Origin of the sequence: Salinicoccus siamensis (genome assembly GCF_042429615.1) — a bacterium.
Classification (GTDB): domain Bacteria; phylum Bacillota; class Bacilli; order Staphylococcales; family Salinicoccaceae; genus Salinicoccus; species Salinicoccus siamensis.
The window spans coordinates 1-57,671 of the sequence record NZ_JBHMAH010000013.1; the positions used below are offsets into that span (position 1 = coordinate 1).

A 57,671-nucleotide genomic window follows, 5' to 3' on the forward strand; every position below is an offset into this window, starting at 1 on the left:
ATGTTTAGCGAGTAACACACACTATAAGAAAAGGTATGCATTCATTTACACATAATTATTGACGGTCCCAATAATTATGGTGATTCAACGAATATTATTTACTATAAGTTAATTGGCTTTACTTTAATCTTTACCACAATTGGTTCCGTTAACAATTTTTTCAAGGAACAATATATTAAAAAGGTTGAAAAAGATGAATTTAATAAAAAATTAATCGAGGAAATTATCCCTAAACTAGAAGGGATAGTGACAAAGGAGTTAGAAACTCAGTTAACATTAAAGTTTGATAACAAACTAGATTTAAAGTACCAAACACTATTTACAAAAAATAATAATGGAAGCTGTGGTATCTACAGATTTATTAAAAAAATTTGCAAGTTGATCAAAAAAATTTAGAGCACTAATAGGAAAATGTTTATTATTTCATTTGTCAAAATAAGCTAGACAGTTCTTTTTCACCCATGTAACTCAAAAATACTTCCAATGGTGTTCGGTAGTTCAATGATTTTCTCGGTATATGGTTTCTTCTTGCAGCGACCGATGCGATAAAAGCGTGGTCGACTGTGTTGAAATCCATATCTTTACGCAGTCCATCCCTTCTGAGCAGGCCGTTGGAATGTTCATTCAATCCCCGTTGTGACGGCGTCCCCGGATCGGCGAAGTAGATGGCCAGGTCATTTCGATTGCTCATCGCCTGCCAGTTGGAGAATGCTTTACCGCAGTCAAAAGTGATGGACTTGAACAGGTTTCTCGGCACCAAGTGACACCACGTATTGATGGCAGTTTCGATATCTTTGGCCGTCCGACCTTCAGGTTTCAATGTGATGATGACTTTCGATAGCCGTTCAACCAGCGTGATGACGGCGCTTTTATGTCGCACACCGACAATAGTGTCGCCCTCCAGATGGCCGAATTCTTTATTGAACGCTGGATAGTCGTCCACCCTTTCTGAAATGTTGCGCCGGACCGTCTGTCGCTCCCGGCGTTCCTTATGATCGTTGGGGTTTTTTTGCCTTTCATTGGCAATGTGGACACATCACAGTCCTTACGCTTGAACATGCGGTACAATGTGCGGCTGGAACACTGTATCTTACGGTCACGCCGGCCGGCAATCACATCCGGTGTCCGGCCCTGGGCCACTTTTCCTGTCACATATGCGTGTTGGTCCGCTGGCAGTCTTGTCCGTTTCCGGCCGCAGCGCTGCTTGTTTGCCTTGTAGCGCTGGTAGTAGTCCAATGCGCTGTGGCCGGCTCTAAAAAAAGCCACAACATTATGGACCGTCTGTCGGGCCCGGCAGACCCGTTTGGAGATTTTTGAAACAGGGATGTTCTGATGAAAGTAGGATGCTATGATGACCAGTTCATCCGTGCTAAAATGGGTGTCGGTCATTCGTGATCACTCCTATGTTTTCTTTGGTTGGAAAACCATTTTGAGTGTATCACGAGTGGCTCTTTCTATGTGTCTAGCTTAATTTTACAATCGGCGATATCAAAAATTTTGTGTTAAACAGAAAATGGTATTGAAGGTAGAATAATAAAGAAACATGTATAATTATTAAGCTGAAATTAATTTTTTGCAGTTTATTATTGTCTATTGGTGATTACTGCGTTTTTACTAAATAAGGTTATGAAGCTAATATAGTGTCAGGAAGAGGTGATGCTATGTTTTTTATAATTATTCTTGGAGGTATCTGCGCATCATTTATATATGCTGTAACTGCATCCGATAACATTTCGATTTTATATCGTAGAAGTAGATGTGATTTATGTTTTCAGAGCTTAAAGCCTTATGAGCTAATTCCGGTAATGAGTTTTATTTTGCTTAAGGGGAAATGTTCCTATTGCAAAGAGAAAATCGATAACAGTTTTATAGTCTGTGAAATTTTAGTAATACTTCTTTATTTACTGCCCATTTATTTTAACCTTTCTCTCAAAGACCTCACATTATATTATTTGATGATTACAATTTTGTTGCCGCTTTCAATCTATGATAGAAAAAATTTAAAAATACCAAATCACATGAATCTTATATTTTTAGTTGCTGGACTATTTTTAACAGATCTATATTATTTAGAACCATTTCAGGACATTTGTATAATTTTAATTTTACATCTATTCTTTTATTTATTTTCAGAGTCAATAGGATATGGCGATATAAAATTGTTTACAGTAATCACTTTGATTACCCCTGTCAACTTCTTTATTTATAGCTTACTTCTTACCTATTTGATTGGAGGGTTATTTGTAATAATACTGCATTTCTATAAAACAAAGTTACCCGCTAAGATCCCTCTGGTCCCGTTTATTACTACGGCTATTATACTTTCATTTTTGTTATATGATGATTTGAATTCTATATATTTTGGAGGCTTCCTATAAGAATGTTAATTAAAGAGATGCACTTTTCGGATAAACCAAGAGAAAGATTGATGATTTATGGTCCTGATAAGCTTACTAATCAAGAGTTGCTTGGGATAATCATCAATACCGGCCACAAAGAGGAGTCTAGTATTGGAATTGCAAACAGAATCATAAAAGATATGAAATCTGTTCGTGAACTGCGTGATCTTACTTATCAGGAACTAATCAGCATTAAAGGTATTGGGGAAGCAAAAGCAATAACCATATTAGCAGTTATTGAACTAGCAATAAGAATGCATACACATTCATTAGAGGAAGATCTTTACATAAAAAGCCCAGATGATGTGAGTAAACTACTTATGGAAAAAATGAGATATTATCAACAAGAACATTTTGTAGTTTTATATTTATCTACCAAAAATATGGTTATCCACCAAGAAACGATGTTTAAAGGGTCTTTGAATACTTCGATAGTGCATCCTAGGGAGGTATATAAAGAAGCGATAAAGAGGAGCGCTGCCGCGATAATATGTGTACATAATCATCCTAGTGGTGATCCTTCGCCTTCGAGAGAAGATATCGAGGTTACAAAACGTTTGTATGAATGTGGAGAAATGATCGGCGTTGACTTTTTAGATCACATAATTATTGGATCTGGTAAATATATTAGCTTGAAAGAGATGAATGTAATTAAATAGCTAGAGGGGAACGATATAATGGGTTTGGATATGTATTTATATCTTGAAGATAATGAAACCAAAGAATTTATAGAATATAGTTATTATAGGAAATTTAACGCTCTTCAGGGTTATTTCGTAGATAATTTCTCTTTAGAGAACTGTGGGAAAGTAGAAATTGAGATAGAAACCGTTAGCAGGTTATATATATTATTAAATGAAATTAGATACAATCCTGAAAAAGCTGAGGTATTGCTCCCTGTTTATAAAGGACCATTTTTCGGGTCATACGAATATGACAAAATTTATCATAACCATATTAACCAAGCCGCATCAGATTTTTACCATGCCAAATTTATAAATTATAATCGATTCACCCTTTACTACACCTCAAATTGGTAATATTAACAAAGTGGTCGAATGATGCAGAAAGAGATTTTAGTCTTACATAATAAGGATGTTATTGAGATGGTACTGCGCAATACTTTTTAAATAATGGTAGGTCCATAATCCTTTGATAGATTCTATGTATTATCTAGAATCTAGATATCATATTCATAAGGAAAACAGGGTGATGTCATCACCCTGTTTTTAAATCCCTTTTGATTTGAAATTATCATTATCCATAGAAATCAAAAATAAAAGATTTATTATTATTAATATATTGACAATTCTAATAGTCTCGAGTAAAGTGATATTCATTCAATTAAATACATTTATCCAGAGAAGTGGAGGGATTGGGCCCTTTGAAGCTTCAGCAACAGGCTGTTATGGTACTGTGCTAAATCCTACAAGCGGATGCTTGGCAGATAGATATCTTTAAGCCATTTGCATTTAGCAGATGGCTTTTTGTTTTTAATATAAAAAGGATGTGGTGGCGTGGCTATTGAAATTACCGATGTCTCTAAAGAATATTTTGTTAAAGGAAAAAGGATAGAAGCTCTGAAAAAGACGACGCTCTCCATTCGTGAGGGCGAGATCTTCGGTCTGATTGGCTTCAGCGGGGCGGGGAAAAGTACTCTGTTGCGCCTGATCAATTTGTTGGAACAGCCGACTACCGGCAGCATCAATGTTAATGGTACCAATTTGGGCAAGTTGGCAGGAAGGGACTTGCGTGTAAAACGTCAGAAGATCGGCATGATCTTCCAACAGTTCAATCTGATTGAAACTAAAACGGTCTACCAGAACATAGAATTTGTGTTGAAGGCGAGCAATTACGACAAGAAGAAGGTGTCGTCGCGCATCGAAGAGTTACTGGCACTTGTGGGCTTGGCCGACAAGATGGATAGCTACCCCAAAAACTTGAGTGGCGGACAGAAGCAGCGTGTCGGCATTGCACGGGCATTAGCCAATGGTCCTGAAGTGCTTTTGTGTGATGAAGCGACAAGTGCACTCGATCCTGATACGACAAAAACAATTCTGAAACTGCTTAAAAAGATCAACAAGGAGCTGGGCATCACCATTGTGTTGATTACCCACGAGATGGAGGTCATTAAAGAGATTGCTGACCGTGTGGGCGTGATGACGGCAGGAGAGATTGTGGAGATGGATGATGTCTACGCGATCTTCAGCCATCCGGAACACGAAGTGACGAAAGGATTTGTTCAGGATATATATGATTTCACCATCCCACCGCACATTGAACTGAACAGTGAATCTGAAGTGATCACCATCAAATTCCTGAATGAATATGCGGAAGCGAACTATGTAAACCAACTCTACCGTCATTTTGACTGCGATATAAGCATATTGAATGGCCGCATCGAATATATCCAGGATATGCCTCTTGGATTTCTGATGCTCCACATCAAAGGCAGACAGGAAGAGATCACTAGATTGAAGCAGTTCATCGACGACTCAAAAGGAATAGAGAGGGCTGAAATATATGGATAGATTGATAGAAATTACACCGCTGCTATACCGGGCACTACTCGAAACGACTCTCATGGTATCGATATCCATATTCTTTGCGGTGCTGCTCGGACTCCCGCTCGGTGTATTGCTGTATGTGACCGCCAATCCGCTGCTCTATAGGATAAAACCACTGAATCAGTTTTTAGGGGCGCTGACGAACGTGATCCGGTCCTTCCCTTTCATTATATTGATTGTAGCGATCATGCCGATTGCGACTTGGCTGACAAACAGCTCCCACGGGCCGGTATTTGCCAGTGTGGCGCTTTCGTTAGCCGCTGTGCCGCTATTTGCGAGACTGGTGGAGACAAGCTTCAATGGCGTGGATAAAGGGGTGATTGAAGCGAGCATTGCTGGGGGCGCATCACTCTGGCTGATCATTACGGATGTGTTGATCCCGGAAGCGAAGCGGGGAATCACCCAGGCGATTACGCTGACGATCATCACCATCGTCGCCTTCAGCGCCACAGCAGGTGTCGTCGGTGGGGGCGGCATCGGAGATCTTGCGATACGATATGGCTACTATCGCTATGATACTGTGACGATGATTGCCACTGTCATCATTTTGATTATAATTGTCCAGCTCATCCAGATAATCGGGGACTATTTGAGCCAAAGAGAGGAGAGGAATTGATATGCGTGGGATACTGATATTCCTTCTGTCAACACTTGCTGTCATCATAGGCAGCAGCGCGCTGCTCTACGAAGGGGAGGGGGAAGTGATCACAATCGGCGCTTCCACCGGCCCCTACAGCGATATGGTGAACTTTGCATTGAAGCCAGCACTGGAAGAACAGGGCTACACGGTCGAAATCGTGGAGTACACCGATTATATCCAACCGAACAATGCTCTAAATAACGGGGATCTGGATGCGAATCTTTATCAGAATAAATCGTTCATGGCTGACTTCAATAAGGAGAATGGCACGGATTTCCATAACCTCATCCAAGTGCCGACTGCGCCTATGGGACTCTATTCCAGCGAATATGATTCATTGGATGAAATAGAAAATGGCAGCGAAGTGGCACTTCCCTTGGACCCCGTCAATTCTTCGAGGGGGTTCCAGACGCTTATGGACGCGGGGCTGATTGAAATTGCAGAGGATGCCAATTTACTTGCGATCGAAGAAAAGGATATATTAAAAAACAATAAGAATCTGGAATTCGTCTACCAGGATTCAGGGCAGCTACCGAGAAGTGTGGATCAGATCGGATTATCACTCGTGCCGGGAAACTTTGCATTGGCAAGCGGTATGGATTTGGCGGATGCGCTGCAACTTGAAGATATGAATGAGAATTTCAGGAATCAGATTGTCGTCAATGCTTCAGATAAAGACAGTAAAATGGCAAAAGATCTCATTGAAGCAGTCGAGTCGGAACATTTCAAACAGACGATAGATGAACAATTCAAAGGATTTGATAAACCGGAAGGAGAATGAAGATGAATAAACTACTCTCGAGCATCCCTGACAGCTATTTCAAGTCGGCTATGGCCGGAGAGGAAGCATTTGGCCCCCTGCCGCTGATCAACCTCGCAGTCGGCATTCCGGACGCCGAGACACCTGAACCCATCCTAAAGCGAGCAGCCGAGGCACTCTATCAGCCGGAAAATCAACGATATGGTCAATTCCGGGGGAAACAATCATTTAAGGCTGCAATCATCGATTTCTATAAGCGGGGATACGGGGTGGAACTGGAAGAGGAGAATATCGCGCTACTGTACGGCACCAAGAGTGCCCTGGTGCAGTTTCCGATGATGTTCATCGAGCCGGGGGAAGGCGTCTACCTGCCCAATCCAGGTTATCCGGATTATGCAGCAGGCGTCGAGTTGGCGAAAGGGGTGATCTATGACCTGCCGCTTCTCGCAGAAAACGGATATCTGCCCGACTACGATGCGTTGGATGACGAGGAGCAGGCCAATGCACGGCTGATGTACTTGAATTATCCGTCTAATCCGCTTGGCGCGGTTGCGGACCGCGCCTTTTTCGATCGCACGATAGAGCGGTTTAAAGGAACAGGAACCCGCATAGTTCATGATTTTGCCTACGCCCCTTTTTCATTTGAGGAGAAGCATCCAAGTATTCTTCAGAGTGAAGGCAGCCTTGACTGTGCGATTGAGATATATTCCTTGTCGAAAGGGTTCAACATGTCGGGGTTCCGCTCAGGTTTTGCTGTAGGAAACAAGGAAATGATCAATGCAATCAACACTTATCAGGATCATACCCAAACAGGCATGTGGGGCGTGGTGCAGGAGGCGTCTACCGCAGCCCTCCGACATGCTGGGGATATTCTGCCCGTCCAGAAGGATACGTTCTCCAAAAGGAGCCGCCTGGTTACAGAAGCATTGCTGGAGATGGGTATTCCGATCAACCCGATTAAAGGGGGGATATTCGGCTGGATCCGCGTGCCGGAGGGGTTTGACGGCGAGACGTTTAAGGCCTACCTGCTCCGTGAATGTTCCATCCTTGTCACTCCAGGAATTCCATTCGGCTCGCGAGGAAAATATTACATCCGCATCTCCCTGGCTGTAGGTGAAGTCGAGCTGAAGGAAGTGATCGAACTGTTCAAAGCGCTTCAGAATTTATGGAAAAATGACATTTTACATTAAATAATCTACATTATCCCCTTGAAAGCGAACAATTAAACATGTAACATAATAATTGTAATGAAAATGACATAATAGGCGATTGATGATTATGTCATCTAAAACGCCTTTGATAGAACATGTATACTTACTGTTCTAGATATCATATATATTATTATCTTATCTGTTATGGAGAGGTCCTCGGGCCTCTCCTTTTTATTTACATATCCTTTATCAGCAGTGCTTGATTGTGGTATTCTTTTAATCAGATACCAACAATCAATGGAGGCGCTCGATCGTGAACAGGCTTTTCAACCGTAATCGTATGCTGATCATACTTTTTGGCATTATTGTATTAATACTTCTAATAGGTTTCTCGATGACGGATCGGAATTCCGTCACTAAGGCGGAGCAGTTCACTGGCGATCTGACAGCAGGTTCGCAGGTCGTCATAGACGCGCCGGTCGGATTCATAGGTGGCATCATCAATAAGATCTCCGCCAGTTTCAGTGCTGTTGAAGAGAACGAGAAACTACATGCACAGCTTGAAATGCTGCCGCAGATGCAGGCAGATCTGGAAGGTCTTGAAGCGGAGAACGAGGAGTTGAGGGAAACTCTGGATGTCAGTTCCAGACGCTCCTACGAAAGTGTTGATGCCCGTGTGATTTCAAGGTCACCTGACCAGTGGATGGATAACTTCACCATTGATAAAGGGGAATCCGACGGCATAAAGGAAGGCATGGCTGTGATGACCACAAAAGGGCTGGTCGGTACTGTGGTCAGGGTCAATGGCAACTCAAGCTATGTCGAGATGTTGACGGCCTCCTCAACAGGCAATAACCTCTCAGTTCAAGTAACCCACGAAGACGAAACAGCATATGGCAATATCCGCAGGTTTGATGATGAACGCAACCTGCTTGTGGTTGAGAACATTAAAAACCGCAGTGGACTTGAACGCGGCGATGAAGTCTTCACGAGCGGCCTGGTGGGGAGCCTGCCGGAAGGGCTGATCATCGGCAAAATAGTTGAAGTCGAAAATGACGAGTATGGTTTGAGTCAAAATGCCTATGTGCAGCTGAACAGTAATATGGATGATATCGACCTTGTTCATGTCATCAAAAGAAATCCGGAGTCAATGGAGGAATGATATGAGAACACTTATGATTTTCCTCTGTGCCTTCCTATTCATGTACATCGACTTTACTTTTGCGGAATTCAGTCCGGCATCGATCATTGGAGTGGCGGTCTATTTTGTGCCCCGCACCTTACTTATCTTCATATTGCTGCTGTCGATCTATGTAGGGTCAAGGATGGGGATATTTTTGGCGGTGGTCTTCGGAGTGATGCTCGACATCTACATAGGGTCCCTCTATGGCATACACACCTTCGGGATGGTAGCGTTCGTTGTATTCATGCACACCGCCTTCCGGGTCTTCCATAGAGATTTCGTCGCCATGGCATTTGTCGTACTGCTGTTGATTTTCTTCTACGATGCATATATATATGCGATCTATTCCGTACTTGGCATGATCGATATGCCATTGTTTGATTATACGGCCCTTAGGTCAGTGCCGAGCATGCTCATCAATGCGCTGCTCTTTCTGATTGTTTTTGTCGTGGCACGCAAAGTCGCCAGGGTCAGGAAAGAACTCCTCAAACAGGATTGACAGCACCATCTGCTGCTGGTATAATGCAGAGGTTGGTGATAATGTAAACATCAACCGCTCAGTTGCAGGTTCAAGCGATTACCATCCACCTGCAGATGGCGTGTCTTATTTTATATTAGGAGGTGTAAGTATGTTTGCAATTATCGAAACAGGTGGTAAACAAATTAAAGTTGAAGCGGGTCAGACTATCTATGTCGAGAAGATCGACGCAGAAGCAGGTGACACATTCACTTTTGACAAAGTACTCTTTGTAGGTGGAGATTCAGTTAAAGTTGGTGCCCCTACTGTAGAAGGTGCAACTGTAGCTGCAAAAGTTGAAAAGCACGGCCGCGGTAAGAAAATCGACGTCGTGAAATTCAAACGCAGAAAGAACTACAAGCGTAAACAAGGTCACCGTCAGCCATATACAAAACTGACAGTTGATAAGATAGACTTCTAATGATTAATGTAGAATTCCATATAAATGATGATGGACAGGTCACTTCCTTCAATATGGAAGGCCATGCCATGTTCGGTGAGTATGGCAGCGACATCGTCTGCGCAGGTGCTTCGGCAGTTGTCTTCGGTTCCGTAAACGCCATACTCAATATGACGGATGCAAATCCCTCAATCGATATGGAGGAGGAAACCGGCTACTTCAATTTCGAAGTGACGGACCCAGATGATGAAAAACTCCAGACTCTATTGGAAAGCATGATCATATCACTTAAAACAATAGAAGAAGAATACGGTGAAAACATCAAATTATCATTCAAGTGAGGTGAAAGCAATGCTTAAACTCAATCTGCAATTCTTCGCATCCAAAAAAGGTGTAGGTTCAACGAGGAACGGACGTGACTCTGAATCCAAACGCCTTGGTGCCAAAAGACAAGATGGCCAGCATGTAACAGGCGGCTCCATACTTTTCCGCCAACGTGGAACTAAAATCCACCCAGGTGAGAACGTTGGACGCGGCGGAGATGATACTCTATTCGCTAAGATCGACGGCGTTGTAAAATACGAGCGTTTTGGTCGCGATAAAAAGCGCGTTTCTGTTTATACCGAAGCGAAATAATGAACGAGTGGACATCAGCAGAGCTGGTGTCCTTTTTCATTAAATGAGCGGTGTACGATATGATATAATATTTTAAGGATAGGGGTGAGACTATGTTTATAGATCAGGTTGGTATATTCATAAAAGCCGGCGATGGCGGAAATGGCCTCGTCGCGTATAGACGTGAGAAATATATTCCGATGGGCGGGCCTTCAGGCGGCGACGGCGGCGATGGTGCGGACATCATATTTGAGGTCGACGAAGGACTCAGGACATTGATGGACTTCCGGTATCAGCGCCACTTCAAGGCGAAGCGCGGCGGTAACGGAATGAGTGCGAATGCCCACGGAAAAAACAGTGAGCCTATGGTACTGAAGGTGCCACCAGGTACAGTAGTCAAGAAGAAAGAAGGCGGAGAAACATTAGCTGATTTGACCCAGCACGGCCAAAGGGCCGTCGTCGCCAAAGGCGGACGGGGTGGCCGCGGAAATTCCCGCTTCGCCACGTCAAGGAACCAGGCGCCGGACTTTGCCGAGAATGGGGAACCGGGCCAGGAATTTGATGTAGTGCTTGAGCTAAAGCTACTGGCGGACGTTGGTCTCGTAGGTTTCCCGAGTGTCGGAAAATCAACGATACTCAGTGCCGTCACAAAAGCGAAGCCTAAAATTGGGGATTACCCCTTCACAACCATCAAACCGAACTTGGGCGTCGTGGAGACGGGGGACGGCCGCTCATTTGTCATGGCGGATCTGCCCGGACTTATTGAAGGTGCCTCGGAAGGCACTGGGCTTGGCCATCAGTTCCTGAGGCACGTCGAGCGGACTAAAGTCATCGTTCATGTCATCGACATCAGTGAAGTTGAAGGACGGGACGCAGTAGAGGATTATGAAACAATCCGTAAAGAGATGGGTCTTTATAATGAAAGCCTGCTCAAACGGCCTGAAATCATCGTCCTCAATAAAACTGACCTCGTGGAAGACGAGGGCACTTTCGAGAAGTTTGCTGAAGCAGTGGGGAAAGACAAGGAAATATATCGCATCTCGGCTGCCACTCGTGAAAACTTGGATAATATGCTCTACCGCGTTGCGGATATGCTTGAGAAAGCTTCCACAGTCGAAGAAGTCATCGAAGAGACTGATCACCGTGTCGTCTACCGGCACGAAAAAGATCCTGATGCATTTGAGATTACACGTGATGATGATGGTGCCTATGTCGTATCAGGCGATTCCATCGAGCGCATTTTCAAAATGACCGATTTCAACCGCGATGCAGCCGTGAGAAGATTCGCAAGGCAGATGCGGACCATGGGCATCGACGATGCCCTGCGTGAGAAAGGCATCCAGACGGGCGATACAGTAAGGATTCTGCGCGGTGAATTCGAATTCGTAGAATGATGGTGATTTAATGTATCAGTATATAAAAGGCACGTTAAAAGAAGTTGCACCACAGAATATTACAGTAGAGACTGGTGGGATCGGCTACCTGATCATGGTGCCGAACCCATTCCGTTTTGAGAACAGAGACGAAGAGGAAGTGACGGTCCATACCGAACTGATTGTGCGGGATGACAGCCACACATTATACGGGTTTGTGACCATGGATGAAAAGGTCCTCTTCCAATCTTTGCTTCAAGTGACCGGCATCGGCCCGAAAAGTGCACTGGCGATACTTGCCGCTTCGAGTCCGGAAGAGATCATCGATGCGGTGGAAGCTGAAGATGAGAAGTACATGCAGAAATTTCCGGGTGTCGGAAAGAAGACGGCAAGCCAGATCATACTCGATCTAAAAGGCAAGCTCGGGCATGTCAGCGTGGCATTGCCTGCGCCTGACAAAGGCGGCAGCAACCACCATATCCAAGAAGCCATGCTTGCACTTGAAGCACTGGGGTACAGCAAGCGGGAACTCAGAAAGATTGAAAAGAACCTCAATCAGGAGCATTTCGAATCAGTCGATCAGGCCGTTAAGCGTGGTTTGAAGTACCTAGTTCAATAATGGGGTGTTACTATGGACGATCGTATTTTAGATGAAGATAGGCAGAATCAGGAAGAACAGGTGGAAATGTCACTGCGCCCTGAATTTTTAAGCCAGTATATCGGACAGAAGACTCTGAAGGATAACCTCAAAGTCTTCATCGAGGCGGCAAAGATCAGGGGAGAGGCCCTCGACCATGTAATACTGCATGGACCTCCGGGCCTTGGTAAGACGACGCTTTCAAATATAATCGCAAATGAGATGGGTGTAAACATCCGTACAACCTCAGGTCCTGCCGTGGAACGTGCAGGGGACTTGGCTGCCATCCTGTCGAGCCTTGAAACGGGGGATGTGCTGTTCATCGATGAAATTCATCGTCTGCCGCGCGCAGTGGAGGAGATACTCTACTCGGCAATGGAGGATTTCTTCCTTGATGTCGTTATCGGTAAAGGTGAAGAAGCGAGAAGCATCCGCATCGATTTGCCACCCTTCACTTTGGTGGGGGCCACGACCCGTTTCGGCAGTCTTTCGGCTCCGCTTCGGGACCGCTTCGGGGTACAGTTGCGACTCGAATATTATGATGTCGATAGCCTGATGACGATCGTGAACCGCACAGCGGAAATATTTGAAGTGTCAATCGACCCCGACAGCACAGTGGAACTGGCCAAGCGTTCAAGGGGCACACCGCGTATAGCCAATCGATTGCTACGCCGAGTACGGGACTTTTCCATAGTCAAGGAAGAGCCATCCATCACTTTGGAAACGACCGATCATGCTCTTAGAGTGCTTGAGGTGGACCCAAGCGGCCTCGACCCGGTCGACCATAAAATTATGAACACAATCATACATACTTATGGCGGCGGACCGGTGGGACTGGAGACGGTAGCGGTCTCCATCGGTGAGGAAGTGGTGACGCTCCTTGATGTCTATGAACCTTATCTGATCCAGCAAGGCTTCTTAGAACGCACTCAGCGTGGTCGCCGGGCCACGGCAAAAAGCTATGAATACTTCAAAGATGACACACAGCCAGATATATCGAGAAATGGGGAATAAGTTTGAAACTCGAAGAATTTGATTTCAACCTGCCACATGATCTGATCGCCCAAACCCCTTTGAAGGATCGGGCTTCAAGCAGACTATTGGCATTGGAGAAGAAATCAGGGACGGTCTCGGATAAGACGTTTGAAGATGTTATCGACTTCTTCAACCCGGGAGATGTACTCGTTTTAAATGATACAAAAGTACTGCCGGCAAGATTATACGGCGTCAAAGAAGAGACGGGCGCAAAAATAGAAATGCTTCTGCTGAAGCCGGTCGCAGGGGGTTATGAGGTGCTGGTGAAACCAGCTAAAAAGATCAGCCCAGGTACGGTGGTAAGCTTTGGTGACGGCCTGCTTAAAGCAGTGTGTACAGACTCATTCGATGAAGGCATCAAGCATGTCGAACTGAAATATGAGGGTGTGCTTGAAAATGTACTCGATGCCCTTGGAGAGATGCCTCTGCCTCCGTACATCAAGGAGACGCTTGAGGATAGAGATCGCTATCAGACTGTTTATGCGAAGCATTCAGGCTCAGCGGCTGCACCGACTGCAGGATTGCATTTCACCGATGCGCTGCTGGAGAGGATCAAGTCCAAAGGTGTACATATCGCCTACATCACACTGCATGTCGGTTTAGGTACATTCCGTCCCGTCAGTACAGAAGTGATTGAAGACCATAAGATGCATTCCGAGTTCTATATAATGGATAGTCCAACAGCGGAACTGTTGAACGCGGTCAAGTCAAAGGGCGGCAAGATCATCAGTGTAGGGACGACGAGCACGAGGACATTGGAGACGATCGTCAAGGACCACGGTAAGTTCACTGAAGCCAGTGGATTCACTGATATCTTCATCTATCCCGGCTTTGAATACCGGGCGATCGATGCCCTGATCACAAACTTCCACCTGCCTAAATCTTCGCTGATGATGCTGGTGAGTGCATTCAGTGATAAAGAGACGATCATGGCGGCATATCAGCATGCCATCGATGAATCATACCGGTTCTTCAGTTTTGGCGATGCAATGATTATATATGAGGATGAAACTTAGATGGCAATCAGATATGAACACATTAAGACATGTAAACAGACCGGAGCCCGTATAGGCAAACTCCATACACCACACGGCACTATAGATACCCCGATATTCATGCCGGTCGGCACTTTGGCGACAGTCAAATCAATGACCCCGGAAGAACTTGCGGATATCGGCAGTCAAATCATTTTGAGCAATACCTATCATCTGTGGCTGAGGCCGGGGAGCGATATCATCAAAGAGGCAGGCGGTCTCCATAAATTCATGAACTGGGATAAGCCGATCTTGACCGACTCAGGTGGATTCCAGGTATTCAGCCTGAGCGATAGACGCAAAATCGAAGAAGAAGGTGTCCACTTCAGGAGCCATCTGGATGGCTCGAAGCTGTTCCTGAGTCCGGAGAAGGCGATGGACATCCAGCATGACCTCGGATCGGACATCATGATGGCGTTTGATGAATGTCCACCTTTCCCAGCTGAGGAACGATATGTAAAAGATTCGATCGAGCGTACAAGCAGATGGGCTGAGAGGTGTCTCGATCATCACATCAAAGGTGGCCATGACCGCAACCAGGCGCTATTCGGCATTGTGCAGGGTGGAGAATATAAGCACTTGCGTGAACAAAGCGCAAAAGATCTGGTCAGCATGGATTTCCCTGGATATTCCATCGGCGGATTATCCGTCGGGGAACCAAAACCCATCATGTACCGTGTGCTTGAGGAGACCGTACCACTGCTGCCGGAGGACAAACCGAGGTATCTGATGGGCGTCGGCTCTCCGGATGCCCTGATAGAAGGTGTAATCAGAGGCATCGACATGTTCGACTGCGTGCTGCCGACCCGTATTGCGCGCAATGGCACAACCATGACTTCAAGGGGCAGGGTTGTCGTCAAGAACAAGAAGTTCGAACGAGATTTCACGCCGCTTGACCCCGGCTGCGATTGTTATACGTGCCGGAACTATTCAAAGGCGTACCTCAGGCATCTATTCAAAGCAAATGAAATTCTGGGATTAAGGCTTACGACTTACCATAATCTTTATTTTCTGCTAAAATTGATGGAAGATGTTCGAACTGCGATTTTAAATGATCAATTAATGGACTTTAAAGAAGCATTTTTCGAATCATATGGATTGAATGTTGAAAATCCAAAAAATTTCTAAAGAGGAGAAGATTTTTAAATGGAGTTTTTCATGGCCATTCTGCCGTTCCTGGTATTGATTCTGGTAATGTATTTCCTGATGATCCGTCCGGCACAGAAGAAACAAAAAGCAGTGCAAGATATGCAGGCGAATATGCAAAAAGGTGATGAAATCATCACTATCGGAGGCATTCACGGAACGGTTGAGTCATTCGATCAAAAACATATGTACATCCGCACCGATGATGTAAATGGTGCCATCCTTAAATTTGAACGCGTTGCACTTAAGGAGATTGTCAAGTAGTATGATAAGCTGGCTCGGTGAGCCAGCTTATTTTTATTTTTAATTTGAGCCCCCAAGCGTTATAATTGAAATGTTGATGATTCATAAAATAATCGAGGTGTGTCCTATTGAAAACTAAGAAAAACAGGATAATATCTGCAATTATCCTTGCAGTGATATTATTGACGGCAGTGGGGTTGACCGCTAAGGACCTGGGCAAGAATGTCAATCTTGGCCTGGATCTGCAGGGCGGTTTTGAAGTGCTCTATCAAGTCGAACCGCTGCATGAAGGAGACGAGATCGATGAAGCTGCAATGAGCAGCACCGCACAGACGCTCGATTCGCGCGTCAACGTACTTGGCGTCTCTGAGCCGAACATCCAGGTTGAAGACGGCAACAGGATCCGTGTACAGCTGGCGGGTGTGGAAGATCAGACGGAGGCCCGTGAACTGCTCAGTACACAGGCTGAACTGACGATCAGAAACGTGGATGATGAAGTCCTCCTTGACGGTTCGGACCTTGTACAGGGTGGCGCCAGTCAAAGCTTCGACGAGATGAACCAGCCGATGGTTTCGCTTCAGCTGAAGGATCCCGAAAAATTCAGGGACATCACTGAAGAGATCTCGAACCGTCCTCCGGGTGAGAATCTGATGGTAATCTGGATGGATTTTGAAGAGGGTGAAGACAGCTTTAAAGAAGAAGTCACAAAAGAAGATCCCAAATTCATCTCTGCACCGAGTGTAGAGCAGGCCTTGAACACATCCGACGTGATGATTTCGGGTGGATTCTCCGGCCAGGAAGGACTGGAGCGCGCCCAGAATATCGCAGCACTGCTCAATGCAGGCTCGTTGCCTGTTGACCTGAAAGAAATCTATTCGACTTCGGTAGGTGCCCAGTTCGGTGAACAGGCACTCGACGAGACCGTAACGGCGGGACTGATCGGTGCGCTGATCGTCTTCCTCTATATGATTGCGTTCTACAGGCTCCCTGGGATCATCGCCGCTGTTACACTGACGGTCTATATCTATCTCACGGTGCTTGGTTTCAATATAATCGGTGGGGTGCTCACCCTGCCGGGTATCGCCGCCCTGATCCTCGGGGTCGGGATGGCAGTCGATGCGAACATCATCATGTATGAACGTATGAAGGATGAACTGCGGATCGGACGCAATATCAAACAGGCGTATAAGAAGGCATCCCAGGCGTCCCTCTGGACAATCATAGATGCCAACATCACTACTTTGGTCGCCGGCATAGTGCTCTTCATATTCGGCACGAGCAGCGTCAAAGGGTTTGCGACCATGTTGCTTCTATCGATACTGATGAGTTTCATCACCGCCGTCTTCCTGACGCGCATACTGCTCTCACTGCTCGTCAAATCGAATTTCTTCAATAAGCGCCTGACATGGTTCGGGGTCAAGGAAGCGGATCGCTTCAGCTTGAACGAAGGCAAGGATATCGAACATCTGACGACACCTTGGGACAAGTTTGATTTTGTCGGCCATACGAAGAAGTTCTTTACGTTCAGTCTAGTGACGATACTCGCCGGCCTCCTCATCCTGTCCATCTTCAAATTGAACTTGGGCATAGACTTCACAAGCGGCACACGGGCGGATATCCAGACGTCGGAAGAGGCCACTGTAGAAGAGGTGGAGGCAGAGCTTGAAGATATCGGCCTGGCCCCTGACAGCATCACCACTTCTGGTGAAGATATGGTGGTTGTCCGCTATACCAAAAACTTGGATCAGGAAGAAGTCACCACAATGCAGAATACATTCGATGAATTATACGGGTATGAACCTGCGGTCAGTACGGTCAGCCCGATAGTCGGGCAAGAGTTGGCGAAGAATGCGATGATAGCATTGGCCATCGCTTCAATAGGCATCATCATCTATGCCTCGATCCGCTTCGAATGGCGCATGGCGCTGCCGAGTGTGCTGGCACTCATCCACGATGCATTCATCATGATCGCCATCTTCTCCATCTTCAGGATTGAAGTAGACATTACATTCATTGCAGCGGTCCTGACGATCGTTGGTTACTCGATCAACGATACCATCGTGACATTCGACAGGGTGAGGGAGAACTTGCGCAAATATAAGGTCATCCATAATGAAAAAGAGATTGATGCCATCATCAACCGTTCCCTGAAGCAGACATTGACGCGCTCGATCAACACTGTATTCACAGTCGTCATTGTCGTACTATTCCTGATCATCTTCGGCAGCAGTGCAATCTTCAACTTCTCACTCGCCTTGCTGATTGGTCTGATCAGCGGCATCTATTCCTCGCTGTTCATCGCCCTTCAGTTATGGGGTATATTGAAGAAACGTCAGTTCAGACAGACGGATGGCAGTTTGACGGTTTATGAAGAAAAGAAAAAGAACGACGAAAAAATATTGGTATAAGTGAACGCCCGGGAGTCCCCGGGCGTTTTATAAAGGGAGGATCACATGTATCAGTCGAAGTTTGAATGGAGAGTTCGCAAAAGGACAGAGGAGATACCGGAATCTTTAATCGGTGTTTTCAAATTGAATATGCTGGAACAGACCATCCTCGAAAACAGAGGATATACGACAGAGGAAGATTTGATGAAAATCTATAACCCCACGACCTATGATGCCTCTTTGTTGCATGACATGGATAAGGCGGTCGACCGGATCAATGTTGCTGTTGAGCATGGGGAACGTATACTCATCTATGGCGACTTCGATGCGGACGGCATCACCAGCACCGTCCTACTGCTTAAAGCATTGAGGCGGAAAGGGGCGGATGCCGGATATTTCATACCCAACCGCATAGAAGATGGTTACGGCCCGAACCGGGAAGTGTTCGAGGAGATCGTCATCGGCCAGTACGACCTTGTCATCACTGTAGACAATGGCATTTCAGGTAAAGATGAACTGGCATTCCTCAATGACCAGGGCATAGACACAATCGTCGTCGACCACCACACTTTCGGTGAATCGGTACCTGAGACGGTCATCATCCACCCGGATCACCCTGACGGTTCGTATCCCTTCAAAAGTCTGGCAGGCGTCGGCATCACCTACAAATTGGTACAGGCTCTGGGCGCCGCCGGGCAGGATGATCTTGCACTTGTTGCAATCGGTACTGTAGCTGATCTTGTGCCGATGATAGATGAGAACAAGAAGCTGGTGATGGAAGGTTTGGAAATATTGAATAACGAACCTACCACAGGCATCCATACCTTACTGCGTGCGGCCGGTCATGAAGGAGGGGTCGATGAGGAAACGATAGCGTTTACGGTTGCTCCCCGTCTGAATGCCACCGGTCGGCTTGGAGAAGCTGAAATCGCTGTTGAACTGCTGCTCGAGGATGAGAGGCATGCAGCATATGAAATGGCTATGACGATCGAGAACATGAATGCCGAACGCAAGCAGCTGGTCATCGACATTTTCGGTGAGGCTGTAGAGCAGATCAGGACAGAGAACCAGATCAATATCGCATATGCCGACGGCTGGCACCCCGGCGTACTTGGGATTGTCGCTTCAAGGATAGTGGAAGAGTTCGGCAAGCCCGCCATTGTACTGACCCGGGATGGGGACAGTTACCGTGGTTCCGGCCGCTCGATTGAAGGACTTGACCTGCATGACATAATCACCCATCAATCGACGCACCATACCCATTTCGGAGGACATGCCCAGGCGCTTGGCATCGAGGTGGCGTCAGAGGATATTATCGCTTTCAAAACACAGCTGGAAGATTACTTCGCAAGCCTCGGACTTGATCTGAAGCCGGTGAAATACATCGATTACCAGGTGGACGGAACCAACATGACCATGCAGGGATTCGAGCGTTTCGAGCGCCTCAAACCATTCGGCCAATCATTTCAATCACCTGTTTTCATGCTTCAGAATGATACGATAGGGCAAATACGACAGGTGGGTAAAGATAAGAGACATATTAAAATGACGATGCCCCGGGTCGGCATGGATGTCATCGGTTTCGGGTTTGGGCACCTCATCAATGAAGTGTCACAGAATGATGTCATCAGCTTGGTTGGGACGGTCAACATCAACGAGTTCAATCAAAAGCGCAGTCTGCAGCTGATGCTTCAGGATGCCAATGTAGATAACGTCCAACTCATCGATATGAGGAGCCGGTCCGATCAGAGGTTCGACATGATATCAAAGAATGATGTTTTCGTCATCGCCAGAGGCAGGGAGCGGCTCGGTGACAATTACTACGAATACGGGGAAGATCTGCCGTTCACTTCAGGGACTGTAGTACTGAGGGATATGCCTGGCGATCTTCTGGATCTTGCGTATTCACTGAATGGTATCCACGCATCTAAAATAATATCGATATTCAACAGCCGGGAAGAGCTCTTTTTTTCCGGGATCCCCTCACAAGCGGATATCAACGCCCTAAAACAGCTGGTGTCGGGCGCTGCCGATGGCACAATCAACCTCGCTAAACATGCGCCTGCACTTGCTCGGCGTCTTGGGGTAAAAATGAATTTCCTCAAAATGATGGTTGATATTATGGTGGATTTGGACATGGTTACGTTAAAAGATGGTATAATATATAAGCAAAAGGATGATTCAGAACGTAAAATTGAAGAATCTTTGCTTTTCAATGAACTGAGGAAGCGGCTTGAGGCAGAAAAAATGCTGAAGATGTCTTCCTCCTCTGAGCTGAAAAACTATCTCAGAACATTAATTTCGAAGTGAGTGGGGTAAAAATGGATTTAAAAAAATATGTTTCAGAAGTACAGGATTGGCCTAAAAAAGGCGTCAGTTTCAAAGACATCACGACTATAATGGACGATGGCAGGGCATATGGCTATGCAACAGACCAGATCGTCGAATATGCCAAGGAAAAACAAGTGGATATCATCGTCGGTCCGGAAGCACGGGGATTCATCATCGGGTGTCCTGTGGCATACAGCATGGGCATCGGATTTGCTCCTGTCAGGAAAGAAGGGAAGCTGCCGAGGGAAGTCATCAAGTACGAATATGACCTGGAATACGGTTTGAATATCCTGACTATGCACAGGGATGCGATTTCTCCCGGCCAGCGCGTACTCATCACGGATGACCTCCTCGCTACCGGGGGGACGATTGAAGCGACGATTCATCTGGTTGAGAAGCTCGGAGGCATCGTCGTCGGCATTGCCTTCCTTATAGAACTGGAGTATCTGGAAGGTAAGAAGCGCCTTGAGGGATATGACACCCTCTCTCTGATTACTTACGCACAATAGCACGCTATAAAGTCTGTGGAAACAGGCTTTTTTTCTACATTCATTTATTTGAAATGGATTTTATAGTATGATGATTCTAATCAGTGTAATGGGAGGGGGTGAGGACATGAACAAGGAATATCCCTATAGTGCGGATCAAGTGATACAAATGTGCAGCGCCTATATGAATGAGACCGATATGGGCATGATAGAAAAATCATACGAACTGGCACATGAAGCGCACGAAGGACAATACAGGAAAAGTGGAGAGCCTTACATACTACATCCGGTACAAGTTGCGGGAATCCTTGCGGAGTTGAAGCTTGACGGTCCCACCATCATCGCGGGGTTCCTTCATGATGTGGTGGAGGATACCCCCTATACTTTTGAAGATCTTGTGGGTATGTTCAATGAAGAGGTTGCAGTGATAGTGGACGGTGTAACGAAACTTGAAAAGGTCAAGTACAAGTCCAAGAAGGAAGAGCAGGCGGAGAACCATAGGAAGCTCTTTATCGCCATCGCCAAAGATATCCGCGTCATCCTAGTGAAGCTTGCGGACCGGCTGCATAACATGCGGACGCTAAAAGCAATGCCTGAAGCCAAGCAGATACGAATTTCACAGGAAACGCTGGAAATCTATGCGCCACTTGCACACAGGCTAGGTATTTCAAGCATCAAATGGGAGCTTGAGGATATCGCGCTCAGATATATAGAACCTCAGCAGTATTTCAAGATTGTGAGTTTGATGAAGAAACGGCGGAGCGAACGTGAAGGGGTCATCAATAAAGCAATGGAACGCATCGATGAAGAGATGGCCACCACCAAAATAAAAGGACAGCTATCAGGGCGGCCTAAACATATATACAGCATCTACAGAAAAATGAAGAAGGACCATAAGCAGTTCGACCAGATATTCGATCTGCTTGCCATCCGGGTGCTGGTGGATAACATTAAGGACTGTTATGCGGTGCTCGGTGTCATCCACACGATATGGAAACCTATGCCCGGCCGCTTCAAGGATTATATCGCCATGCCCAAGCCGAACATGTACCAGTCGCTCCACACCACAGTCGTCGGTCCGAACGGGGACCCTCTGGAAATCCAGATCCGGACATATGAGATGCATGATATAGCGGAACATGGTGTGGCAGCCCATTGGGCTTACAAGGAAGGGAAAGAGCTCAAGGAAGAACCTTCACGCGACAAGCGCCTCCACTGGTTCCAGGATCTTATAGACCAGGAGACATCCTCACCGGATGCGGAAGAATTCATGGAGGCGTTGAAGACGGACCTGCTAAGCGATAAAGTGTATGTCTTCACACCGAATGGGGACGTGGTCGAGCTGCCGAAAGGGGCAATCCCAATCGACTTTGCCTATCAGGTCCATACGGAAGTGGGCAACAAGATGATCGGGGCGAAAGTGAACGGTAAGATTGTCCCGATCGACTATGAGTTATCGACGGGTGAAATCGTCGAAATAAGGACCAGCAAGCAATCCTACGGTCCGAGCCTGGACTGGCTGAAGCTCGTCAAATCATCAAGCTCCAAAAATAAGATACGCGCCTTCTTCAAAAAGCAGGATAGGGCGAGCAATATAGAAAAAGGACGTTTTGCGGTCGAGCATGAGATAAAGAACCGCGAATACAAACCTGATAATATCTTGAAGCCGCAACATATGGAGCCTGTCCTTGAACGCTATAACTTAAATAGTGAGGATGATCTGTTTGCGATGGTCGGCTTTGGTGGCATAACAGCCCAGCAGGTGACAAACAGATTGATGGAGAAATTCAAAGTCACTGAAGAGAAATCGAATGTGGTGGAAGAGATAGACAGGACCCATCACTATAAGGAGATTTCAACGGAGTCCGGCGTCTATGTACAAGGCATGGATAATATGCTCATCAACCTCTCCAAATGCTGTAACCCTATACCGGGCGATGAGATAATCGGTTTCATCACGAAAGGTCATGGTGTGAAGGTCCACGTAACAAGCTGTCCGAACATCAGAAATGAGACCGAACGGCTCATAGATGTGGAGTGGGTGAAGAATAAGGATAAGGACCGTAAATATCAGGCCGATCTGGAAATAACAGGGTATGACAGGCAGGGGCTCGTCAACGAAGTGCTCAATATGATTGCCGGTACGAAATTCCCGATCACCCGGGTGAACGGACGGGCTGATATCGATAATCATGCCAAAATAAGTTTGTCGGTGATGGTCCATAATGTCACAGACTTGTATCGGATCGTCGACAAGATTAAACAGCTGCCTGACATCTACAGTGTAGAACGGGTATTTAAATGAGGTGGAATGAATGAGGGTCTTATTGCAGAGGGTGTCAAGTGCGACAGTGATAAGCAATGAATTTTACAATGAAATCAAAAAAGGATATTGCCTGCTGGTCGGCGTCTCCAAAGATTCGACGGAGGCGGATGCGAGGAAACTCGCCGAGAAGATTGCCGCCAGCCGGAATTTTGAAGATAGGGATGGGAAGATCAACCTCTCCATCAAAGATGTGGACGGGGAAATCCTCAGCATCTCCCAATTTACGCTCTACGCCGATGTGAAAAAAGGTAACCGTCCAAGCTTTACCGATTCAGCCGGCAAGGAGCAGGCCAAACATCTCTATGACGTCTTCAATTCCCATCTGAAGGACCAGGGCCTGACGGTGAAAGAAGGGTTCTTTGGTGAAATGATGAATGTACAGATCAACAACGAAGGGCCGATCACCTTCATGTATGAAGCGGAAAATGGAAACATATTGTGATGGAATGGATGAAAAGGCTTCTCGTCAACACATTTGGTGCAGTCATCTTTTTCATCAAGTACAAAAAGCATGTGTATATGATGCCTGTGGCTTTTCTGTTGGCCGCTTCCCTGATAGTCTTCATCACCGCCGCAACCGGCCATATGTTCAAGGCTTCAGGCAACGAGGCGCCAATTGACCTGCAGCCGCGTGAATATGATATTTCAGGCACGACTATAGTGCTCGACCCGGGCCATGGTGGCAAAGATCCGGGGGCGACGAGTGTCTCGGGCATTACAGAGGATGAAATCGTCTACGGACTGGCTAGCCAGTTGAAGGAAGAACTGGAAAGGCACGGTGCAGAAGTGCTACTCACAAGGGAGCAGGACACCTTCGCGTCGCTTGATGCCAGGAAAGTTGAAGGCGACCTGTTCATCAGCCTGCACAGCGATGCCATGGATGATCCGAGCGTCACCGGATTCACCACATATTATACGTATCCACATCAAAAGGAATTTGCCGAAACGCTGAATAATGCACTGGATGCCCGCTCCTATTTCAGGAACCGCGGGGTCCACAGCATGAACTATCAGGTGACATGGCAACTGGATTATCCCGCGGTCCTTGTTGAACTTGGCTATTTGAGCAATGAATTGGATGACCGCATCCTCCTGACTTCGCATTATCAGGAACTGATGGTGCAGGGTCTTACCGACGGAATCGTAGAGTACTTGAAATGAATGCTTGACTTCATCGGCTTTAAGCCATAATATTAATATACTATATAAATGAAAAACTGTTCTTTGATCCAAAGAGGGGGATAGGGTGATGTCCAGAGAGGTCTGTCGAGGCTGAAAACAGACTCATCATCCGTATCCATGAACCGACACTTTGGTAGAACCCCGTGCGCCGGGCGGTGGCAGCCGTTAATATGCCAGAGGGCCTTTTATCGGCTGAATCAGGGTGGCAACGCGAGTAATCGCCCCTTATATCCAAGTGGATATAAGGGGCTTTTTTTAATTTTCGGAAATGGAGTGGTTTATAATGATACAAATACCTAGAGGTACGCAGGATATCCTTCCTAAAGACACCTATAAATGGCAATTCATCGAAGCGCGTCTCCACCAGATTGCGCAGGACTACAATTACAGTGAAATCCGCACACCGGTCTTTGAATCGACTGAGCTGTTCGTCAGAGGCGTCGGTGGCTCCACTGATATCGTCAATAAGGAAATGTACACTTTCCAGGACAAGGGCGACCGCAGCATGACTTTGAAGCCTGAAGGAACCGCACCTGTCGTCAGAAGTTATATAGAGAACAAGATGCAGCATGATGTGAATCAGCCCGTCAAGGTCTATTACATTGCGCCGATGTTCCGCTATGAAAGGAAGCAGAAGGGGCGCTACCGCCAATTTGTGCAGTTCGGTATAGAGGCGATCGGCGTAGAAGACCCACTTATCGATGTGGAAGTCATCAGCATGCTGATGCAGATCTACAAGTCTTTCGGCCTTTCGAATCTGAAGCTCTACATCAATTCGATCGGTGACCAGGATAGCCGTTCCGCCTATAATGAAGCATTGGTGGCACACTTCAAACCATCCATCGGGGAATTCTGTTCAGATTGCCAATCCCGGATCGATACGAACCCGATGCGCATCCTTGACTGCAAGAAGGACCGTGATCACCCACTCGTCAAACAGGCGCCTAGAATCTACGATTACTTGAATGAAGAATCAAAAGCGTATTTCGAACAGGTCAAAATCAACCTCGATGCACTCGGCATCGGCTATGAAATCGACTATAACCTGGTCAGGGGCCTCGATTATTATACACACACGGCATTTGAGCTGATGAGCGATGCAGAAGGATTTGGTGCAATCACCACACTATGTGGCGGAGGCCGCTATAATGGTCTGCTGGAATTGCTGGACGGCCCGACTGAAACGGGTATCGGTTTTGCGCTCAGCATCGAGCGTCTGATTATGGCATTGGAGGCTGAAGGCATTGAAATTCCTAAGCCCCAAGGCATCGATCTCTATATCTGTACGCTGGACGATGCATCAAGAACCGCAGCAAGCCGGCTGATCCATCAGCTGCGCGCTGAAGGCATCAGTTCGGATATGGATTATAAGAACAGGAAGTTGAAGGCCCAGATGAAGGATGCCGACCGTAAAGGTGCCAAGCATACGATCGTAATAGGTGAAGAAGAAATGGATACGAATACAGCCGAGCTGAAGAATATGTCAGACGGCAGCACGAAGCAAGTCAAACTTGAAGATATAAAAGTACTTGTTGAACTAATCGAGGAGGTAGGATCATGAGGAGACATACAGCGGAAATCACAGAAAAGATGACTGGAGAACGGGTGAACCTAAAGGGATGGGTACAGAAGAGACGCGATTTAGGCGGTCTGATATTCATCGATCTGAGGGACCGTAAAGGTGTGATTCAAGTGGTCTTCAACCCGGAAGTATCCGAATCGGCATTAAATATTGCCGACCGCATCCGTACGGAATATGTCATCGCTATCTCCGGCAAAGTGCATGAACGTGACCAGTCACAATGGAACGACAATATTCCGACGGGGCGTATCGAAGTGTTTGCAGATGAAGTGGAAGTGCTGTCTAAATCAGAGACGCCGCCATTCCAGATCACCGACGACACGACGAACGAAGACCTCAGGTTGAAATACAGATACCTTGAATTACGGAAGCCGAAACTGCAGAGCATATTGAAGCTCAGACACTCATTGAACCGCAGTGTCAGGAATTTCCTGGATAATGAGGATTTCATCGACATCGAGACGCCGGTACTCTCCAAGTCTACGCCAGAGGGCGCACGCGACTATCTGGTGCCTTCCAGGATCCACGAAGGTGAATTCTATGCATTGCCCCAATCCCCACAGATCTATAAGCAGCTTCTTATGCTGTCCGGCATGGAACGCTACTATCAGATCGTCAAATGTTTCCGCGACGAAGATTTGAGGGCCGACCGCCAACCGGAATTTACACAGATTGATATTGAAACTTCATTCATGGACCAGGAGCAGATCATGGATCTGAATGAGAGGATGATCGCCCACGTCATGCAGGATGTAAAGGGTATGGACATCACACTGCCATTCCCGAGGATGACCTATAACGAGGCGATGGCTGAATACGGTGTGGATAAACCAGATACGCGATTCGGCATGAAGTTGAATGACTTGAGCGCATTCAGCAGTAAATCCGAATTCAAAGTATTCCGATCTGCAGTCGATAACGGCGGACTTGTCAAAGCGATTGTCGTGAAGGATGCGGCCGATAAGTTTTCGAGGAAAGACATCGACAAGCTCGAAGTGTTCGTCAAAAATTATGGCGCTAAAGGACTGGCTTGGTTGAAGGTGAATGAGGGCGCATTAAGCGGTCCGGTTGCCAAATTCTTCGATGAAGGGGAGCAGTCGGAACTCTCAAGCACGCTTTCCCTGGTCGACAATGATCTTATCCTATTCGTGGCGGACTCTGCAAAAGTCGTCAATGCCGCACTCGGCAACTTGCGGAACAAGCTTGCCCGGGATCTCGAGCTGATACCGGCGGATCAGTTTAATTTCCTATGGGTGACCGACTGGCCGCTGCTTGAATATGATGACGAGGAAGACCGTTATTTCGCGGCCCACCATCCGTTCACTTCGCCAAGGCAAGAGGATATAGGCAAATTGGAGGATCGTCCGGAAGATGTGAAGGCGAATGCCTATGACATCGTATTGAACGGCTATGAACTCGGCGGTGGTTCGATCCGCATCCATGATGCCGAACTTCAGAAGAAGATGTTCAAAGCACTCGGTTTCACCGAAGAAGAACGCGATGAGCAGTTCGGTTTCCTTCTTGAAGCGTTTAAATACGGCGCACCTCCGCACGGCGGAATCGCATATGGTCTGGACCGGTTCGTGATGCTTCTGGCCGGTACAGACAACATCCGTGATGTCATCGCCTTCCCTAAGACGGCAAGTGCCGGTGACCTGATGATGAATGCTCCTTCACATGTCGATCCAAGACAATTGGATGAGCTGCATATTTCTGTAAACACGGAAGAATAGAAAAATACCGGCAGGCTCTAGCCTGCCGGTATTTCTATGAGGGTCCTCGGTTCTTGTGAAGGGAATAACTGTTACAGACTGACGGTGGGTTGGGGGAAGTCAAACAGAGAAAACGTATTCATTTTCCTTTCCTTTTTTCGAGGCATGTGCTATTATGTGTTTAAGAGGAATATCTGAGAAGTTCGTGATGTGTTGAATTATATTTTGACCTAACACTTTTATAAACGGGAGCTTGATAGGTTTTCCTATGAAAAACATGCCTGTCCGACAGGACGTTTGGAGTAGGAAACTGGGCACCCACCTGCAATTAGCAGGCCAAAATAATCAACAATAACACACGGCTTAAGCTCGGATATTCCAAATAAGTACCGAATTGTAAAATTCGGTGCTTATTTTTTTATATCTTTTTGAGCTTATCATATACTTCGGCGAGCTGTTTCTCGTATTTGGATACATCTGATTTCTGATAGTATGCTGCACTTTTCAGAGGATCCGGCAAGTATTGCTGCCTGACGACGTGATTCGGGTAGTTATGCGGATATTTATAGCCGACACCGTGGCCGAGTTTTTCTGCACTTTTATAGTGCGCGTCCTTCAAGTGCTTCGGCACACTACCTGTCTTTTTCTTTCTGATATCCGATAGGGCGGCATCGATGCTTTTAATTGCGCTGTTCGATTTCGGTGATAGGGCAAGTTCTATGACGGCCTGGGACAAGGGTATCCGCGCTTCCGGAAACCCGAGGCGTTCCGCTGAATGGATGGCGTCCAGGGTTCTTGAAGCCAGTTGTGGGTTCGCAAGCCCCACATCCTCATAGCTGATGACAAGGAGGCGTCTGACGATGGTGACAAGGTCGCCTGCTTCTATCAGACGGGCCAGGTAATGCAGCGAAGCATCAACATCACTGCCGCGGATTGATTTTTGGAAGGCACTCATCACATCGTAGTGCTGATCGCCGTCTTTGTCATAGAGCAGGTCGGACTTCTGCATGCAGGCACGTGCGTCATCCAATGAAATATTGACGGCGCCACTTGCGTCTTTGTCGGAACTGAGTGCTGCCAGTTCCAAAGCGTTCAACGCACTTCTGACATCACCCTGACTTGTCACGGACAGATATTCGAGCGCTTCATCGGTGATATTTATGGTCATATCCCCAAGGCCGCGTCCGGTATCTTCCAGCGCGCGGCTAAGGGCCACTTCCACATCTTCCGGATCGAGCAGGTGCAATTCGAAAATCTGGCATCGGCTCCTGATGGCTGGATTGATGGCGTGGTAGGGGTTGGAAGTAGTGGCGCCAATCAGTATGATGTTGCCATTTTCCAGATGCGGCAGCAGAAAGTCCTGCTTAGCCTTATCCAGACGGTGTATCTCATCAAGAAGGAGGATGACGCTACCGCTCATCTTCCCTTCATCGGCCACCATCTGCATATCCTTCTTCGTATTGGTGACAGCATTCAAGGTACGGAATTTGTAACTTGTCGAACCTGCAATTGCGCTCGCGATGCTGGTCTTGCCGATGCCTGGTGGGCCATAGAGGATCATTGATGTAAGGCGTTTAGCCGTCACCATCCGGCGGATGATGCTGCCTTCACCGACAAGGTGGGTCTGGCCGAGGACTTCATCTATCGTTTTTGGTCGCATTCTAAAGCTCAGTGGCTGAGTTGACATATTTTCACCTGTTTCAGAGTTATGATATATTTAATACTACTATAACTGATATAAATATGAACTTAAACTATGAGGTGCTTTATGAAAATTTCTACACGCGGGAGATATGGTCTCTATTTTATGTTGGCTTTAGCCAGAAGCTACGGTGAGCATAAGCGCAGCGTCAAATCCATTGCCGACGAGCGGGGGATCAGCGACCTATACCTTGAACAGATTGTCACGAACTTAAAACGTGCAGAACTCGTCAAAAGTACACGGGGCGCCTATGGCGGCTATGAATTGAACCATGCGCCGGATGAGATCACTGTCGGGAAGATCTTCAGGACACTGGAAGAGAATATCGTTGCGGTTGAAGGTGATGATAAGGACACCGATACGGAACGCTATCTGTGGGGCAGGATACGGGACGCCCTTCGTGACGTGCTCGACCACACTACGCTTTCGGATATGGTGAACCACGATGACGATGAAATCGACGACTACATGTTCTATATATAATATGAAAAAGCCCTGGGGTCACTACAGACCTCCAGGGCTTTTTCTAAAATCTTCCCGAACGGAATATGGAATAGATCATACCGATGAACATCAGTAGAGCTACCACAGAGCCGATTTCTATAGCCGGAATATTGAAGAGGACGGTGGCTTGGTCGGTCAATGCGGAACTGATGATGAGGCCGACCATGATGATGCTGAAGGACAGCAGGACGATACTGAACGTCAATCGGTTGCCTATCCGGTCGAGACGCTTCATGAACGCCTCGCTCCGCTTCACCTGTAGTTCTACAGGGACACTGCGACCTTTCAATCCTTTGGAGAATTCGTGGACATTACCGGAAACATCCTTTAGGTCATCGGTGAATTCGATCCAGCTGCGCCACGCATGATCCGCAGCATTTTTAGGGTTGTACCGCTCCCTCAGGAGCTGCCTGCCGAAAGGTTCTGCTACATCGACGATGCTGAAGTCCGGGTCAAGTTCACGGACGATGCTCTCAAGCGTCAGAATGGTCTTGCCGAGCATCGTGAAATCCGTCGGCAGTTTGATATGGTGCTCGTTCGCTATATGGAAGATGTCCTGTACAGCTTCACCGAGGTCCATGCGGCTGAGCGGAACATCGTAATATTTGTCGCGGAGCAGTTCGGCATCTTTTTTGAGGATCTTCATATTGACCTCGTCCGGCACGACCCCCATCCGTGTTATGGCGCGGACGACGCCGTCTGCATCTTTTTTCATCATGGCGATGAGCAGCGAGCCGTAGATCGACTTCATCTCACGCGTCATCTTGCCCACCATGCCGAAGTCGAGGAATCCGATGACGCCGCCGTCCATTACGGTGATGTTCCCAGGGTGTGGGTCGCCATGGAAGAATCCTTCAATCAGGATTTGATGAAAAATTGCGTGTGTGAGACGCTCTGCAAGCACTTCGTTTGAATACCCCTCAGCCGCCAGTGAATCGAGGTCTCCAATTTGAATGCCTTCTATAAACTCCATCACGAGCACATCTTTCGTCGTGACATCCCAGTAGACTTCTGGAATATGGACGACCTCGTCATCTTTGAACTGTTTGCCGACCTTATCTGCATTACGCCCTTCGATGGTGTAGTCGAGCTCATTTATGATGGATTTCGAGAACTCCTCCATCATGTCCACCAGCTGATATTGGCGGGCCCATTCCATACGGGATTCTGCCATCAATGCCAATTGTTGCAGAATTTCCAGGTCGTTGCGGATGATTTTTTCGATATTCGGGCGCTGCACCTTAACTGCAACAGCTTCCCCGGTTACAAGCTTGGCCTTGTGGACCTGGCCTATGGAGGCGGACCCGATTGCTTCCTGTTCAAACTCCAAAAAGATATCATCCATCCCAGCTCCCAAAGAGTGCTCGATGATTTCTTTTGCTTCATCGTATGGAAAAGAAGGCACGTGACTCTGCAGCTTCGATAGTTCCTCGATGATATCTTCCGGCAGAAGGTCAGGCCTGGTGCTTGCAATCTGGCCTACTTTGATGAATGTGGGACCCATTTCTTCCAAAAAGAGGCGTATGCGTTCTCCGCGCGTCTTTTCGATGTGTGTGCCATCCTTTTTAAGCAGCATTTTCTTTGGCAGGGACAGAACCTCATCAAGCCCCAACTCTTCTACGATAAATCCGAAACCACTTTTGGAGAAGGCCAGGGCAATCTCCCGGTATCTTCTTATATGTTCGATCCTTTTTCTGAATATCATTGCGGGCCTCCCATGCTTTTTCCGAACCCGACTCCCTTTAATATATGGTGAGGGGTAGGTGTCCATCTATTGTAGCCTGATTTTCAGGATTCATCAAAATAATTATAGTAGATTGCATGAAGCGCCTTCTGGGCATCTTTTTGGGCTACGGCGAACATCATGCTGATTTCTGAAGCCCCCTGGTTGATCATACTGATGTTGATGTCATTTTCACTAAGAGCCACCGTTGTCTTCGTAGCGATGCCGATGTGATGCTTCATTCCTTCTCCGACTATGATGATCAGTACAAGGTCGTTTTCGATATGTATCGACTCGGTTTCAAGCGTATCTTCGATATCAGCGATGACCGCCGCCAATTTATCATTGCCTTCGAACTGCTTTGATCGGAGTATGATCGAAAGGTTGTCTATACCCGAAGGGATATGTTCATAGGAGAGGTCGTGGTCCTCCATGATCTGCAGCAGCCGTCTTGTAAAACCGACTTCCCGGTTCATGAGGTATTTATTCATTGTGAGCGATGTGAAACCCTCATCGCAGCTGATGCCGATGACCGGCATGCTGGGTGTATACTCCCTTTCGGCTACAATCTTCGTCCCCTCTATTTCCGGGGCATTCGTATTGCGTATCATGATGGGGATATTCTGTTTATAGACAGGTTCCAGTGCTTCATCGTGGAATACGCCGAACCCGGCATATGACAGCTCACGCATTTCGCGATAGGTGATCTCCTCGATTTTATGAGGAGATCTGATGCGGGACGGATCGGCCGAATAGATGAAGCTGACATCCGTAAAGTTTTCGTAGAGTGATGCATTAACCGCACGTGCCACAATGGCTCCTGTAATATCCGACCCTCCTCTTGGGAAAGTGACGATCTGACCGCTTTTTGAATATCCAAAGAACCCGGGGATCACCACGACTTGGCCGGCGTCCTTCAACTTTTCCAGTCTGGCGTAGGATTCAGGAAGCAGCAGTGCATTGGAAGGCTCATCCGTAACCATTATCCCCGCATCACCAGGGCACATGTAAGTGGCATCGACGCCTATTTTATTCAAATACGCGCTGACCAGCTGCGCATTAAAATCCTCGCCGCATGACTTCAGGGCGTCGAGGAGGCGCTTCTTCTCATTGATATTCGCCAGATGTGAGCGCAATATACCTTCATAATTTTCCAGCAGTTGGTGTTCCAGTCCAAGTTCATCGACCATTGCGGCAAATCTCCCTATGATATCCGTGATGATCTCCTCGACTGGCAGGCCGGCAGTGTGGTTGGCATGTAGGGCAATCAGCATATCCGTCACCTTCGTGTCGCCAGTGCTTCTTTTGCCGGGGGCGGAAACGACCGCAATGCGGCGTTCGCTGTCACTTTTCATTATATCGGCAATCTTTTTGACCTGTGCTGCATTACAGAGGGAACTGCCTCCAAACTTAGCTACCTTCATTCCTTTGCACCTCTACTTTTCTGAATTTTAAAAACAATAATACATCAAAAATCATATAATGTGTACCCTTATTTAAATTGCCGCTTGAATTATCCGACTTTTCTCTCTAATATATAGTCTTATATGAAAGCATGATAGGAGAAAGGTGATGGTGGCATGAAAGTGGCAATACTCGGTATGGGGACGGTGGGTTCCGGAGTGATGGAAATCATTCAGATGAACCGTCCGGAGATTGAGAGGCAAATCGGTACCAGCTTCTCCATCAGCCATGTCCTGGTCCGGGATAGATATAAGGAACGCGGAGTCGAGCTTGGCGGTGTAACCATAACGGATGACGTCGATGAGATTCATGCCGCAGATATAGATGTAGTGGCCGAAGTGATGGGCGGTGTGGCCTCCACCCGGGACATGCTGCTCGGATTCCTCCAGAAAGGGGTGCATGTCATCAGCGCGAATAAAGATATGCTTGCAGAACATATCGATGAACTGTCTGAAGCGGCGAACAGGAGTGGTGCCATGCTGATGTATGAAGCCAGTGTAGCCGGTGGCATACCGATTATTAACGGCATCAGTCAAGGTCTGAACGCAAACCGCATACAGGAAGTGATGGGGATACTGAACGGCACCACCAACTACATATTGACCAAGATGACTGGTGAAGGTTGGGATTATGAAAAAGCGCTTGATGCCGCCAAGGAAAAAGGGTATGCAGAAGCTGATCCGACAAATGACGTGGCCGGCTTTGATGCCCAGAGGAAAATTGTGCTGTTATCCCGGCTGGCCTACAACCGCAAGGTGGATATCGGGAAAGTCGGGACACAAGGCATCGATTCAGTAGAACTGGGAGACATAAAAGCAGGCAGCAATGCCGGATTGACGATGAAGCTGATCGGCCGGAGTGCATTCCATGATGACCAGCTGTCAATTGAAGTGGCGCCCGTCTTCCTGCCGGATGATCATCAGCTATCTTCAGTATCCGACGAGAAGAATGCAGTATATATAAGGGGCAATGCGGTAGGGGAAACGATGTTTTACGGGCCGGGTGCCGGCGGTCGGGAAACTGCCTCCGCTGTAGTATCCGACCTGATCAGCTGCCTTAGGCGTATGGAGCGTGTGGAACAGAATCTGGTTCCGGCATACGAGGCAGCCATCACAGAAGATGTCAGCCCTAAAAGATTCTACATCCGGTTCACCGTCGATGAAATATCCGCCAGGGAACAGTTGTCGCAGCATGGGATAGATTATGAACTCATCGAGCGCAGGGAAGCGGCAGTGGTCATCACCTCCGCGATCAAACCGGAGAAGCTGCGGGCATTGGTGGAGAATAATGACAGCATTTATGTAACCTATAAAGTGGAAGGGGATTGATTCGATGCATTGGAGAGGTCTGATTGAAGAATATAAAGCATATCTGCCGGTGGATGATGACACACCGCGCCTTACCCTATATGAAGGGGGGACGCCTCTTATCCGGCTCGATGCACTGAGCCGGAAGTTCGAAGCAGAACTTTATGCGAAGGTGGAAGGCCACAACCCGACCGGTTCCTTCAAGGACAGGGGAATGGTCATGGCAGTCGCCAAGGCCAAGGAAGCGGGTGCCCATACAGTCATCTGCGCCTCCACCGGCAACACGTCAGCTTCAGCAGCCGCCTACGCTTCACGGGCAGGGCTCAAGACCATCGTGGTCGTGCCGGAAGGCAAGATTGCCCTAGGCAAGCTGGCCCAGGCGATGATGTATGGCGCGGAAATCATATCCATCCAGGGGAATTTTGATGAAGCATTGAAGGTCGTCCGTAAAATCGCCGAAAAAAATGACGGCATCACGCTGGTCAATTCAGTTAATCCATATCGGTTGGAAGGTCAGAAGACGGCAGCTTTTGAAATCGCTGAAGTTTTAGGGACGGCACCGGACTATCTGACGATCCCAGTCGGCAATGCGGGCAACATTTCAGCGTACTGGAAAGGATTCAAGGAATATGATGCCAAAAATGACTCCGGTCTGCCGAAGATATACGGATTTGAGGCAGAAGGGGCGGCGGCCATCGTCAATGATCGGGTGATTGAACAGCCGGAGACGGTCGCAACAGCAATCCGGATCGGCAACCCGGCAAGCTGGTCGCTGGCTGTAGAAGCCCGTGATGAATCAGGTGGTCTGATAGAATCGGTGACGGATGAGGAGATTCTTAAAGCCTATGAAATGTTGGCGGCAGCCGAGGGTATTTTTGCAGAACCAGGATCCAACGCCAGCACAGCAGGCATGATCAGAGCGCTTGAAGAAGGTAAGATTGAAAAGGGCGCCACCGTCGTGGCAGTCCTTACCGGCAATGGGCTGAAGGATCCTGAGACGGCTATGGAACAGATCATAAAGAAGCCGAAGCTGTTGCCGAACGATGAGGGCCAGATCATCGACTACATTGAAGGCCTGGGTGAAAATGATGCATCGGTTTAAGGTCCCGGCCACGAGCGCCAACCTTGGCCCGGGTTTCGATTCCGTCGGTCTGGCACTCGAAAAGTATCTTCATATAGAAGCGATGGAAGATTCTGGATTCAACATCATATTCGAGGATGATTTTCTTGATGTGCTGCCGGACGATGAGACTAATCTTGTCATAAGTACAGCCCGGGATATCGCCCGGAAATATGGGTGCCGACTGCCCGGTCTTGAGGTCAGAATGGGCAGTGACATCCCACTCAGCCATGGGCTCGGAAGTTCCGCTTCAGCCATAGTCGCCGGCATAGAGCTTGCGGATCGGTTTTGCGGCCTGAGTCTGACGGTTTACGATAAAGTGCTCCTTGGCAGCGAAATAGAAGGCCATCCGGATAATATCGGGCCTGCCGTTACAGGAGGACTGTTCGTCGGGTATTATGATGGAGAGCTGTTCTACCATGTGATGGACATCGAAGGCCTATCGGCGGTAATCAGTGTCCCCCCTTATGAGATGAATACAAAAGAAGCCCGACGGGCCTTGCCTGAAACATACAGTAGGCAGGATGCCGTGCGTCAGAATGCCTTGAATAATGTCCTCCTGCTCTCGATCATGAACAATGACTATAAGGCCATGCGCCAACTGATGACGCAGGATCGCTACCACGAACCCTACCGCCGGCAGTTGATCGCCGAATACGATGCGGTGAGGCAAGCGGCTGAACAGGCAGGCGCTATCGCCACGACTATCAGCGGAGCGGGGCCGACTTTGCTGACTCTATGCAAAAGCAGTGAGGCCGCCGCGGTACTTGAACAATTGGACAGCGTGCGTGGTTGCCATCACGAAAAAGTGGATATATGCAGAAAAATTCCCGGGATGTAAGCATCCCGGGAATTTCTATCTGCCATTATATTTTCTGACGATCTTTTCGAATAGGTCATAGGAATAGTTCTGGGCATCTTTATCATAGATGTAGCTCACAGCCATGATTTCATCTGCACCGAATTTATTCTGGAACAACCTCAGCCTCTCAAGCGCAGTGGCTTCACTGCCCATGATCGCTACAGGGAAGCGGCTTTCGACGATCTGCCTTTCAGGCGGCGTCCAGATTGACTCCATGTCTGAAACAGGCGGCTGCAGTTTTTTACCGCCGCCCCTGATGACATTCAGGACGAATTGGGCCATCGTCGTGGAGAGGTGCTTCGCCTCTTCATCAGTATCGGCCATGATCACATTCAGGCAGGCAATCTTATATGGTTCCGCCAACTGGTCGGAAGGCTCGAATTCCTGTTCATAGATCTTGAAGGCTGCTTCCATATGATCTGGAGCGAAGTGCGCCGCAAAAGCGTATGGCAGTCCCAGACGGGCCGCAAGGTGTGCAGAGTCGGTGGAAGAGCCGAGTATATAGAGCGGGATTTCTGTGCCGTTGCCTGGAAAGGCTACGACCTGGGTCTTTTCATCCGAAAGGTATTTGCGGATCTCCTCCACTTCCGAGCCGAATGTATAGACGCCATCATGGTTGTTGCGGCGGATGGCGGATGCGGTACGCATATCAGTGCCAGGGGCACGGCCGAGGCCGATGTCCAGACGGTCACCGAATATGGCGTGCATGGTGCCGAACTCCTCTGCAACGATTAGAGGGGAGTGGTTCGGCAGCATGACGCCCCCGCTCCCGACACGGATATGTTCTGTATGGTGCAGGATGTGATGAATCAGTTGGCGCGTCGCAGAAGACGCGATTGAAGTGGTGTTATGGTGTTCAGCCACCCAGTACCTTTTGTAATCTGAACCATCGACATGTTCAGCGAGGTCGACCATATCCTTGAATGCCTCTTTGGCATCTCCGCCCTCACGTACAGGCACAAGATTAAGAATGGATGGGGTCAGTTGTTTTGACATAGATAGAATCCTCCTTATAATGGACAATTATCATCCATTGGGTTTATTTTGTCTAACAATGGGCTTCAAAAGTATAAAAATCTACCGTTCCATGTTAAAATCTTATAATGTATAATAAAGCTATTTTGGAGATGGGTGATTCTAATGGAAGTATATGCAGACTATGCAGCGACCACCCCTATGGATGGAGCGGTCCGCAAAGCACTCTTGGAAGATGACGGTTTCGGCAATCCTTCAAGCATTCACCGGGCAGGTAAAGAGGCCCGGGCCAAAATCGAGAAGGCGCGCAGGGGGATTGCACAACTTTTAAACGCCTCTTCGTCAGAAATCTTTTTCACCAGTGGTGCCACCGAAGGCAACAATATGGCAATCAGAGGAGTGGCGAACCAATACATCCGCCCCCATATCATCACGACCGAGATAGAACATGCCTCCGTCCTGAACACATTGAGAAGTCTGGAGGCGGATGTGACCTATCTCCAAGCCAACGCGGATGGCGCGATAGACGTCGATGCACTCAAAAATAGCCTGCGGGATGAAACGGTGCTTGTATCGGTCATGCTGGTCAACAATGAAACCGGCGTGATGCAGCCGATCTATGAAATACAAGAAGCGTTGTCGGAGCATAAGGCTTTGCTCCATATAGATGCAGTCCAGGCCTATGGGCATATGGCGGTAGACGTCAAAGAGCTCGGAGCGGATCTGCTGACATTGAGTGCCCATAAGATGTACGGGCCAAAAGGTATCGGCCTGCTCTATAAGCGTAAAGATGTGAAACTCATCCCGCTCATCACAGGCGGCGGCCAGGAGAAGGATCTTCGCGGCGGCACTGAAAACACCATGTGGATCGAAGGCCTGTCGCTCGCAATGCAGCAGGCATCCGATGAAATGACGCGCAGAAGCATACGGGAGATGCAGATTAAAGAGCAGTTCCTCAACTTGCTGACACAATCCGATATTCCATTTGAAGTGAACGGGGACGTCAACAAGTCGGCAAGCCACATCATCAACATCCATTTCCCTTTTGCCGAAGCAGAATTCATGCTGACGGCATTGGACTTGGCCGGCATCCATGCTTCAGCCGGCTCCGCGTGCCAGGCCGGCACATTGAACCCTTCCCATGTCCTCACTTCGATGTACGGCGAATCGAACCGCAACCGCCAATCGATACGGTTCAGCTTCTCCTACATGATGACAGATGAGGAAGTGGAAGCCATCGTCACGGCACTTGAAGATATATACGGAAGACTTATGCGTTAGGCATACCCGGAAAGGAAGGATAACATGAATAATTCAGATATAACTGTCGTCGTCGGCATGAGTGGCGGCGTAGACAGTTCAGTGACAGCTAAGCTCCTGAAAGATCAGGGCTATAATACAATAGGCATCTTCATGAAGAATTGGGACGATACGGATGAAGATGGCGTATGCACCGCTACAGAAGACTATGAAGATGTGCGCCTGGTAGCCGAGGAGATCGGCATACCGTACTACTCAGTGAACTTCGAGAAGGAATATTACGACAGAGTATTCGAATATTTCCTCGAGGAGTACAGGAAAGGGCGGACTCCGAACCCTGATGTGATGTGCAACAAGGAGATAAAATTCAAGGCGTTCCTTGATCACGCCATGAAACTTGGGGCAGATTACGTTGCGACTGGACATTATGCACAAGTCGTGCATGACGAGGAAGGTACAAAGATGCTGAGGGGCACCGATAACAATAAGGATCAGACGTATTTCCTCAACCAACTCTCCCAGGAGCAATTATCCAAAGTGATGTTCCCACTTGGCCACTTGGACAAGAAGGAAGTGCGCAGGCTGGCCCGCGAATATGACCTGGCCACAAAAGACAAGAAAGATTCGACCGGCATATGCTTCATCGGCGAAAGGGACTTCAAGACATTCCTGAGCAGTTATCTGCCTGCCAATCCGGGACGCATGATCAATATGGATACCGGGGAAGATAAAGGCCGTCATGACGGCCTCATGTACTACACGATCGGACAGCGTCAAGGCCTCGGCATCGGCGGAGACGGAGGACCGTACTTCGTGGCAGGGAAAAACCTTGAAACGAATGAATTGTATGTAGTGTCCGGCTACGACAATGAAGCATTGTCTTCTTCCAGCCTGGAGGCTTCAGACATCAACTTCATCAATCCAGTACCGGAAACGTTTGAATGCACCGCCAAATTCAGATACCGCCAAGAAGATGTACCGGTCACCGTCAAGCAGATGGACGATAGGCTGCTTGTAGAATTCCATGAACCGGCGCGCGCCGTCACACCTGGTCAAGCAGTCGTCTTCTATGATGGTGATGTATGTCTCGGTGGGGCGACGATAGACCGCATATTCAAAGAATCAAAAGAATTGGAGTATCTTGCATAATGACCATCAGATATGAACAGTTGATCAAAGAGGGTAGAACTGAAGAGGCACTTAAGGAGATATTCAAGGAGATAGAGGCATCACCTGAGGAAGAAGCGCATTACATCAACGCCGGAAACCTGTTGCATCGGGCCGGCCAGGAGGAAGAAGCGGAGCGGTTTTTGCAGAAGGCGATCACCTTGAATGAGGCGAGTACGAGCGCATACTATGCACTCGCGAACGTCTACTTCGATAATGAACGGTTCAAGGAGGCGGTGAGGCTCTACCTGCTGGCCTACACCCGCAACCCAGACGATGGTGACCTGAATTTCATGCTGGCCATGAGCCATGTTCATCTGAACGAACCTGAACAGGCCATTCAGTTTTTTGAAAAAGCACATGAAGTAAAGCCCGGGGATACGGATATCGCGTTCCAATATGGGCTCCTCTGCTGTCAAGTCGGACTGTACGGGCCCGGAGAGACCTTATTGAAGAAAGTATTGTCCATGGAAGAGAACGCGGATGCGGAATATAACCTTGGACTGGTGAAACTCATGAAAGATGATGAAGCGCAGGCGATAGGCCATTTTCAGCGCGCAATAGAGATTCAAGAGGACCATCATCTTGCCCATCATGCACTTGCACGACTCAACGATTGAGAGGACCGGAACGAGGAAGGTGATTCCATTTGGATCAATCTACAATCTACGATGACACATTCATAACAGGGGAAGTGGAGCGCGTCATATTCGTCAGTGAACAGACGCGTTTTACTGTGCTCAAGGTACTCATCAATGAAACGAATACGAACTTCAGTGACGAAGCGATCGTCACGGGCTACTTCCACGCGGTCGCAGAAGGGGACACGTACAGGTTCTCAGGAAAAGTGACCCGTCATGCACGTTTCGGGGAACAATTCAGTGCGGACACGTTCAGGAAAGAGCAGCCGACGACGATGCGCGGGCTGATCCAATACCTCTCAGGGGATACGTTTCCTGGAATAGGGGAAAAGACAGCCAAAAAGATCATTGAAACCCTTGGCGTCGATGCATTGAAAAAAATTGCAGATGACCGGAGTGTACTAAATGATGTGGCAGGCTTGTCCAAAAAGAAGCGCGATATGATCCACTACCGCATATTGGAGAACAGCCAGACTGAGCGTCTGGTCATCAAACTGACCGATCTAGGTTTTGGTGCCAGGATGAGCGCCAAAATATTGAAGACCTACCAGGACCAGGCCCTCCAGGTGATTGAGAAGGAGCCCTACCGGCTGGTTATGGACATCGATGGCATCGGCTTTCATACCGCGGACCGTATAGCGATGAACGCCGGCATCGGTAAAGATGATATCAGCCGTCTTGAAGCGGGTATCATGTATCTGGTGGAGAGTGTCATCATGTCTGATGGCCATACTTATGCGACACGGGATACTCTTGTCGGAATGACGCGGGAATTGCTGAACCATGACGCCGAGCAGTACTTTTCGGACGAGGCCATCAGCCGATCGATCGATCAGCTGTCAGACAACGACCGGCTCGTCCAGTATGAGGACCGCATCTATGTTCCTTCCCTCTTTTATTCCGAATATAAATCAGCCGAGCAGATCTTCCGCATGATGAATGACCGATCGGAAGTGTCAGCGGGTGAAGAGAAGGCGGGCGAAATCATCGCGGATGTCGGTGAACGCTTCGATATCCACTATAATAACAGGCAGAAATCCGCCATGATCAAGGCATTGACTGAAAAGATCTCCATCATTACAGGCGGTCCCGGCACAGGGAAGACCACAATCGTCAAAGGCATCATCAACGCCTACCATGAATTGAACGACTTGAAGCCCGCTGACGAGTATGAGGGTGACGAATACCCGATCAGGCTTGTCGCCCCCACTGGCCGGGCATCCAAGCGCCTCAGTGAAACTGCAGGCATCAAGGCGTCCACCATCCACCGTATGATAGGGTGGGGCATGGATACCGGTAAGGATGAAGTGATCGATGCAGAAATCGATGCAGACCTCATCATCATAGATGAGATGTCGATGGTCGATACATGGCTGTTCTTTCAGCTGATGCGCAACGTCAAACCTTTCACGCGGCTGGTGTTCGTCGGGGACCGCGATCAATTGCCATCCGTCGGGCCCGGGACCGTGTTCAAAGATCTGATCGAGTCTGGCGTCATTCCGACGACCGAGCTCGATACCATATACCGTCAGGGGGAAGGATCTTCGATCATCCGCTTGGCACACGAGATAAAAGAAGGCAGGAAAATGGACATCACCGAAAAGTTCAAAGACCGCCTTTTCATCCCCGCTAAAATGAACCATATCCCGGACATCGTGGATAATGTGGTGAAAAAAGCGGTCGACAGAGGATATGATATGCGTGATATTCAAGTGTTGGCCCCCATCTATAGAGGGGACGCCGGAATACTGAAGCTCAACCGCATTCTCCAGACCATCCTCAATCCTGAAGCTGAAGATAAAAATGAAATTGCCTTTGGCGATGTCATATTCAGGAAGGGTGACAAAGTCATACAGCTCGTCAACCGGGCTGAAGACAATGTCTTTAACGGTGACTCTGGAGTGATCGATTCCATACTGTTCAAGGATGAGGATGAGGCAGAAAAGGATACGATTCTGGTTGATTATGACGGCATCCATATCGCGTACGAACGCAAAGAACTGACAGAATTGTCGCACGCCTACTGTACGAGCATCCATAAAGCACAGGGGAGCGAATACCCGATCGTCATCATGCCGGTCGTCAAAAGCTACCGCCATATGCTGATGAAGAACATCGTCTATACAGGCATCACGCGTGCCAAAGAATCGCTCATATTATGTGGAGACCAGGAAGCATTCTATGATTCCCTGGAGAAAGAGGGCGTCCACAGACGCACTTCGCTGGCCGAGATGATCCGCCTGCTCTTCGGCAAGGATGAGGCGCCGAAAGACGAGATGCCTGAAGTCCTGACCGAATCGAAAATGTTCCAGATCCCTGCCATGATAAATATGGAAGGCGTCACACCTTACGATTTCAATTGACAGATCCGGTGAATATTCCTATAATCAAATCAAGGTTAAAACAAGTGGAGATCCCGAGTGACTGGATTGTGATGGACAGAGACATTGCGGCAGCTGAGAGCAATGACGCATCCTTTCACGTGCTAATCTCCACCCACTTTATATATATACAAAGTGATGACAGTGTCATAACTTGGGTGGTACCGCGGTTCAGATCGTCCCATATTTTGGGGGGATCTTTTTTTATTTTAAAAACTAAGGAGTGACTGTAATGAAAAGACTGACCGGCAACGAAATCAGGGATATGTTCCTCGAATACTTCAGGGCACACAACCATATGGTGGAGCCGAGTGCACCGCTTGTACCGATAGATGACGATTCTCTGCTGTGGATCAACTCGGGAGTGGCGACTCTAAAGAAGTATTTTGACGGCCGTACCATTCCGGAAAACCCCAAAATCGTCAACGCCCAGAAGGCGATCAGGACAAACGATATAGAGAACGTCGGCTTTACAGCCCGTCACCATACATTCTTCGAAATGCTCGGCAATTTTTCGATAGGGGATTACTTCAAGGAAGATGCGATCCGCTACGCATGGGACTTCCTGACTAACAGCGAGTGGATCGGTTTCGACCCATCACTCCTCTATGTCACCGTTCACCCGGAAGATGAAGATGCCTATAGGATATGGCGGGAGATAATCGGTCTTGAAGCTGATCGCATCATCCGCATAGAAGGTAACTTCTGGGATATCGGGGAAGGTCCGTGCGGCCCGAACAGTGAAATCTTCTACGACCGCGGTCCGGATTTTGAACCGGGGGCTCCGGCGGATGAGATGTACCCGGGTGGCGAAAATGAACGCTATCTGGAAATCTGGAATCTCGTATTCAGTGAATTCAACCACAACAAAGATGGTTCCTATACACCACTGCCTAAAAAGAATATTGATACGGGCATGGGGCTTGAAAGGATGGCCAGCATCATACAGGAAGTGCCGACCAATTTCGATACCGACCTCTTCACCCCGATCCTTGCTGAGATCAGCCGGATCAGTGGCCACCGTTACGGCGCAGATGCCGAAGCCGATGTTGCGTACAAGGTGATAAGCGACCATATCCGCACCGTCAGCTTTGCGGTTGCGGATGGCGCCCTCCCTTCAAACGAAGGACGCGGCTATGTATTAAGACGTCTGATCAGACGCGCAGTCCGCTTCAGCAAAGAGCTCGGCATCAACCGGGCCTTCATGTTTGACCTGGTGGAACCGGTATCTGAAATCATGGAAGGTTTCTATCCGAACGTGGGCGAACGCAAAGCATTCATCAAGGAAGTCATCAAAAAAGAAGAAGAGCGTTTCCTTGCGACGCTTGATGAAGGCATCCAAATCTACGAACAGGTCAAGAAGAAAGCGCAGCAGGATGATAATGTCATCAGTGGTGAAGACGCCTTCAGACTCTACGACACCTACGGATTCCCATATGAACTGACCAAGGAATATGCAGAGAATGACGGCATGACGGTTGATGAAGCAGGTTTTATCGAAGAGATGAAACAGCAGCGTGAACGGGCAAGGAATGCCCGGAAATCGGGTGATTCGATGCAGGTCCAGTCTGAAACGCTGGCACGCCTTACCGCGCCGAGCACATTCACCGGCTATACTTCCAAAAGCGAAGAAGCGGTTCTGCTTCATATCATCCATGCGGATAATGAGGTGGATGCTGCAGAAGCGGGCCAGGACGTGGAACTCATCTTTGACCGCACACCGTTCTATGCGACAAGCGGCGGACAGGTGGCAGACAAAGGGGAAATCCAGTCAGACGGTACAAAACTTACAGTCAACTCAGTCTACAAGGCGCCGAACGGCCAGAATGTGCATGTGGCACACATCTCGGAAGGTACGCTTTCCAAAGGTGCCACATATGACCTGGAAGTGGACGCAGAGAGCCGTAACTTCATCATCAAAAACCATACTGCAACGCACCTCCTGCATCAGGCATTAAAAGATGTGCTTGGCGATCATGTCAACCAGGCAGGTTCGCTTGTAGAAAAAGAACGGCTGCGTTTTGACTTCTCCCACCTTGAAGGGTTGAGTGAAGAAGAAACCGAGCAGATAGAAAATATAGTAAACGCCAACATCTACCGCAATATGGCGGTAGAGATCGAGGAAATGCCGATAGAAGAAGCAAAACAAAAGGGTGCTACGGCACTGTTCGGCGAGAAATATGGAGACGTCGTCCGCGTAGTGGACATCAACCAGTACTCGATAGAGCTATGCGGCGGCATCCATGTCAGAAACACCGGTGAAATCGGCACTTTCAAGATAATATCTGAAACAGGTATCGGGGCAGGCATCAGGCGTATAGAAGCCGTCACCAGCAAATACGCAGTTGAGTACTATAAAGAGAAGGAAGCAGTTGTGAAAGAGATTGCCAAAGATCTGAAGGTCAAAGAAGGCCAGGTCAACAAGAAGGTCTCGGCACTGCTTGCTGAAAACCAGACGATGCACAATGAAATCAAGGAATTGAAGGCATCTCGCCAAGATGAAAAGCTCGCAGAGGCCACCCACGAAACCAAGGAAATCAATGGTGTGCCAGTGCTATCCATGGAAGTCCAGGCAGAAGGTGCCAAGGAACTGAGAGAAACGATGGACCGTCTAAAGTCACGGGCCCAAGATACCGTAATTGCGCTTGGTTCGGTGAATGGCGACAAGGTATCCCTTGTCGTGACTGTGCCTAAATCATTGACCGACCGCCTAAAAGCCGGCGACATCATGAAAGGCATGGCTTCAACAGTCGAAGGTAAGGGGGGTGGCCGCCCAGATATGGCACAAGGTGGCGGCACCGCTCCAGAGAATATAACAAGTGCATTACAATTTGTTGAAGACTATATTAAAAGTACTTTATAAAAACAATCAATGCTATACTGATTGAAAAGGGAAGCAACGATGGGAGTGCTGTAATTGAACCAGTTTGATGAAACAATGAAATTCAGTGTGGACGACATGAAGGCTGAAAATGTCAAAGATATCATGACCGTCGTGTACAGGACACTGGAGGAGCGTGGGTATAACCCAATCAACCAGATCGTCGGATACCTCCAAAGCGGTGACCCGGCCTATATCCCCCGGCACAATGAGGCGCGCAATAGAATTCGGCATATCGATCGTGATGAAATAATGGAAGTCCTTGTCAGGAGCTACATCGAAAAGGAAATACATGAATAGGATACTCGGGCTTGATGTCGGGACCAAGACAGTCGGCGTGGCGCTGAGTGATGCACTCGGGTGGACAGCGCAGGGCGTAACGACGCTCAAGATCGACTACGATGAAGGGATATACGGCATTGAGGAAATCGTCAGGTTGGCGATGGATAATGATGTCGAAAGGATAATCGTAGGATTGCCAAAGAACATGAATAATTCAATCGGAGAGAGTGGAGAGCGTTCAATCCACTTTGCCAAATTGCTTGAAAACGCGTTGCCAGATGTTAAAATAACACTATGGGATGAACGATTGAGTACAATCGGAGCAGAGCGTTCGCTACTTGAAGCGGACCTCTCCCGAAAAAAAAGGAAGGCAGTTATCGATAAGATGGCTGCAGTATTCATACTGCAGGGCTACCTCGATAACCCAGTCAAAGGAGATTGAACTATGAGTCAGGAAGAAATGGAATTCAACATGGAAGAAGAAATGATGACGCTATACGACGAACAGGGGAATGAAGTACTCTACCGCAAAATGCTCGAATTCCATCATCCAGGGTTCGATAAGGAATACGTCATTCTTGCAGAGGAAGGAAATTTCTCCAATGAAGATGAAGAGATAGAACTTATTCCGATGATCAATGTACCCGATGAAGATGGCGAAGGCGGTAAGTTCATGCCCGTCGAGACGGATGAAGAATGGGATATGATCGAAGAGATCGTCAATACTCGTATGGACGAACCGGAAGAGTAGATTTTTTCTGGTATTACGGATGGCTTCCAATTTTATTGGGAGCTATTTTTGAGATAGGAGTTATACATGAGCAAATACGAAGATATCAAATTTTCAAAGAATGTATCGTCATACCTGTCCTTGTTCGTCATCGCCACGTTGGCGATACTGTTTGTAATCGCGGCCTTCTCCGTATATGTATATGTCAAATCGGGGATTGAGCCTCTGGACAGCGATTCCACAGAAGTCAAAGAAGTAAAGATAGAACAAGGGTCAACAGCCGACGAGATAGGTGAAGTACTGGAAGAGGAAGGAATCATCAAAAGTGGCATGATGTTTGAATACTATCTCAAACTAAACAGCATCACCAATTACCAGGCCGGCAACTATGAACTTTCTCCTTCAATGGACTTCGAAAAGATTGCAAAGACGTTGGAGACAGGACGCATCTATCAGGAAGTGCAACATAGACTGACGGTGCCTGAAGGCTATTCGATAGATGAGATTGCCGATCAGATGGCAGAGCAGCTGCCCATCAAGAAAAAAGAGTTCATGGATCTGATGAATGATGAATCCTACATCAAATCGTTGATTGAGGAATACCCTGATATGCTGTCTGATGCAATACTCGATGAAGAGGTCAAGTTCCCGCTTGAAGGCTACCTCTTCCCTGCAACATATGACATTGTTGAGGAAGAACCGAAGGTGAAGGACATTGTTGAACAGATGCTTGATGCCACGAAGAATAATTCGTACAGCGTCTTCAATTCGAGTGAAGGATATACAATGACTTTTGAGGGGGAGACGAAGGAGCTTTCATTCCATGAGTTCCTCACATTGTCTTCCCTAGTCGAAGAAGAAGCGACCTCGCTGGCGGACCGCTCCAAGATTGCAAGCGTGTTCTTAAACCGCATGTCCGAGACTCCGGCGATGCCGCTTCAGACCGACCCAACTGTATTGTATGCCCTCGGAGAGCATAAGGAACGCACATTGTTTGAAGACCTTGAAGTGGAGGATCCCTACAACACGTACAATATTACAGGCCTTCCACCTGGTCCAATCGCGTCTCCAGGCATGGAGTCTGTACAGAGCACAATGAACCCTTCCAATACGAACTATTACTATTTCCTTGCAGACAGCGAAGGCAATAACCATTTTGCTGAAACATTTGAAGAACATACTGAAAACAGGGAAAAATATATTAATAACAATTAGCATGTAAAATCGTCTTTTCAACTGGAATAATCTGTGCTAATATGATTCTGACGAACAAAGCAACTGATAACTTTTGTTATCGGTTGTATTTTTTGTATATATGGTGGCTTATATGGATATTTATGAATATATTAAAGAAATGAACACTGAAGAAGAATTGTTTCCTGAAATGCTTGCGTATGCCCAGGAAAACCGTGTGCCCATCATGGATCAGGATGCTCTATCAGTCATGAAGCACTACATCCACCTCTCAGGCGCGAAAAGAATCCTTGAGATAGGTACTGCCATCGGCTACAGTGCAATGCACATGCTATCGGTAAGCCAGGATATTACTGTCGTCACTATCGAGAAAGACCAGGATTCCCACGCACATGCCAAACGATTTTTCGAAATGCAAGGTGTGTCAGATAGGGTGAGGAGCCTTTTGGCAGATGCCAAGGAAGTAACCCCCGAGGAAATTGGTGAACAGAAGTTCGATCTTCTCTTCATCGATGCATCAAAAGGGAACAACCGGAATTTCTTCGATAAGTTCTCTGCTCATGTCAGACCGGGTGGACTGATCATCATCGATAATATACTGCTTAGAGGATTGGTCACAAAGGAAGAAATCACTGCCCGCGGCACCCGGAGAATGAAGGAGAAGGTGGACGGGTTCAATCGGATGATAAAAGAATCGAAGATGTCTTCAGCCTTTCTGCCGGTCGGCGATGGCCTACTCATAATTACAAAAGATAAAGAGGAGCAAGGCGAATGAGAAAACCAACAGTCATTGGCATAGCCGGGGGTTCAGGCTCCGGCAAGACATCAGTAACACGCAAGATAATGCATGCCCTGGACGGTCATAGCGTCATATTGATCGAGCAGGACTATTATTATAAGGACCAGAGCGATAAAACATTCGAGGAACGGCTGAAGACCAATTATGATCATCCATTTGCATTCGACAATGACCTTCTCATTTCCCACATTGGCCAGCTCATCGAGCGCAAGCCTGTAGAGATTCCGACATACAACTATGAAATCCATACGCGGAGCGATGAGACCATTCTGGTCGAGCCGAAAGATGTCATCATCATCGAAGGCATCTTCGCTCTTGAGAATGACGCACTGCGGGATCTGATGGACGTCAAACTCTATGTGGATACAGATTCCGACATCCGTATATTGAGAAGGCTGCAGCGGGACATCGAAGAGCGGGGCCGCACGATGGATTCAGTGATCAGCCAATACTTGAATGTAGTCAGGCCGATGCATCTGCAATTCATCGAACCCACTAAACGTTTCAGTGATGTCATCATCCCTGAAGGCGGTAAGAATGATGTGGCGATTGATCTCATCACAACCAAGATACGCACATTGCTTAACGAATCAAAAAATAACTAGACTTATAATTACTGGAGGCTTATAACCATTATGGATATGAATAAAGAATTTCCAATGACGAAAAGCGGATATGAACAATTGCAGGAGGAACTCGAACATCTGAAAGTCGTAAAACGCCCTGAAGTGGTTGAGAAGATAAAAGTCGCAAGAAGTTTCGGCGACCTCTCAGAGAACTCTGAATACGATGCAGCTAAAGATGAGCAAGGGTTCGTCGAACAGGAAATCACCAAAATCGAAGATATGCTGCGCCACGCTAAAATCATTGAAGACAGCAACAACAATAATGTGGTCCAGATCGGCAAGACCGTCACATTCAAAGAACTGCCTGACGGGGACAAAGAGTCCTATCAGATTGTCGGCAGTGCTGAAGCCGATCCGTTTGAAGGTAAAATATCGAATGAATCGCCGATAGCCCAGTCCCTGATGGGTGCCAAATTGAAGGATTCAGTTAATGTACCGCTCCCGAACGGCAACGAAATGAAAGTGGAGATTGTTTCCATTGACTAAGGGCCCCATCGGTATCATCGGTGCGATGAAGCCGGAAGTTGACATTCTGCTGGAGTGGATGGATATCAGCTCATTGGAGGAACTGGCCCATACCACCGCGTACATCGGCGAACTCTTCGGAAGAGATGCGATTGTCATCGAGAGCGGCATCGGAAAGGTGAATGCAAGCATGATTACCGCACTCTTCATTGAACGATATAACCCAAGCCTCATCATCAACACAGGTGTGGCCGGGGCCTTATCGGACACCCTTGATGTGACGGACATGGTTGTCAGCACTGATGTGCTGCATCACGATGTCGATGCCGTCGAATTCGGCTATGAGCTGGGGCAAGTGCCGGGCATGCCGAAAATGTACTATGCTGACAAGGGGCTCGTAAAGTTGGCAATGACTGCGATTTCTAAAAATCAGGATATAACTGGCCATAGCGGCCAAGTGGTCAGCGGCGACTCATTCATCAGCAATGCCGCCCAGAAGGGCACCATTCTACAAAACTTCAAAAAGGCCTATGCGGTGGATATGGAATCGGCGGCCATCGCACAGGCTTGCTATCAATTCTCGACACCGTTCGTCATCATCCGTTCGATTTCAGATAGGGCGGATGACAGTGCGGATATGGCTTATGAAGAATTTTTGTCTAAAGCTTGTATTCATTCATCTGAAGTTGTAAAATTATTAATGAAGGACTTGTGACCTGGAGGGATACTCAATGACTTTTCTCATGATCATTTCAATCATCATTACAGTCGTCATCGGTTTTCTGGTTTACAAAGAGACCGAGACAGAGGATAATGACATCATTGAATAGTTCAAAAAGCGCCTTAATTTTTTAAGGGGCTTTTATTTTTGTGATAGAATATAAAAAAACTCACTGGGAGTGCCGACATTGAAGCTTCTTAAAAAATACTTTTTACCAAGCGACTATTTCAGGGAATTTCATAGCATAACACCTGAATATTTAAAAGAACGCGGTATACGCGCAATCATCACGGATTTAGACAATACTCTGGTGGGATTCGATGAACCCGATGCCAATGAAGAAGTGTTGAGGTGGCTTAAGGAGATGAAGGATAACGATATAAAAGTCTCCATCGTTTCCAACGGAAGCCAGCAGAGAGTCGGGGATTTCAGTGACCCGCACGAAATCCAGTATATATACCGGGCCAGAAAACCCCTGGGACATTCCTACCGAAGAGCGCTCGCCAATATGGGCGCAGCGAAATCTGAAACGGTCATGATCGGCGATCAGCTCCTGACGGATGTATTGGGGGCGAATCGGGCAGGGTTGGAAAGCATTCTGGTACTGCCCGTCAAAAAGAAAGATGGTTGGGCCACTGTGGTCAACCGGAGAATTGAACGCATCATAATGAGATATTTCGACCGTAAAGGTCTTATTCAATGGAGGGACTGACATTTGGAGTCTATTAAATGTATTGGCTGCGGAGCAGAACTGCAGAGCGATGACGAGAAACAACCGGGTTATATACCGGCAAGCGGTCTGGAAAAGGAAGACCCGATCTGCAAACGATGCTACCGTCTGAAACATTATAATGAAGTGATGGATGTGGATGTCGATTCCGGAGATTTCATGACGATGCTGAATGCCTTATATGAAACAGATGGTCTGATCGTCAAAGTAGTTGATGTATTCGACTTCAACGGCAGCATCATCCCGTCTTTCAACAGGATTGTGGGAGACAAGAAAGTGGTTGCGGTCATCAATAAGATTGACCTGCTGCCAAAATCGGTCAACCGCAGCCGGCTTGTGCATCGTGCTAAACTCATGCTCAGTGAAGCGGGCATCAAAGCTGTCGACACTGTAGTAGTGAGTGCGATGAAGAATGAAGGGATAGATAAGCTGATCGAGCGCTTGTCCAAGTTGTCGGAGGGCAAGGACATCTATGTTGTAGGCACGACGAACGTAGGTAAATCGACACTCATCAACCGTCTGATTGAAAACACATCTGGAGATAAAGAAGTGATTACGACGAGCCGTTTCCCTGGGACCACCCTCGACCTCATCGATATCCCGCTGGATGGAAATGCGTTCATCTATGATACACCTGGTGTGATGTTGAATTCCCAGATGGCCCATTATGTTTCAAGCGACAGCTTGAAGCATATAACCCCAACTAAAGAAATCAAATCCAAAGGGTTCCAACTGGACTCTGGGCAGAGTCTTTTCATCGGTAACTTGGCGCGTATCGACCATAACTATGGAGAGCGCAACAGTTTCAATGTGTTTGCACACCATGCGCTTACCATCCACCGGACCAAGACGGATAATGCAGATGAATTCTACAGCAAACATTATAATACTCTGCTGGCGCCACCCGAAATTGGAACTCCTTACTTGACCGAGTCCTATGAGAGTCATGAATTCGATATCGAAGAAGACAGTGACATAGAAATAAGCGGACTGTCGTTCATCCGCGTGGGCGGTGGATCCATAGTAGAAGTCCGCGTGCCTGAAGGGGTGGAAGTCACTTTGAGGCCGACGATATTTAAAGGAGACCAGTAATGGGTAATTATGCAGTAATAGGATTCCCTGTATCGCATAGTCTCTCGCCTTTAATCCACAATGCGAATTTCGCTGCTAGGGGAAGGGCTGATGAATACTCGGCGATTGAAGTTGAACCTGATGCGCTTGATGCCATACGGGAGACGGCATCAGCTAATAGGCTGAAAGGGTTCAACGTCACCCTCCCGCATAAAGAAAGCATCATGAAGCACCTGGATGAGATTGAAGCGGATGCCCGGAACATCGGTGCAGTGAACACCGTGTCCATAAGTAATGGAGTATGGAGGGGGCATAACACCGATGTTACAGGCTACATGAATGCGTTCCAGGGCAAGTTCGGCACAGGTCGGCGCAGAGTGCTCATCATCGGAGCCGGCGGTGCAGCAAAAGCAGTGCACCGGGCACATGCGAACATTGGAGATGACGTGACAATAGCGGCACGCCGGAGTACTGCCATGGAGGGATTTATAACGACGGACTTCTCTTTCACGCTGTTGCCTGAGCTGACCGGTCAAGAGGCGTTCGATGTCGTCATCAATTCGACGCCGATCGGGCTTGCAGATGAAGATCTTGTAGAAGTGTTGGACTTGCCGCAAGGATTATTCGGCGAATCGACAATTGGGGTCGACCTCATCTATAAACCGGAAGTAACGCCATTCCTCGATTATTTCAAGGAAGCAAACCGTATGAACGGCATGCCGATGCTCATCCATCAGGCAATGGATGCATATGAAATATGGACTGGCGACACGGGAGATTACGAAGCAGTCAATAAAAAGTATAAAGAATATAATGGAGGGCAATCATGAATACACTCACTTCTCGTCAAGTGAAACAATTGAAGGCAGAGGCGCATCATCTAAACCCAATCTTCCAGGTTGGGAAAAATGGAGTAAATGATAACTTCGTCGAGCAGATCAACGACGTTCTTGAAAAGAGGGAACTCATCAAAATATCAGTCCTGCAGAACTGTCTGGAGGATAAGGAAAATATAGCGGCCCAAATCAGTGAAGCCACGAACAGCCATGTCGTCACCATAATCGGAAAGACGATTGTGTTGTATAAAATGTCTGAAGAGAATAAGAAGATCGACCTGGGATGAGGATCGGCTTCTTCGGGGGTACATTCGATCCTGTGCACCTTGGTCATATACATGGCGTCGTCGAGGCGAAAATCGCCTTGGACCTGGATAAGATCATCATGATTCCTGCAAAACAGTCACCGCTGAAAGATGAATCCCCCACCGGTGATGCCCACCGCATTGAGATGCTGAAAAGAGCCGCCGCCCCCTATGGCTTCATGGAAATCCTCGAGTGGGAGATCACTCGGGAGGGCGTGAGCTACACTTTCGACACCGTCCAATATCTGAAAGAAGAATATCCATCAGATGAGCGGTTCTTCCTTATAGGTTCCGATCAATATGAAGGGTTCCACAAATGGCATCGCCATGAAGCGCTGCTTAAAATGATGAACTTTGTCGTAATGAGCCGCCGCCCGGATGAATTGGCCATAGATGAACGCTTTACCGCCCTTAGCCAGCCTGTCATGGAGATTTCTTCTACAGTCATTCGGGAAAGGATAAAAAAAGGCGAAGTGGCAATGCATCAGCTTGAGCCTTCTGTATACCAGTATATAAAGGAGCATCGCTTGTATGAAACATAAAATAGCGTTAGAGATGGTAAAGGCCAAGCTACCTGAAAAAAGGTATAAGCATTCCAAGAGGGTAGCGGAGACGGCAGTCAAAATGGCCGAAATATTCAAGGGAGATAAAAATAAGTGCTTCCTCGCAGGCATACTCCATGACTTCTCGAAGTACGATGAACTGGGGGAAATGTATCAATACGTCACAAAGTATAAATTGGACCCAGAACTCCTCAGCTATAAATCTGCAGTTCTGCATGGCCCGATAGCTGCGGTAAAAATGCGTGAAGAGTACCGTGTGGAGGACGAAGAGATCTATCAGGCGATTATGAATCATACCAGCGGCAGAAGCCATATGTCGCTTAACGAGAAAATCATCTACGTGGCAGATTATATTGAGCCGAAAAGAAGTCAGCCGGGTGTGGAAGCAATCCGAAGCCTTATTTTCGATGACCGCAATCTCGATGTTGCGGTCTATGAGATTACTAAAGCCAACATGCAGCATCTTTTGTCTAAAGATCAGCCGATCTATCATAAGACATTGGAATGCTTGAATTACTATAATATGATCAAGGAGTGAATTTATGAAAACCGGACAACTAATCGAACTTTTGGCAGAAGCATGTGATGATAAGCGTGCAGAGGAGATCATGAAATTTGATGTTTCAGGATCAAGCAGCGTAACCGACTATTATCTTATCTGCGACGCAAGCTCGGACCGCCAGGTTCAGGCGATTGCTGATGAAGCGGAAGATGCATGCCAGAAACACGGCGTAGAGACGAATATGGAAGGCTACAAAGAAGGCAAATGGGTATTGCTCGACGCAGGCAACGTCGTCCTCCATATATTCCATAAGCCGGAACGTGAATATTATAACCTTGAGCGCCTGTTCAAGAATGGTGAGCGCGTTGAGGTCTGAGTCAACCTACCAACTTTTCAGCCGCCATTATGAGGCGCTCACCTATGATCTGCCATATGATCTCTGGCTGGACATCATCAACCATTTCAAGGCGGGACGGCAAAGTGTCCTGGATATCGGATGCGGTACAGGCCATCTGACCAGTAAACTTGATTTCGGCAAGGTGACCGGCATGGATCAGTCACCACAGATGATAGAAGAGGCAAAGTCTAAAAAATTGGAGCATACATCATTTTTAACTGGAGATATGCTCGATTTCCACCTTGATGAGAAGTTTGATATGGCAATTGCAACCGTCGATGTGATGAACTACTGCAAAGACAGTGGTGAAGTGGGGCAGGTGCTGCAGAACGTCTACAATCATCTGAATCCAGGCGGCGTCTTCATCTTTGATATCCACAGTGTCTATAAAATGGAGCATGAATTCAATGATATGACCTATTCGGATGAAACGGACCATATCACATATATATGGCATGCCATTACAGGCGAGCATCCTCTGTCGGTAATCCATGATATGACATTCTTCGTAAAAGAAGAAGATGGGGGCACATACCGTAAAATTGCTGAAACCCATGAGCAACGAACCTACAAGCATAAGGAAATGATTCGGATAATCAATCAGACTGATTTCTCAATCCTTACTTCCTTCAGTGACTTTTCAATAGATAATCCAGTGACAGATATTTGTGATAGGGTATTCTATGTACTGAAAAAATAAACCGATGAAATGACCTGGTGGACGCCGGGTCATTTTTATTTTTCGAGTTTTATTATTTACTTGCAATGTAAAAAAAGAAAAATGGCCATTTCCTCCCATATATATATGAGAGATTATTCTAGGAGGAAATGCAGTGAATGAATTAATGGAAGTATGCAAAAAGTATAAAGTTCCCATCGCTTGTGTGGCCGTATGTTTGATGCTTTCGATAATTGTGTTTAGATTAATGTCTTCCAATGAGGAAGACATGCCGATGGAAGCCTATGAACCTAAAGCCTATGAAGAGTCATCCGATGAAGCCCCTAATGAGCCGCAAGCCGAATCACAGACGATCATGGTGGAAGTCAAGGGCGCAGTGAAATATCCCGGTGTGTTCGAAGTCCCTGAAGATGCCCGTGTAAAAAATGTCCTCGAGATGGCGCAGATCAAGGGGAATGCCGATCTATTGACCGTCAACCAATCCATGAAACTTAAGGATGAGCAGGTGGTGTATGTACCAGCTGTCGGAGAGGAAATTACTGAAGGGCCTGTTAATCAGACAGAAGAAGGTGAAGAGACAAAAGCACTCGTAAACATCAATACTGCAGATGTAGACGAACTTACGACGCTTAATGGCATAGGTGAAAAGAAAGCTCAGCTTTTTTTGGATTACAGGGAAGAGAACGGGTTGTTCATGAAGCTTGAAGATATAAAGAATATCCCTGGCATCGGCGATAAAACATTTGAAAGTCTGAAGCCTTATATTACAATAGATGAATAGGATACAGGAGGGGTAACATGAGAATCAATTGGCATCAGTACTTTCTTGCCCAAAGTCACCTGCTCAGTCTGCGGTCGACTTGCGAGCGGCTTAGAGTCGGTACGACCATCGTCAAGGATAACAGGGTCATTGCCGGTGGCTACAACGGGTCGGTCTCCGGAGAAGCACACTGCATCGATGTGGGGTGCCTGCTCGAAGGCGGGCATTGCATCAGGACGATCCATTCCGAAATCAATGCATTGCTGCAATGTTCCAAGTTCGGCGTATCGACTGAAGGCGCAAGTGTCTATGTGACGCATTTCCCGTGTGTGCATTGTACAAAATCATTGATACAGGCCGGCATCAGCTCCATCTACTATGCAGAAGACTATAAGAACCACCCTTATGCGCTGGAACTTCTTGATAAAACCGGCGTCCATCATGAACGCATCGCATTCGACCGGGAAAACATCCTGGAACTATTCAAACAGGAGTCATGAGGTCGTTCCTGATTTTATTATCACTCGTAAATGCCCATATCATCTGCAATGACCCCTTATTAGGGGCATTTTTTGTATCCATATCCTGTCTGGCCTGTATGAAGAGGATGGGCGGCTATGGATATCTTATTTTCCATATCACTTTGACAGCCGTGCTGACGACGGCTGTTTTTATATTGTCTGAAAGGCCTCAGTTGGAAACGGTCCAATCCATTACGATAACGGAATACAAATACTACCGTGAAGGTCTGGGGCATATGGGTGAAGCGGACGATAACAGTCTTGATGTGTATGTACCTGACGGCATCGAGTTGCCGATCGGCACCCGGTGTGCCGGCCCCTTTCCGGTGGAGCAGCCTGAGGCGACACGGAACTTCATAAAATACGATGCCGTCAGGACGATGAAGGTCAACGGCATGGATGGTCGCATATATATGGATAGTGGGGATCTGGAGAGGTGCAGGAGCCAAACACAACCGACTTTACACATGAAGATTGCACAGGCACGCGATGCCTATATGAGGAAGGTGCTCGCAAGTACGGCACACGATTATAAGTATGATATCCTGACGCTCTCGATCGGCAATAAATCATATATAACATCCGAATTTTTTGATGCGCTGCAGAAGCTCGGAATCTACCATCTGTATGTCATTTCAGGCACTCACGTCGCCTTCATCGGTGCTGTGATATTCCATATCCTCAATCGTTTCCGCCTGGAAGTGGGTACGATAAGGATCATCATGATGGTTATGCTGCTGCTTTTCCTTGCCTTGAACTTTCCGAGCCCGAGCGTCTTCCGTGCCGTCCTTATGA

General features: G+C 47.5%; 58 protein-coding genes, 1 other RNA gene, 1 pseudogene, 1 riboswitch and 1 other annotated feature (1 of these 62 running past the window's edge). Of the genes and pseudogenes, 55 read left to right on the plus strand and 5 right to left on the minus strand.

The genetic code is table 11. The features are described 5' to 3' along the window. Positions 1-430 precede the first annotated feature (430 nt). A pseudogene (locus ACFFLE_RS05950) lies at positions 431-1,389 on the minus strand (IS30 family transposase). 272 nt (positions 1,390-1,661) lie between these two features. Between ACFFLE_RS05950 and ACFFLE_RS05955 the strand changes: the two are divergent. From ACFFLE_RS05955 to ssrS, 27 genes are all read left to right on the plus strand, one after another. After that, complete coding sequence (locus tag ACFFLE_RS05955; protein WP_380570222.1) at positions 1,662-2,378, plus strand: prepilin peptidase; 717 nt, start codon at positions 1,662-1,664, stop codon at positions 2,376-2,378. A gap of 2 nt (positions 2,379-2,380) precedes the next feature. Further along, complete coding sequence (gene radC, locus ACFFLE_RS05960; RefSeq protein ID WP_380570223.1) at positions 2,381-3,058, plus strand: RadC family protein; 678 nt, start codon at positions 2,381-2,383, stop codon at positions 3,056-3,058. Between the two features lie 18 nt (positions 3,059-3,076). Further along, entirely contained in the window at positions 3,077-3,439 is a 363-nt protein-coding gene (locus tag ACFFLE_RS05965; protein WP_380570224.1) for a hypothetical protein, read from the plus strand. A gap of 311 nt (positions 3,440-3,750) precedes the next feature. Beyond that, positions 3,751-3,853: riboswitch (SAM riboswitch) on the plus strand. A 63-nt stretch (positions 3,854-3,916) separates the two neighbouring features. Next, a complete protein-coding gene (locus ACFFLE_RS05970; protein ID WP_380570225.1) occupies positions 3,917-4,930 on the plus strand; it encodes a methionine ABC transporter ATP-binding protein in 1,014 nt (337 codons plus the stop codon). Continuing rightward, positions 4,923-5,582, plus strand: a complete 660-nt coding sequence (locus ACFFLE_RS05975) for a methionine ABC transporter permease (RefSeq protein WP_380570226.1) — start codon at positions 4,923-4,925, stop codon at positions 5,580-5,582. The genes ACFFLE_RS05970 and ACFFLE_RS05975 overlap by 8 nt, the downstream gene beginning before the upstream one ends. 1 nt (position 5,583) lies before the next feature. Next, positions 5,584-6,387: a MetQ/NlpA family ABC transporter substrate-binding protein gene (locus tag ACFFLE_RS05980; RefSeq protein ID WP_380570227.1), complete on the plus strand. Its 804-nt coding sequence runs from the start codon at positions 5,584-5,586 to the stop codon at positions 6,385-6,387. Further along, positions 6,384-7,556 carry an aminotransferase class I/II-fold pyridoxal phosphate-dependent enzyme gene (locus ACFFLE_RS05985; RefSeq protein ID WP_380570228.1) on the plus strand — a complete coding sequence of 391 codons (1,173 nt, stop codon included), beginning with the start codon at positions 6,384-6,386 and terminating at the stop codon, positions 7,554-7,556. Before ACFFLE_RS05980 ends, ACFFLE_RS05985 begins: the two co-directional genes overlap by 4 nt. Positions 7,557-7,830: 274 nt before the next feature. After that, complete coding sequence (gene mreC / locus ACFFLE_RS05990; RefSeq protein WP_380570229.1) at positions 7,831-8,679, plus strand: rod shape-determining protein MreC; 849 nt, start codon at positions 7,831-7,833, stop codon at positions 8,677-8,679. Position 8,680: 1 nt separating this feature from the next. Next, the gene (gene mreD, locus ACFFLE_RS05995) at positions 8,681-9,199 is read left to right on the plus strand and encodes a rod shape-determining protein MreD (RefSeq protein WP_380570230.1); all 519 of its coding nucleotides are present in this window, start codon (positions 8,681-8,683) and stop codon (positions 9,197-9,199) included. A gap of 42 nt (positions 9,200-9,241) precedes the next feature. Beyond that, positions 9,242-9,315, plus strand: a sequence feature (ribosomal protein L21 leader region). A gap of 14 nt (positions 9,316-9,329) precedes the next feature. Continuing rightward, a complete protein-coding gene (rplU, locus tag ACFFLE_RS06000; RefSeq protein ID WP_380570231.1) occupies positions 9,330-9,638 on the plus strand; it encodes a 50S ribosomal protein L21 in 309 nt (102 codons plus the stop codon). After that, positions 9,638-9,958 (plus strand): ribosomal-processing cysteine protease Prp, encoded by a 321-nt coding sequence (locus ACFFLE_RS06005; RefSeq protein WP_380570232.1) that lies wholly within the window; start codon positions 9,638-9,640, stop codon positions 9,956-9,958. The genes rplU and ACFFLE_RS06005 overlap by 1 nt, the downstream gene beginning before the upstream one ends. Positions 9,959-9,968: 10 nt before the next feature. Further along, on the plus strand, positions 9,969-10,253 hold the full coding sequence (rpmA, locus tag ACFFLE_RS06010) for a 50S ribosomal protein L27 (protein WP_380570233.1): 285 nt from the start codon (positions 9,969-9,971) through the stop codon (positions 10,251-10,253). 92 nt (positions 10,254-10,345) lie between these two features. Further along, positions 10,346-11,626, plus strand: a complete 1,281-nt coding sequence (gene obgE / locus ACFFLE_RS06015; RefSeq protein ID WP_380570234.1) for a GTPase ObgE — start codon at positions 10,346-10,348, stop codon at positions 11,624-11,626. A gap of 10 nt (positions 11,627-11,636) precedes the next feature. Next, complete coding sequence (ruvA, locus tag ACFFLE_RS06020; protein WP_380570235.1) at positions 11,637-12,224, plus strand: Holliday junction branch migration protein RuvA; 588 nt, start codon at positions 11,637-11,639, stop codon at positions 12,222-12,224. Between the two features lie 12 nt (positions 12,225-12,236). Then, positions 12,237-13,256: a Holliday junction branch migration DNA helicase RuvB gene (gene ruvB, locus ACFFLE_RS06025; protein WP_380570236.1), complete on the plus strand. Its 1,020-nt coding sequence runs from the start codon at positions 12,237-12,239 to the stop codon at positions 13,254-13,256. 2 nt (positions 13,257-13,258) lie between these two features. Next, positions 13,259-14,293, plus strand: a complete 1,035-nt coding sequence (gene queA, locus ACFFLE_RS06030; protein WP_380570237.1) for a tRNA preQ1(34) S-adenosylmethionine ribosyltransferase-isomerase QueA — start codon at positions 13,259-13,261, stop codon at positions 14,291-14,293. Beyond that, on the plus strand, positions 14,294-15,439 hold the full coding sequence (tgt, locus tag ACFFLE_RS06035) for a tRNA guanosine(34) transglycosylase Tgt (RefSeq protein WP_380570238.1): 1,146 nt from the start codon (positions 14,294-14,296) through the stop codon (positions 15,437-15,439). An 18-nt stretch (positions 15,440-15,457) separates the two neighbouring features. Further along, positions 15,458-15,721: a preprotein translocase subunit YajC gene (gene yajC / locus ACFFLE_RS06040; protein WP_380570239.1), complete on the plus strand. Its 264-nt coding sequence runs from the start codon at positions 15,458-15,460 to the stop codon at positions 15,719-15,721. Positions 15,722-15,828: 107 nt separating this feature from the next. Beyond that, on the plus strand, positions 15,829-18,108 hold the full coding sequence (gene secDF, locus ACFFLE_RS06045) for a protein translocase subunit SecDF (RefSeq protein ID WP_380570240.1): 2,280 nt from the start codon (positions 15,829-15,831) through the stop codon (positions 18,106-18,108). Positions 18,109-18,153: 45 nt separating this feature from the next. Continuing rightward, on the plus strand, positions 18,154-20,397 hold the full coding sequence (recJ, locus tag ACFFLE_RS06050; RefSeq protein WP_380570241.1) for a single-stranded-DNA-specific exonuclease RecJ: 2,244 nt from the start codon (positions 18,154-18,156) through the stop codon (positions 20,395-20,397). A gap of 11 nt (positions 20,398-20,408) precedes the next feature. Beyond that, a complete protein-coding gene (locus tag ACFFLE_RS06055; RefSeq protein ID WP_380570242.1) occupies positions 20,409-20,927 on the plus strand; it encodes an adenine phosphoribosyltransferase in 519 nt (172 codons plus the stop codon). 106 nt (positions 20,928-21,033) lie between these two features. Further along, positions 21,034-23,211 carry a RelA/SpoT family protein gene (locus ACFFLE_RS06060; RefSeq protein ID WP_380570244.1) on the plus strand — a complete coding sequence of 726 codons (2,178 nt, stop codon included), beginning with the start codon at positions 21,034-21,036 and terminating at the stop codon, positions 23,209-23,211. Between the two features lie 10 nt (positions 23,212-23,221). After that, entirely contained in the window at positions 23,222-23,674 is a 453-nt protein-coding gene (gene dtd, locus ACFFLE_RS06065; RefSeq protein ID WP_380570245.1) for a D-aminoacyl-tRNA deacylase, read from the plus strand. After that, positions 23,674-24,393, plus strand: coding sequence for an N-acetylmuramoyl-L-alanine amidase family protein (locus tag ACFFLE_RS06070; RefSeq protein ID WP_380570308.1), 720 nt, complete (start codon positions 23,674-23,676; stop codon positions 24,391-24,393). Before dtd ends, ACFFLE_RS06070 begins: the two co-directional genes overlap by 1 nt. Positions 24,394-24,697: 304 nt before the next feature. Then, positions 24,698-25,975: a histidine--tRNA ligase gene (gene hisS / locus ACFFLE_RS06075; protein ID WP_380570246.1), complete on the plus strand. Its 1,278-nt coding sequence runs from the start codon at positions 24,698-24,700 to the stop codon at positions 25,973-25,975. Beyond that, on the plus strand, positions 25,972-27,729 hold the full coding sequence (aspS, locus tag ACFFLE_RS06080; protein ID WP_380570247.1) for an aspartate--tRNA ligase: 1,758 nt from the start codon (positions 25,972-25,974) through the stop codon (positions 27,727-27,729). Before hisS ends, aspS begins: the two co-directional genes overlap by 4 nt. 167 nt (positions 27,730-27,896) lie before the next feature. Beyond that, a non-coding RNA gene (ssrS, locus tag ACFFLE_RS06085) (6S RNA) lies at positions 27,897-28,088 on the plus strand. 38 nt (positions 28,089-28,126) lie between these two features. On the opposite strand, the gene ACFFLE_RS06090 is transcribed toward ssrS, so the two are convergent. After that, complete coding sequence (locus ACFFLE_RS06090) at positions 28,127-29,395, minus strand: replication-associated recombination protein A (RefSeq protein WP_380570248.1); 1,269 nt, start codon at positions 29,393-29,395, stop codon at positions 28,127-28,129. Between the two features lie 81 nt (positions 29,396-29,476). Here ACFFLE_RS06090 and ACFFLE_RS06095 point away from each other — a divergent pair, with 81 nt between their 5' ends. Beyond that, positions 29,477-29,893, plus strand: coding sequence for an RrF2 family transcriptional regulator (locus ACFFLE_RS06095; protein ID WP_380570249.1), 417 nt, complete (start codon positions 29,477-29,479; stop codon positions 29,891-29,893). 43 nt (positions 29,894-29,936) lie between these two features. On the opposite strand, the gene ACFFLE_RS06100 is transcribed toward ACFFLE_RS06095, so the two are convergent. Together ACFFLE_RS06100 and ACFFLE_RS06105 are read right to left on the minus strand one after the other, a co-directional pair. Continuing rightward, positions 29,937-31,619 carry an ABC1 kinase family protein gene (locus ACFFLE_RS06100; RefSeq protein WP_380570250.1) on the minus strand — a complete coding sequence of 561 codons (1,683 nt, stop codon included), beginning with the start codon at positions 31,617-31,619 and terminating at the stop codon, positions 29,937-29,939. Between the two features lie 83 nt (positions 31,620-31,702). Then, a complete protein-coding gene (locus ACFFLE_RS06105) occupies positions 31,703-33,061 on the minus strand; it encodes an aspartate kinase (protein ID WP_380570251.1) in 1,359 nt (452 codons plus the stop codon). Between the two features lie 156 nt (positions 33,062-33,217). On the opposite strand from ACFFLE_RS06105, the gene ACFFLE_RS06110 reads away from it, so the two are divergent. Genes ACFFLE_RS06110 through thrB form a run of 3 tightly spaced genes read left to right on the plus strand, consistent with a single transcriptional unit; the run spans position 33,218 to position 36,369 of the window. Then, positions 33,218-34,429: a homoserine dehydrogenase gene (locus tag ACFFLE_RS06110; RefSeq protein ID WP_380570252.1), complete on the plus strand. Its 1,212-nt coding sequence runs from the start codon at positions 33,218-33,220 to the stop codon at positions 34,427-34,429. 4 nt (positions 34,430-34,433) lie between these two features. After that, positions 34,434-35,510 carry a threonine synthase gene (thrC, locus tag ACFFLE_RS06115; protein ID WP_380570253.1) on the plus strand — a complete coding sequence of 359 codons (1,077 nt, stop codon included), beginning with the start codon at positions 34,434-34,436 and terminating at the stop codon, positions 35,508-35,510. Next, positions 35,494-36,369, plus strand: coding sequence for a homoserine kinase (thrB, locus tag ACFFLE_RS06120; RefSeq protein ID WP_380570254.1), 876 nt, complete (start codon positions 35,494-35,496; stop codon positions 36,367-36,369). The genes thrC and thrB overlap by 17 nt, the downstream gene beginning before the upstream one ends. 15 nt (positions 36,370-36,384) lie before the next feature. On the opposite strand, the gene ACFFLE_RS06125 is transcribed toward thrB, so the two are convergent. Further along, positions 36,385-37,386 carry an LLM class flavin-dependent oxidoreductase gene (locus ACFFLE_RS06125; RefSeq protein WP_380570255.1) on the minus strand — a complete coding sequence of 334 codons (1,002 nt, stop codon included), beginning with the start codon at positions 37,384-37,386 and terminating at the stop codon, positions 36,385-36,387. Between the two features lie 144 nt (positions 37,387-37,530). Here ACFFLE_RS06125 and ACFFLE_RS06130 point away from each other — a divergent pair, with 144 nt between their 5' ends. From ACFFLE_RS06130 to ACFFLE_RS06245, 24 genes are all read left to right on the plus strand, one after another. After that, positions 37,531-38,646 carry a cysteine desulfurase family protein gene (locus ACFFLE_RS06130; RefSeq protein ID WP_380570256.1) on the plus strand — a complete coding sequence of 372 codons (1,116 nt, stop codon included), beginning with the start codon at positions 37,531-37,533 and terminating at the stop codon, positions 38,644-38,646. A gap of 24 nt (positions 38,647-38,670) precedes the next feature. Beyond that, complete coding sequence (gene mnmA, locus ACFFLE_RS06135; RefSeq protein WP_380570257.1) at positions 38,671-39,774, plus strand: tRNA 2-thiouridine(34) synthase MnmA; 1,104 nt, start codon at positions 38,671-38,673, stop codon at positions 39,772-39,774. After that, positions 39,774-40,412: a tetratricopeptide repeat protein gene (locus ACFFLE_RS06140; protein WP_380570258.1), complete on the plus strand. Its 639-nt coding sequence runs from the start codon at positions 39,774-39,776 to the stop codon at positions 40,410-40,412. The genes mnmA and ACFFLE_RS06140 overlap by 1 nt, the downstream gene beginning before the upstream one ends. A 29-nt stretch (positions 40,413-40,441) precedes the next feature. Then, positions 40,442-42,796: an SF1B family DNA helicase RecD2 gene (gene recD2, locus ACFFLE_RS06145; protein ID WP_380570259.1), complete on the plus strand. Its 2,355-nt coding sequence runs from the start codon at positions 40,442-40,444 to the stop codon at positions 42,794-42,796. A 250-nt stretch (positions 42,797-43,046) separates the two neighbouring features. Beyond that, on the plus strand, positions 43,047-45,677 hold the full coding sequence (gene alaS / locus ACFFLE_RS06150) for an alanine--tRNA ligase (protein WP_380570260.1): 2,631 nt from the start codon (positions 43,047-43,049) through the stop codon (positions 45,675-45,677). Between the two features lie 54 nt (positions 45,678-45,731). Next, a complete protein-coding gene (locus ACFFLE_RS06155; RefSeq protein WP_380570261.1) occupies positions 45,732-45,995 on the plus strand; it encodes an IreB family regulatory phosphoprotein in 264 nt (87 codons plus the stop codon). Next, positions 45,988-46,419 (plus strand): Holliday junction resolvase RuvX, encoded by a 432-nt coding sequence (gene ruvX / locus ACFFLE_RS06160; RefSeq protein WP_380570262.1) that lies wholly within the window; start codon positions 45,988-45,990, stop codon positions 46,417-46,419. The genes ACFFLE_RS06155 and ruvX overlap by 8 nt, the downstream gene beginning before the upstream one ends. A gap of 3 nt (positions 46,420-46,422) precedes the next feature. Continuing rightward, complete coding sequence (locus ACFFLE_RS06165) at positions 46,423-46,728, plus strand: DUF1292 domain-containing protein (protein ID WP_380570263.1); 306 nt, start codon at positions 46,423-46,425, stop codon at positions 46,726-46,728. Between the two features lie 66 nt (positions 46,729-46,794). Beyond that, positions 46,795-47,922 (plus strand): endolytic transglycosylase MltG, encoded by a 1,128-nt coding sequence (mltG, locus tag ACFFLE_RS06170; RefSeq protein ID WP_380570264.1) that lies wholly within the window; start codon positions 46,795-46,797, stop codon positions 47,920-47,922. Positions 47,923-48,034: 112 nt separating this feature from the next. Continuing rightward, entirely contained in the window at positions 48,035-48,676 is a 642-nt protein-coding gene (locus ACFFLE_RS06175; protein WP_380570265.1) for an O-methyltransferase, read from the plus strand. Beyond that, positions 48,673-49,305, plus strand: a complete 633-nt coding sequence (gene udk, locus ACFFLE_RS06180) for a uridine kinase (RefSeq protein WP_380570266.1) — start codon at positions 48,673-48,675, stop codon at positions 49,303-49,305. Before ACFFLE_RS06175 ends, udk begins: the two co-directional genes overlap by 4 nt. A gap of 30 nt (positions 49,306-49,335) precedes the next feature. Continuing rightward, positions 49,336-49,812 carry a transcription elongation factor GreA gene (gene greA / locus ACFFLE_RS06185; RefSeq protein WP_344700954.1) on the plus strand — a complete coding sequence of 159 codons (477 nt, stop codon included), beginning with the start codon at positions 49,336-49,338 and terminating at the stop codon, positions 49,810-49,812. After that, positions 49,805-50,506 carry a 5'-methylthioadenosine/adenosylhomocysteine nucleosidase gene (locus ACFFLE_RS06190; RefSeq protein ID WP_380570267.1) on the plus strand — a complete coding sequence of 234 codons (702 nt, stop codon included), beginning with the start codon at positions 49,805-49,807 and terminating at the stop codon, positions 50,504-50,506. Before greA ends, ACFFLE_RS06190 begins: the two co-directional genes overlap by 8 nt. A 193-nt stretch (positions 50,507-50,699) precedes the next feature. Next, positions 50,700-51,224, plus strand: coding sequence for a YqeG family HAD IIIA-type phosphatase (locus tag ACFFLE_RS06195; RefSeq protein WP_380570268.1), 525 nt, complete (start codon positions 50,700-50,702; stop codon positions 51,222-51,224). Between the two features lie 3 nt (positions 51,225-51,227). Next, a complete protein-coding gene (gene yqeH / locus ACFFLE_RS06200; protein WP_380570269.1) occupies positions 51,228-52,334 on the plus strand; it encodes a ribosome biogenesis GTPase YqeH in 1,107 nt (368 codons plus the stop codon). Continuing rightward, positions 52,334-53,143 carry a shikimate dehydrogenase gene (aroE, locus tag ACFFLE_RS06205; protein ID WP_380570270.1) on the plus strand — a complete coding sequence of 270 codons (810 nt, stop codon included), beginning with the start codon at positions 52,334-52,336 and terminating at the stop codon, positions 53,141-53,143. The genes yqeH and aroE overlap by 1 nt, the downstream gene beginning before the upstream one ends. Then, positions 53,140-53,436: a ribosome assembly RNA-binding protein YhbY gene (gene yhbY / locus ACFFLE_RS06210; RefSeq protein WP_380570271.1), complete on the plus strand. Its 297-nt coding sequence runs from the start codon at positions 53,140-53,142 to the stop codon at positions 53,434-53,436. Before aroE ends, yhbY begins: the two co-directional genes overlap by 4 nt. Further along, positions 53,433-53,996, plus strand: coding sequence for a nicotinate (nicotinamide) nucleotide adenylyltransferase (gene nadD / locus ACFFLE_RS06215; RefSeq protein WP_380570272.1), 564 nt, complete (start codon positions 53,433-53,435; stop codon positions 53,994-53,996). The genes yhbY and nadD overlap by 4 nt, the downstream gene beginning before the upstream one ends. Beyond that, the gene (gene yqeK / locus ACFFLE_RS06220) at positions 53,986-54,555 is read left to right on the plus strand and encodes a bis(5'-nucleosyl)-tetraphosphatase (symmetrical) YqeK (RefSeq protein WP_380570273.1); all 570 of its coding nucleotides are present in this window, start codon (positions 53,986-53,988) and stop codon (positions 54,553-54,555) included. The genes nadD and yqeK overlap by 11 nt, the downstream gene beginning before the upstream one ends. 4 nt (positions 54,556-54,559) lie before the next feature. Next, complete coding sequence (gene rsfS / locus ACFFLE_RS06225) at positions 54,560-54,895, plus strand: ribosome silencing factor (RefSeq protein ID WP_344700946.1); 336 nt, start codon at positions 54,560-54,562, stop codon at positions 54,893-54,895. Further along, complete coding sequence (locus ACFFLE_RS06230; protein ID WP_380570274.1) at positions 54,885-55,616, plus strand: class I SAM-dependent DNA methyltransferase; 732 nt, start codon at positions 54,885-54,887, stop codon at positions 55,614-55,616. The genes rsfS and ACFFLE_RS06230 overlap by 11 nt, the downstream gene beginning before the upstream one ends. A 133-nt stretch (positions 55,617-55,749) precedes the next feature. Beyond that, complete coding sequence (locus ACFFLE_RS06235) at positions 55,750-56,376, plus strand: helix-hairpin-helix domain-containing protein (RefSeq protein WP_380570275.1); 627 nt, start codon at positions 55,750-55,752, stop codon at positions 56,374-56,376. A gap of 17 nt (positions 56,377-56,393) precedes the next feature. After that, a complete protein-coding gene (locus ACFFLE_RS06240) occupies positions 56,394-56,855 on the plus strand; it encodes a ComE operon protein 2 (protein WP_380570276.1) in 462 nt (153 codons plus the stop codon). 107 nt (positions 56,856-56,962) lie between these two features. Continuing rightward, positions 56,963-57,671, plus strand: partial view of a DNA internalization-related competence protein ComEC/Rec2 gene (locus ACFFLE_RS06245; protein ID WP_380570277.1) — the start only. It continues 1,421 nt past the right edge of the window; 709 of the gene's 2,130 nt are visible here — the first part of the coding sequence; the start codon lies at positions 56,963-56,965; its stop codon lies beyond the right edge, outside the window.

Excerpts from the sequence above, each read along its gene's own strand:
- ACFFLE_RS05955 (WP_380570222.1), top strand. The coding sequence starts at position 1,662 with ATGTTTTTTATAATTATTCTTGGAGGTATCTGCGCATCATTTATATAT.
- radC (WP_380570223.1), top strand. The coding sequence starts at position 2,381 with ATGTTAATTAAAGAGATGCACTTTTCGGATAAACCAAGAGAAAGATTG.
- ACFFLE_RS05965 (WP_380570224.1), top strand. The coding sequence starts at position 3,077 with ATGGGTTTGGATATGTATTTATATCTTGAAGATAATGAAACCAAAGAA.
- ACFFLE_RS05975 (WP_380570226.1), top strand. The coding sequence starts at position 4,923 with ATGGATAGATTGATAGAAATTACACCGCTGCTATACCGGGCACTACTC.
- ACFFLE_RS05980 (WP_380570227.1), top strand. The coding sequence starts at position 5,584 with ATGCGTGGGATACTGATATTCCTTCTGTCAACACTTGCTGTCATCATA.
- ACFFLE_RS05985 (WP_380570228.1), top strand. The coding sequence starts at position 6,384 with ATGAAGATGAATAAACTACTCTCGAGCATCCCTGACAGCTATTTCAAG.
- mreD (WP_380570230.1), top strand. The coding sequence starts at position 8,681 with ATGAGAACACTTATGATTTTCCTCTGTGCCTTCCTATTCATGTACATC.
- rplU (WP_380570231.1), top strand. The coding sequence starts at position 9,330 with ATGTTTGCAATTATCGAAACAGGTGGTAAACAAATTAAAGTTGAAGCG.
- ACFFLE_RS06005 (WP_380570232.1), top strand. The coding sequence starts at position 9,638 with ATGATTAATGTAGAATTCCATATAAATGATGATGGACAGGTCACTTCC.
- rpmA (WP_380570233.1), top strand. The coding sequence starts at position 9,969 with ATGCTTAAACTCAATCTGCAATTCTTCGCATCCAAAAAAGGTGTAGGT.
- obgE (WP_380570234.1), top strand. The coding sequence starts at position 10,346 with ATGTTTATAGATCAGGTTGGTATATTCATAAAAGCCGGCGATGGCGGA.
- ruvA (WP_380570235.1), top strand. The coding sequence starts at position 11,637 with ATGTATCAGTATATAAAAGGCACGTTAAAAGAAGTTGCACCACAGAAT.
- ruvB (WP_380570236.1), top strand. The coding sequence starts at position 12,237 with ATGGACGATCGTATTTTAGATGAAGATAGGCAGAATCAGGAAGAACAG.
- tgt (WP_380570238.1), top strand. The coding sequence starts at position 14,294 with ATGGCAATCAGATATGAACACATTAAGACATGTAAACAGACCGGAGCC.
- yajC (WP_380570239.1), top strand. The coding sequence starts at position 15,458 with ATGGAGTTTTTCATGGCCATTCTGCCGTTCCTGGTATTGATTCTGGTA.
- recJ (WP_380570241.1), top strand. The coding sequence starts at position 18,154 with ATGTATCAGTCGAAGTTTGAATGGAGAGTTCGCAAAAGGACAGAGGAG.
- ACFFLE_RS06055 (WP_380570242.1), top strand. The coding sequence starts at position 20,409 with ATGGATTTAAAAAAATATGTTTCAGAAGTACAGGATTGGCCTAAAAAA.
- ACFFLE_RS06060 (WP_380570244.1), top strand. The coding sequence starts at position 21,034 with ATGAACAAGGAATATCCCTATAGTGCGGATCAAGTGATACAAATGTGC.
- dtd (WP_380570245.1), top strand. The coding sequence starts at position 23,222 with ATGAGGGTCTTATTGCAGAGGGTGTCAAGTGCGACAGTGATAAGCAAT.
- ACFFLE_RS06070 (WP_380570308.1), top strand. The coding sequence starts at position 23,674 with ATGGAATGGATGAAAAGGCTTCTCGTCAACACATTTGGTGCAGTCATC.
- hisS (WP_380570246.1), top strand. The coding sequence starts at position 24,698 with ATGATACAAATACCTAGAGGTACGCAGGATATCCTTCCTAAAGACACC.
- aspS (WP_380570247.1), top strand. The coding sequence starts at position 25,972 with ATGAGGAGACATACAGCGGAAATCACAGAAAAGATGACTGGAGAACGG.
- ACFFLE_RS06090 (WP_380570248.1), bottom strand. The coding sequence starts at position 29,395 with ATGTCAACTCAGCCACTGAGCTTTAGAATGCGACCAAAAACGATAGAT.
- ACFFLE_RS06095 (WP_380570249.1), top strand. The coding sequence starts at position 29,477 with ATGAAAATTTCTACACGCGGGAGATATGGTCTCTATTTTATGTTGGCT.
- ACFFLE_RS06100 (WP_380570250.1), bottom strand. The coding sequence starts at position 31,619 with ATGATATTCAGAAAAAGGATCGAACATATAAGAAGATACCGGGAGATT.
- ACFFLE_RS06105 (WP_380570251.1), bottom strand. The coding sequence starts at position 33,061 with ATGAAGGTAGCTAAGTTTGGAGGCAGTTCCCTCTGTAATGCAGCACAG.
- ACFFLE_RS06110 (WP_380570252.1), top strand. The coding sequence starts at position 33,218 with ATGAAAGTGGCAATACTCGGTATGGGGACGGTGGGTTCCGGAGTGATG.
- thrC (WP_380570253.1), top strand. The coding sequence starts at position 34,434 with ATGCATTGGAGAGGTCTGATTGAAGAATATAAAGCATATCTGCCGGTG.
- thrB (WP_380570254.1), top strand. The coding sequence starts at position 35,494 with ATGATGCATCGGTTTAAGGTCCCGGCCACGAGCGCCAACCTTGGCCCG.
- ACFFLE_RS06125 (WP_380570255.1), bottom strand. The coding sequence starts at position 37,386 with ATGTCAAAACAACTGACCCCATCCATTCTTAATCTTGTGCCTGTACGT.
- ACFFLE_RS06130 (WP_380570256.1), top strand. The coding sequence starts at position 37,531 with ATGGAAGTATATGCAGACTATGCAGCGACCACCCCTATGGATGGAGCG.
- mnmA (WP_380570257.1), top strand. The coding sequence starts at position 38,671 with ATGAATAATTCAGATATAACTGTCGTCGTCGGCATGAGTGGCGGCGTA.
- ACFFLE_RS06140 (WP_380570258.1), top strand. The coding sequence starts at position 39,774 with ATGACCATCAGATATGAACAGTTGATCAAAGAGGGTAGAACTGAAGAG.
- alaS (WP_380570260.1), top strand. The coding sequence starts at position 43,047 with ATGAAAAGACTGACCGGCAACGAAATCAGGGATATGTTCCTCGAATAC.
- ruvX (WP_380570262.1), top strand. The coding sequence starts at position 45,988 with ATGAATAGGATACTCGGGCTTGATGTCGGGACCAAGACAGTCGGCGTG.
- ACFFLE_RS06165 (WP_380570263.1), top strand. The coding sequence starts at position 46,423 with ATGAGTCAGGAAGAAATGGAATTCAACATGGAAGAAGAAATGATGACG.
- mltG (WP_380570264.1), top strand. The coding sequence starts at position 46,795 with ATGAGCAAATACGAAGATATCAAATTTTCAAAGAATGTATCGTCATAC.
- ACFFLE_RS06175 (WP_380570265.1), top strand. The coding sequence starts at position 48,035 with ATGGATATTTATGAATATATTAAAGAAATGAACACTGAAGAAGAATTG.
- udk (WP_380570266.1), top strand. The coding sequence starts at position 48,673 with ATGAGAAAACCAACAGTCATTGGCATAGCCGGGGGTTCAGGCTCCGGC.
- greA (WP_344700954.1), top strand. The coding sequence starts at position 49,336 with ATGGATATGAATAAAGAATTTCCAATGACGAAAAGCGGATATGAACAA.
- aroE (WP_380570270.1), top strand. The coding sequence starts at position 52,334 with ATGGGTAATTATGCAGTAATAGGATTCCCTGTATCGCATAGTCTCTCG.
- yhbY (WP_380570271.1), top strand. The coding sequence starts at position 53,140 with ATGAATACACTCACTTCTCGTCAAGTGAAACAATTGAAGGCAGAGGCG.
- nadD (WP_380570272.1), top strand. The coding sequence starts at position 53,433 with ATGAGGATCGGCTTCTTCGGGGGTACATTCGATCCTGTGCACCTTGGT.
- yqeK (WP_380570273.1), top strand. The coding sequence starts at position 53,986 with ATGAAACATAAAATAGCGTTAGAGATGGTAAAGGCCAAGCTACCTGAA.
- rsfS (WP_344700946.1), top strand. The coding sequence starts at position 54,560 with ATGAAAACCGGACAACTAATCGAACTTTTGGCAGAAGCATGTGATGAT.
- ACFFLE_RS06240 (WP_380570276.1), top strand. The coding sequence starts at position 56,394 with ATGAGAATCAATTGGCATCAGTACTTTCTTGCCCAAAGTCACCTGCTC.